This window comes from Duganella margarita, from assembly GCF_009857535.1.
In the GTDB taxonomy this organism is placed as follows: Bacteria; Pseudomonadota; Gammaproteobacteria; order Burkholderiales; family Burkholderiaceae_D; genus Rugamonas; species Rugamonas margarita.
Genome location: NZ_WWCS01000017.1, coordinates 1 through 57,671 on the forward strand (window position 1 = coordinate 1; position 57,671 = coordinate 57,671).

Annotated in this window: 45 protein-coding genes and 1 tRNA gene (1 of these 46 running past the window's edge); 5 read left to right on the plus strand and 41 right to left on the minus strand. The window is 63.5% G+C overall.

All coding sequences use genetic code 11. The features are described from left to right. The 3 genes from GTP55_RS22005 to GTP55_RS22015 all read right to left on the minus strand — a co-directional run. On the minus strand, positions 1-872 hold an 872-nt coding region (locus GTP55_RS22005), incomplete at its 3' end, for a WecB/TagA/CpsF family glycosyltransferase (protein ID WP_371868401.1). Then, positions 859-2,052 (minus strand): glycosyltransferase family 2 protein, encoded by a 1,194-nt coding sequence (locus GTP55_RS22010; RefSeq protein WP_161046976.1) that lies wholly within the window; start codon positions 2,050-2,052, stop codon positions 859-861. The genes GTP55_RS22010 and GTP55_RS22005, both read right to left, overlap by 14 nt. Next, a complete protein-coding gene (locus tag GTP55_RS22015) occupies positions 2,049-2,585 on the minus strand; it encodes a serine acetyltransferase (protein ID WP_161046977.1) in 537 nt (178 codons plus the stop codon). The genes GTP55_RS22010 and GTP55_RS22015 overlap by 4 nt, the downstream gene beginning before the upstream one ends. Before the next feature lie 233 nt (positions 2,586-2,818). On the opposite strand from GTP55_RS22015, the gene GTP55_RS22020 reads away from it, so the two are divergent. Next, on the plus strand, positions 2,819-4,879 hold the full coding sequence (locus GTP55_RS22020; protein WP_161046978.1) for an acyltransferase family protein: 2,061 nt from the start codon (positions 2,819-2,821) through the stop codon (positions 4,877-4,879). A gap of 66 nt (positions 4,880-4,945) precedes the next feature. Here the strand turns inward: GTP55_RS22020 and GTP55_RS22025 are convergent, their stop codons facing one another. Beyond that, positions 4,946-6,004, minus strand: coding sequence for an acyltransferase family protein (locus GTP55_RS22025; RefSeq protein ID WP_161046979.1), 1,059 nt, complete (start codon positions 6,002-6,004; stop codon positions 4,946-4,948). A 644-nt stretch (positions 6,005-6,648) separates the two neighbouring features. Here GTP55_RS22025 and GTP55_RS22030 point away from each other — a divergent pair. Further along, a complete protein-coding gene (locus tag GTP55_RS22030) occupies positions 6,649-8,085 on the plus strand; it encodes an Atrophin-1 multi-domain protein (protein WP_161046980.1) in 1,437 nt (478 codons plus the stop codon). A 78-nt stretch (positions 8,086-8,163) separates the two neighbouring features. On the opposite strand, the gene GTP55_RS22035 is transcribed toward GTP55_RS22030, so the two are convergent. From GTP55_RS22035 to GTP55_RS22100, 14 genes are all read right to left on the minus strand, one after another. After that, positions 8,164-9,201, minus strand: coding sequence for a glycosyltransferase (locus tag GTP55_RS22035; protein ID WP_161046981.1), 1,038 nt, complete (start codon positions 9,199-9,201; stop codon positions 8,164-8,166). A gap of 2 nt (positions 9,202-9,203) precedes the next feature. Beyond that, positions 9,204-10,619, minus strand: coding sequence for an O-antigen ligase family protein (locus GTP55_RS22040; RefSeq protein WP_161046982.1), 1,416 nt, complete (start codon positions 10,617-10,619; stop codon positions 9,204-9,206). A 47-nt stretch (positions 10,620-10,666) separates the two neighbouring features. Next, on the minus strand, positions 10,667-11,740 hold the full coding sequence (locus GTP55_RS22045; protein WP_161046983.1) for a glycosyltransferase: 1,074 nt from the start codon (positions 11,738-11,740) through the stop codon (positions 10,667-10,669). Between the two features lie 21 nt (positions 11,741-11,761). After that, positions 11,762-12,727 (minus strand): polysaccharide pyruvyl transferase family protein, encoded by a 966-nt coding sequence (locus GTP55_RS22050; RefSeq protein ID WP_161046984.1) that lies wholly within the window; start codon positions 12,725-12,727, stop codon positions 11,762-11,764. Positions 12,728-12,745: 18 nt separating this feature from the next. After that, complete coding sequence (locus GTP55_RS22055; protein ID WP_161046985.1) at positions 12,746-14,053, minus strand: lipopolysaccharide biosynthesis protein; 1,308 nt, start codon at positions 14,051-14,053, stop codon at positions 12,746-12,748. 39 nt (positions 14,054-14,092) lie between these two features. After that, a complete protein-coding gene (gene xrtB, locus GTP55_RS22060) occupies positions 14,093-15,715 on the minus strand; it encodes an exosortase B (protein WP_229258105.1) in 1,623 nt (540 codons plus the stop codon). A 12-nt stretch (positions 15,716-15,727) separates the two neighbouring features. Beyond that, positions 15,728-16,630 carry a chain length determinant protein tyrosine kinase EpsG gene (gene epsG, locus GTP55_RS22065; protein WP_161046987.1) on the minus strand — a complete coding sequence of 301 codons (903 nt, stop codon included), beginning with the start codon at positions 16,628-16,630 and terminating at the stop codon, positions 15,728-15,730. Between the two features lie 46 nt (positions 16,631-16,676). Continuing rightward, on the minus strand, positions 16,677-18,071 hold the full coding sequence (gene epsF, locus GTP55_RS22070; RefSeq protein WP_161046988.1) for a chain length determinant protein EpsF: 1,395 nt from the start codon (positions 18,069-18,071) through the stop codon (positions 16,677-16,679). A 75-nt stretch (positions 18,072-18,146) separates the two neighbouring features. Then, positions 18,147-18,935, minus strand: coding sequence for a polysaccharide export protein EpsE (gene epsE / locus GTP55_RS22075; protein ID WP_161046989.1), 789 nt, complete (start codon positions 18,933-18,935; stop codon positions 18,147-18,149). A 41-nt stretch (positions 18,936-18,976) separates the two neighbouring features. Then, positions 18,977-19,939: an EpsD family peptidyl-prolyl cis-trans isomerase gene (locus GTP55_RS22080; RefSeq protein ID WP_202423822.1), complete on the minus strand. Its 963-nt coding sequence runs from the start codon at positions 19,937-19,939 to the stop codon at positions 18,977-18,979. Between the two features lie 78 nt (positions 19,940-20,017). Then, positions 20,018-21,397 (minus strand): undecaprenyl-phosphate glucose phosphotransferase, encoded by a 1,380-nt coding sequence (locus GTP55_RS22085; protein WP_161046990.1) that lies wholly within the window; start codon positions 21,395-21,397, stop codon positions 20,018-20,020. A 7-nt stretch (positions 21,398-21,404) separates the two neighbouring features. Then, positions 21,405-22,607 carry an XrtB/PEP-CTERM-associated polysaccharide biosynthesis outer membrane protein EpsL gene (epsL, locus tag GTP55_RS22090; protein WP_161046991.1) on the minus strand — a complete coding sequence of 401 codons (1,203 nt, stop codon included), beginning with the start codon at positions 22,605-22,607 and terminating at the stop codon, positions 21,405-21,407. A gap of 310 nt (positions 22,608-22,917) precedes the next feature. Continuing rightward, positions 22,918-24,828 (minus strand): ATP-binding cassette domain-containing protein, encoded by a 1,911-nt coding sequence (locus tag GTP55_RS22095; RefSeq protein ID WP_161046992.1) that lies wholly within the window; start codon positions 24,826-24,828, stop codon positions 22,918-22,920. Between the two features lie 143 nt (positions 24,829-24,971). Next, positions 24,972-25,046 (minus strand) — tRNA-Arg (locus tag GTP55_RS22100). A gap of 247 nt (positions 25,047-25,293) precedes the next feature. Between GTP55_RS22100 and GTP55_RS22105 the strand changes: the two genes are divergently transcribed. Further along, positions 25,294-27,288, plus strand: a complete 1,995-nt coding sequence (locus GTP55_RS22105; RefSeq protein WP_161046993.1) for an acyltransferase family protein — start codon at positions 25,294-25,296, stop codon at positions 27,286-27,288. Continuing rightward, the gene (locus GTP55_RS22110) at positions 27,251-28,000 is read left to right on the plus strand and encodes a hypothetical protein (protein WP_161046994.1); all 750 of its coding nucleotides are present in this window, start codon (positions 27,251-27,253) and stop codon (positions 27,998-28,000) included. Before GTP55_RS22105 ends, GTP55_RS22110 begins: the two co-directional genes overlap by 38 nt. Before the next feature lie 4 nt (positions 28,001-28,004). On the opposite strand, the gene GTP55_RS22115 is transcribed toward GTP55_RS22110, so the two are convergent. Beyond that, the gene (locus tag GTP55_RS22115; RefSeq protein ID WP_161046995.1) at positions 28,005-29,129 is read right to left on the minus strand and encodes an acyltransferase family protein; all 1,125 of its coding nucleotides are present in this window, start codon (positions 29,127-29,129) and stop codon (positions 28,005-28,007) included. 224 nt (positions 29,130-29,353) lie between these two features. Between GTP55_RS22115 and GTP55_RS22120 the strand changes: the two genes are divergently transcribed. Beyond that, complete coding sequence (locus GTP55_RS22120; protein ID WP_161046996.1) at positions 29,354-30,808, plus strand: Atrophin-1 multi-domain protein; 1,455 nt, start codon at positions 29,354-29,356, stop codon at positions 30,806-30,808. On the opposite strand, the gene GTP55_RS22125 is transcribed toward GTP55_RS22120, so the two are convergent. From GTP55_RS22125 to lpxK, 22 genes are all read right to left on the minus strand, one after another. Continuing rightward, positions 30,805-31,212 carry a RidA family protein gene (locus GTP55_RS22125; protein WP_161047074.1) on the minus strand — a complete coding sequence of 136 codons (408 nt, stop codon included), beginning with the start codon at positions 31,210-31,212 and terminating at the stop codon, positions 30,805-30,807. The two genes, GTP55_RS22120 and GTP55_RS22125, sit on opposite strands and share 4 nt — an antisense overlap. Next, the gene (locus GTP55_RS22130) at positions 31,212-32,372 is read right to left on the minus strand and encodes an acyl-CoA dehydrogenase family protein (protein WP_161046997.1); all 1,161 of its coding nucleotides are present in this window, start codon (positions 32,370-32,372) and stop codon (positions 31,212-31,214) included. The genes GTP55_RS22125 and GTP55_RS22130 overlap by 1 nt, the downstream gene beginning before the upstream one ends. Further along, a complete protein-coding gene (locus GTP55_RS22135) occupies positions 32,372-33,226 on the minus strand; it encodes an enoyl-CoA hydratase family protein (protein WP_161046998.1) in 855 nt (284 codons plus the stop codon). The genes GTP55_RS22130 and GTP55_RS22135 overlap by 1 nt, the downstream gene beginning before the upstream one ends. Next, on the minus strand, positions 33,223-33,705 hold the full coding sequence (locus GTP55_RS22140) for a MarR family winged helix-turn-helix transcriptional regulator (protein ID WP_161046999.1): 483 nt from the start codon (positions 33,703-33,705) through the stop codon (positions 33,223-33,225). Before GTP55_RS22140 ends, GTP55_RS22135 begins: the two co-directional genes overlap by 4 nt. Then, entirely contained in the window at positions 33,695-35,980 is a 2,286-nt protein-coding gene (locus GTP55_RS22145) for a bifunctional salicylyl-CoA 5-hydroxylase/oxidoreductase (protein ID WP_161047000.1), read from the minus strand. The genes GTP55_RS22140 and GTP55_RS22145 overlap by 11 nt, the downstream gene beginning before the upstream one ends. Next, the gene (locus tag GTP55_RS22150; RefSeq protein ID WP_161047001.1) at positions 35,977-37,599 is read right to left on the minus strand and encodes an AMP-binding protein; all 1,623 of its coding nucleotides are present in this window, start codon (positions 37,597-37,599) and stop codon (positions 35,977-35,979) included. Before GTP55_RS22150 ends, GTP55_RS22145 begins: the two co-directional genes overlap by 4 nt. An 87-nt stretch (positions 37,600-37,686) precedes the next feature. Then, the gene (locus GTP55_RS22155) at positions 37,687-38,400 is read right to left on the minus strand and encodes a response regulator (RefSeq protein WP_161047002.1); all 714 of its coding nucleotides are present in this window, start codon (positions 38,398-38,400) and stop codon (positions 37,687-37,689) included. 76 nt (positions 38,401-38,476) lie between these two features. After that, positions 38,477-43,411, minus strand: coding sequence for a two-component regulator propeller domain-containing protein (locus GTP55_RS22160; RefSeq protein WP_161047003.1), 4,935 nt, complete (start codon positions 43,409-43,411; stop codon positions 38,477-38,479). Between the two features lie 4 nt (positions 43,412-43,415). Beyond that, positions 43,416-44,591: a patatin-like phospholipase family protein gene (locus GTP55_RS22165; RefSeq protein ID WP_161047004.1), complete on the minus strand. Its 1,176-nt coding sequence runs from the start codon at positions 44,589-44,591 to the stop codon at positions 43,416-43,418. Between the two features lie 30 nt (positions 44,592-44,621). Further along, a complete protein-coding gene (locus GTP55_RS22170; protein WP_161047005.1) occupies positions 44,622-45,287 on the minus strand; it encodes an HAD family hydrolase in 666 nt (221 codons plus the stop codon). Between the two features lies 1 nt (position 45,288). Beyond that, positions 45,289-46,272 (minus strand): UbiA family prenyltransferase, encoded by a 984-nt coding sequence (locus tag GTP55_RS22175; protein ID WP_161047006.1) that lies wholly within the window; start codon positions 46,270-46,272, stop codon positions 45,289-45,291. A gap of 13 nt (positions 46,273-46,285) precedes the next feature. Further along, a complete protein-coding gene (locus GTP55_RS22180) occupies positions 46,286-47,914 on the minus strand; it encodes an ArnT family glycosyltransferase (protein ID WP_161047007.1) in 1,629 nt (542 codons plus the stop codon). 92 nt (positions 47,915-48,006) lie between these two features. Continuing rightward, on the minus strand, positions 48,007-49,803 hold the full coding sequence (gene ggt, locus GTP55_RS22185) for a gamma-glutamyltransferase (RefSeq protein ID WP_161047008.1): 1,797 nt from the start codon (positions 49,801-49,803) through the stop codon (positions 48,007-48,009). Between the two features lie 91 nt (positions 49,804-49,894). Further along, positions 49,895-50,653, minus strand: coding sequence for a 3-hydroxyacyl-CoA dehydrogenase (locus GTP55_RS22190; RefSeq protein WP_161047009.1), 759 nt, complete (start codon positions 50,651-50,653; stop codon positions 49,895-49,897). A 79-nt stretch (positions 50,654-50,732) separates the two neighbouring features. Then, the gene (locus tag GTP55_RS22195) at positions 50,733-51,539 is read right to left on the minus strand and encodes a sterol desaturase family protein (protein ID WP_161047010.1); all 807 of its coding nucleotides are present in this window, start codon (positions 51,537-51,539) and stop codon (positions 50,733-50,735) included. A gap of 46 nt (positions 51,540-51,585) precedes the next feature. Then, positions 51,586-52,362 carry a PEPxxWA-CTERM sorting domain-containing protein gene (locus GTP55_RS22200; protein ID WP_161047011.1) on the minus strand — a complete coding sequence of 259 codons (777 nt, stop codon included), beginning with the start codon at positions 52,360-52,362 and terminating at the stop codon, positions 51,586-51,588. A gap of 216 nt (positions 52,363-52,578) precedes the next feature. After that, a complete protein-coding gene (locus GTP55_RS22205; protein ID WP_229258106.1) occupies positions 52,579-53,019 on the minus strand; it encodes a hypothetical protein in 441 nt (146 codons plus the stop codon). Positions 53,020-53,089: 70 nt separating this feature from the next. Next, positions 53,090-55,216: a sodium-translocating pyrophosphatase gene (locus tag GTP55_RS22210; RefSeq protein ID WP_229258107.1), complete on the minus strand. Its 2,127-nt coding sequence runs from the start codon at positions 55,214-55,216 to the stop codon at positions 53,090-53,092. A gap of 128 nt (positions 55,217-55,344) precedes the next feature. Then, a complete protein-coding gene (adk, locus tag GTP55_RS22215; protein WP_161047012.1) occupies positions 55,345-56,001 on the minus strand; it encodes an adenylate kinase in 657 nt (218 codons plus the stop codon). Positions 56,002-56,177: 176 nt separating this feature from the next. Next, positions 56,178-56,924, minus strand: a complete 747-nt coding sequence (kdsB, locus tag GTP55_RS22220) for a 3-deoxy-manno-octulosonate cytidylyltransferase (RefSeq protein WP_161047013.1) — start codon at positions 56,922-56,924, stop codon at positions 56,178-56,180. 1 nt (position 56,925) lies between these two features. Next, the gene (locus GTP55_RS22225; protein ID WP_161047014.1) at positions 56,926-57,102 is read right to left on the minus strand and encodes a Trm112 family protein; all 177 of its coding nucleotides are present in this window, start codon (positions 57,100-57,102) and stop codon (positions 56,926-56,928) included. After that, positions 57,083-57,671, minus strand: the 3' portion of a protein-coding gene (gene lpxK, locus GTP55_RS22230) for a tetraacyldisaccharide 4'-kinase (RefSeq protein ID WP_161047015.1). It continues 512 nt past the right edge of the window; 589 of the gene's 1,101 nt are visible here — the last part of the coding sequence; its start codon lies beyond the right edge, outside the window; it ends in the stop codon at positions 57,083-57,085. The genes GTP55_RS22225 and lpxK overlap by 20 nt, the downstream gene beginning before the upstream one ends.

The window sequence follows — 57,671 nt, forward strand, 5'->3', positions numbered from 1 at the left end:
CGGCGCAGCGTCAGCTGCGGCGCCGGCGCCTGGGCGATGCGGATGCGCGCGCGCCGTTGCGCCAGCAGACCGGGCAGCACCTTGCCGCCGGCCAGGCGCAGCAGCGCCAGGCCGTCGCGGTAATAGCGCCGCCACAGGGCCGGCTCTTCCTTGATGCGCCACAGCCATTCCAGGCCGAGCGCGCCCCAGCGCGGCGGCGCCCGCTTGATATTACCGGCCACAAAGTTGATCACCGCGCCCAGGTGGCTGACCACCGGCACCTGCAGCGCCGCCAGATTGTGTTCGATCCAGGCCTGGCCGCGCTGCGCGCCCAGCGCCACCAGCAGGAAGTCGGCGCCGCTGTCATTGATGGCGGCCAGTTGCGCAGGCGAACTCATCTGCGCGATGCTGCCAAACCCGGGCGAACTGCTGCCGACGCAGACCATGGCGCCTTGCTCCGCGTTGATCACCTCGGCAGCGCGCGCGGCGACCCCGTCCGGGCCGCCGAACAGGTAAACCCGCAGCGGCGCGCGGCGCTGGGCCCGCAAGCCCTCGAACACAGTCGAGCCGGCCACCCGCTCGGTGAGCGGGATGCCCAGCGCGCGCGCCATCCAGATGATCGGCATGCCATCGGCCAGCGACAGGTCGGAGCGCAGCACCGACAGCCGGAACGGCGTGTCGCTCCGCGCGGCAATCAGGAAATTCAGGTTGGGCGTGGAGAAAAAGCAGCGCCGCCGCGCGGCTGCCGCATCCAGCGCCAGTTGTTCGGCCTCGGCCGTAGTGACGGCGTCAAACGGCAGTCCCAGCAGGCAATACACGGGGCGCTGGAAATCGGGCGCGTAGGACGGCGGCCGGCCGGCCGCCACGGCCAAAGAAGCATTACTCGCTGTCACGTTTCGACCTCACCCATTCAACTTGACGTTGCACCACAAAACGGCAATACAGCGGCACTTTGCGCACCACATACCATAGCGCCAGCAGCAGCTCGCGTCCGGCCAGCACCTGGCGGCCATGGGCCCACCACGCCAGCAGCACGGCCGCGCCAAACGCCAGCCCCAGCAACGTAGCCCAGGCCAGCGGCAGCACTGCGCCGCTCAACACGGTCGCCACCAGGCCAAGGCCGAACAGCGCAACGACCGCCATCGCCAGCAGTGCCAGCGGCGGCACGCTCAGGTCCAGCGCCAGCGCCAGCAACTGCGGCCGGCCCTTGAACAGGCCCTGCAACACCATCGACGGCACCGCCGAGACGATCATGCTCAGGTGGCCGTGCTCCCAGCGCGTGCGCTGCGCGGCAGTGCCGGCGTCGTTGCTCGGGAATGTACTGTAGACCTCGGCCGCCGGGCAGAAGCGTGGCGCCTTGCCGGCGCGCGCCAGGTCGAGGCCGAGCTTCATGTCTTCGACGATGTGGCCGTTCGCCAGTGCGGCCGTGCTCAGGGTCGGCCAGTCGAACGCCATGCCGGTGCCCATCAGCTGGCACGGCAGGCCGAGCCGGGCGAAGCCCAGCGGACGCACCAGGTTCTTGACCACCCAGGCAAATTCGGCAATTTTCTTCAGGCCGCTGGCGCCCGGCGCGCGCATCAAATACAGTGCTTGCATCGGCACCCCGTGCTGCAGTGCGTCACGCGCCAGCCGGTCCAGCGCGCCGGGACCGACGATGCAGTCGGCATCGACAATCACCACCACTTCGGGCGGGTCTTCAGCCAGGCAACGCACGCCAAAGTCCAGCGCATAGCCCTTGCCGCGCTCGGTGTCGCTGAAGCGCTCGCGCACCTCGGCGCCGCCGCGTGCAGCCACCGCCGCCGTGTCGTCGCTGCAATTATCGGCCACCACCAGGATGCGGTCGCCCGCCACCAGTTGTGGACGAAGGCTGTCGAGGGTGGCGTTGATGCCGCCGGATTCATTATGGGCCGGCACCAGCACGGCCAGCCGCGGCCGGCGGCCGCTGGCGGCCGGCGCCGGCTTCAGGCGCGCAAACGCCAGCAGCGCCTGCAGCAGCAGCACCGTCACCGGCACCGCCGCCAGGATCAACAGCCCATACAACAGGTACATCAGCAAGGACAGCAACTGGCTCATGCCGCCCCCGCCGCTGCGTCGCGCCGGGCGGCGATGATACGGGCCGGGGCGCCGACTGCGGTAGCGCCGTCCGGCACGTCGCACAGCACCACCGACATGGCACCGATGCGGCAGCCGTTGCCAACGCGGACACCGCCGAGAATTTGCGCATAGGCGCCGATATCGGCGTCATCGCCAATCACCGGCACAGGGCCGTTTTCCTCGCGGGTGCCGATGGTGACGCCATGGCGCAGGGTGCAATTGGCACCGATGACGGCGTCCGCGTGGATGATAACGTTACCAAAGTGCCAGATGCGCAGCCCGGGACCAACGCGCGCGCTTTTCGGCAGCGTGATGCCGGAGGCGGTTTCAATCACGCGGTACAACGACCAGTACAGCGCTGTCGCCAGCCGGCGGCCCAGGCCGGGCGCCATGCCGTCAATGCGGCGGCCGCGGCGGTACAGCCAGATCGCCCAAATCGATTGCTCCTTCAGGAACGGCCGCCGCATGGCATAGCGCCGCAAATCGGCCGCCCAGTCCTCATCCTTGCTCATGGCTTCCTTCTCTCACATTGCACACGGCGCCCTGCGGAGCAAGCACGTTGCACAGATAATAATGACTTGCATTTTAAACGAATCAATCGTGTAATGCTGTGTTTTTTGCCAATTTTGCTGCGACGCGACAAAAGGCCGCGCCCGCCTGCGCCGTTGCTTCGGAAGCAATGACAGCTGTGCTAATATTAACAGACATCTATTCACCACCCTGCTACCTTACGCCCCGCACACCCATGACTGTTACCGCCCACGCCGCCACCCCGCCGCCGCGCACCGCGCCCCTGCCCGGCCCCGCCACGCCGACGCCGCATGCGCTGGCCTACCGGCCCGACATCGACGGCTTGAGGGCGGTCGCGGTCACCGCCGTGCTGCTGTTCCATTGCTGGCCGCAGTGGTTTGTCAGCGGTTTTGTCGGGGTCGACATATTCTTTGTCATTTCCGGCTATCTGATCTCCACCATCCTGCTCAAGCAGCTGGAGGCGGGCCGCTTCAGCATCCTCGATTTTTATTCGCGCCGCGTGCGCCGCATCTTCCCCGCGTTGCTGGTAGTGCTGCTGGCGACGCTGGCTTTCGGCTGGATGGTGCTGCTGCACGGCGAGTTCACCGTGCTCGGCAAGCATGTGGCGGCCGGCGGCGGCTTCGTCTCCAACCTGGTGCTGTGGGTAGAATCGGGCTATTTCGACAGTTCCGGCAACACCAAACCGCTGCTGCACCTGTGGTCGCTCGGGGTCGAGGAACAGTTTTACATCGCCTGGCCGCTGATCCTGTGGCTGGTATTTACCAAACGCTATAATTTCCTGCTGGTGACCGGCGCCATCTTCTGCGCGTCGATGGCGGTCAACCTCGGCAGCATCGCCAGCAATCCCACCGCCGCCTTCTATTCGCCGCTATCGCGCTTCTGGGAACTGATGAGCGGTGGCGTGGCCGCCTACCTGCATCTGCATCGCCGCCCATGGAGCCTGCAGCAGCAGCGCTGGGCCGCCGCGCTCGGGACGCTGCTGATGGTCGGCGCGTTCGCGCTGATCAAGCCGCAGGCCCTGTTCCCCGGTTGGTGGGCGCTGCTGCCGGTGGCTGCGACGTTCTTGCTGATCATGGCCGGCCCGGCCACGCTGATTAACCGCCACCTGCTGGGCAACCGGCTGGCCACCGGCATCGGCAAGATCAGCTATCCACTGTATCTATGGCATTGGCCGTTGCTGTCTTACGCTTTCATCCTGTACGGCGAAAAACCGTCCTACCTGGTGAAAATTGGCTTGATGACCGGCGCGCTGCTGCTGGCCTACCTGACTTACCGGCTGCTGGAAACCCCGCTGCGTCACTACCGCAACACGCCGCGCGTGGTCGGCGCCCTGGTGACGGGGGTAGCGCTGACGGCGCTGATCGGCTTCGGCATCAACGCCGGCCTGCTGCGCGAGCGGATCGATGTGCATGGCAGCGACGTCTATCTGAACGCGCTCAACGATTTCGACTTCCCCGGCGCCAGCTTCAAGCCGATCCGGCACCAAGGCATTCTCTTTCAGCAGCTGACCGGCAAAGCGCCCGGCCTGACGGTGTTCATCGGCGACTCGCTGGTGCAGCAATATGGCCCGCATATGGAGCAATTGATGGCGCGCCAGCCGGATCAGGTCAATTCCGTGATCTTTGCCACCGGCGGCGGTTGCCAGCCGGTATTGCACACCATTCGCCTGCCACGCTTCCAGTTCCCGCTGTGCCCCCAAACCATCGCGGCCGCGTATGACCTGGCCAGCCAGCCGCAGGTGCATACGGTGATGATCGGCGCGGCCTGGTACGCGTATTTCAACACATACAATAATCTCACCGAGTACGATACTGGCAGCCAGATCCTGCCGTTCCCGTCCGCTGCCGCGCAAGACCTGGCCTACGCCTCGCTGCAGCAGTCGGTGGCGTCGCTGCGCAAAGCGGGCAAGCGCGTGGTCATCGTCCTGCAACCGCCGAGCGGCCAGGCTTACGACCCGCGCAATATGTACCAGGGATCGCGCCTGGACAGTATCTATCCACTGAAAAACATCCCCAACGTTGACCTGGTCAGCTTCAACCACGCCAATGCAGCGGCGCGCGCGCGGCTGATCGCGATCGCCGCCGCCACCGGCGCCGAGCTGATCGATCCGACCACCTCCCTGTGTGAAGGCAACACCTGCCATGTGCTGGACGCCAGCGGCGCCCCGGTCTATACCGACACCACGCACATGCGGCCAAGCTACAGCCGGCGCGTTGCCAACTATCTGGACGATCTGGTCATGCCGCCACGAGCCGGGGCGGCCAAGGCGCCATAAGCTCCAGCTACAACAGGCTCCGCAACAACCCAAGGGTTGCTGCGGAGCCTGTTTTATCTCTGCGGCTCAGGGGGTCGACGCCAGCGCCATCTTGCGGCCCACCTGACGGTTCAGCCAGGCTGTCAACGGCCGCTCGCCGGCCACATACAGCAAGCCTCCGAGAGCGAATACCGCCACCACGGTGAACGTGAAAATGATCGCCATCGAGTGCATGCCGGCTTTTTGGGCCAGCATGATAAACACCGGCATCGACAGACCGTGCGACAGATAGATGGTGTAGGAGGCATCGCCAAACAGCTTGAAATGTCCGCTCAGGCGGCTGATGGCGCGATAGCGTTCCAGCCATGCCATGCCCATGACCAGCGCGGCCGCAGGCAGTCCGACGGCGAACAGGCGGTCCACTGGCACAGCAGGGAAAACGAACAGAGCGGCTACAGCGAACACTACCAACGCGGGCGCGAGATACGCGGGCAGCGGCGGCCGCCACGTCCACAGCCGCGCGATCAAGCCGCCGCACAAGAACTCGAACAGCAGCGTGCGACCAAAGAAGCCGATCACCACCTGATCGGCAAACACCACCCCCAGCGCAAACACCAGCGACATCAGTACCAGGCAGAAGCGCAATGGCGGCTTGCGCACCCAGATCGCCAGCGCGAACGACAGGTAAAACAGCATTTCATAGCTGAGCGTCCAGCCGGACTCCAGGAGCGGTAACACCTGGCCGGCCGGATTGACCGCGGGAATGAAGAAAATTGACTTCAGAAAATAATCCGGTGCGATGGTCGAATGGAAGGCCCTTGAGCCGACCAACACCACCACCATCGCCTTGACCGCAGTGTAGACCCAATAGAGCGGCACGATGCGGATAATGCGCCGCAGGAGAAAATGCCAACTGGCGTCGGCGCCACCGGCGGCGGCGGCCCTCATGGTGGACAGGGTGATCACAAACCCGCTGATGACGAAGAAGATATCGACCCCGGCGCCACCGACCTGATGCCAGTAGCCGAACTCGCCAGCGAAGCCCAACCGTCGCCAGACTTCCACCACGGTATGCGAGGTGACAACCAACAAGACTGCGACAAAGCGCAAAAATTGAATAGTATTTAATTGCATGGCCACCCCCATCGGTGGCGCTGGTAGTGGTCTCCCGTCTCGCGACTGGCGGCGCCTGAATCGGGTGGGCTGATGCAGTCGAATGGCTGCCGATGAAAACCAATGCCATTCCTAGACGGCAATATAACGTCTATTTTAGCCAATTATTCCTCCTGGATACCAATGATTCATTAAAGTATTTTAATTTTAGTTAAAATTATTATACCATTGTGAAAACATTTGATTTCCAAGCGTGTGCCTGAAGTGCGCGGCTGCGGCCGCCGGGAGGCCGCGCCACATGGAGCCGCCCTCAGCGTATAAAAATTATATTGTTATCAGTCCAGAAATTATATAAATTCCACGAATTGATTTATATTAATTTCAGCTAATAAAATGAGAAGTTTATTCAAATGAAATTTGAATAAACTAAACGACAACCCGGAAGCCGCCTATGCTTGTCTCGCTCGTCTTTTTACTTGCCGCCTCTAGCAAACATGCGGATTCCGGCTTTTTGTTTAGTATTAACTCAATTAATATATGCAAGAAAGAATTAAACTGTTGTACGCTCACCATAAAATATCGGACAGCCATTGATTTATTTCGCTACGGCAAGAAAGCTGTGTATAATCTTTTCATGTCACCGATTTCCACGCCCACTTCCTTGGTAGGAGTTTCACATGTCCACTAATAACACCACGGCCGCCTCGCGCCGCCTGCGCAAAGTTCTCACGTGCTCCGTCCTCAGCATTGCCGTGTTGAACGCAGTAGCACAAACCACCACCCAGCCCGCTGCGCCTGCGTTTGGCACGTTCAACCGCCTGTTCGCCGCAGACTCGTTATGGAATTCGCGGCCGATCAATCCTGTGCTCGGCACGTTTGTGATTCCAAAGTCGAGCTACTACCCTGTCGTAGCGGCCGGCGCAACGTCGTCCGGCCTGTTCCAAGCCAAAACCACCGACGGTCCAGTTACGGTCAGCGGCATCACCGGCACCGCCGGCGTTGCCGACCCGGACAGCCAGAACTCGCGCACCGTCACCGTGCCACGGTGGCCAGCCAACGTCGTGCCGACCGCCAATGACGACCAGGAAGCCGACATCTACGATCCGGTCACCAATGTGATCCACTCGTTCTGGGGTTTGCGGCTGGTGAGCGGCAAGTGGTACGCCAAGCTGTACGCCTGGTCCGACGCCAAGGGCCCCGGTTTCGGTGATCCCGCCCACTTCTACCAGGGCTCGCGCGCTGCTGGAGTGATTCCACTGGCCGGCATGATCCGCGCTAGTGAAGTCAATGATGGCCAGGCGTATTACAGCCACGCATTGGCCATGTCGATGACCTACAATGGCCTGTCGGGCAAGACGCCGTATATTTACCCGGCGACGTCGGCGGACATCAATGCAGCCAGCACCAATACAGGCGGAATTCCGCAAGGTGCACTGCTGATGCTGCCGGCCAGCTATGACACCACGAAAATCGCCAATCCGGCGCTGCGCAAGGTTGCCGAGACGCTGAAACGCTACGGCGCCTACGTGGTTGACCGCAATGATGGAACGCCGTTTGCGATCCACGTTGAGGGCGGCGTCAAGTACGACCTGCACAACGGCGGTTGGGACAATGCCGTGGCAACCGAGCTCGATCGCATCCGCGCCAACCTGCGCCAGGTCGTTTCGGCCACCAGCTGGGTGGACGGCAATGGCCAGCCGATGACGCCCAAGGCGGCGGTCGCAGTCAACCAGCTGTCGATGCGCGGCCCATGGACCCGCTACAGCGGCACCGTGGACGGCGTGTATGACACCATTACCCAGTCACTGAACTTCCCTGCTGCAGCGACCCAGACCGTCATGGTCAACGGTAACTCCAGCGGCATCAATAAAGTGGTATGGGGCAAGGTCACGCCAGGCACGGCGCAGAAGTTCACGGTCACGGCGACCGGTGGCGCCAAGCTGAAGATGCAGGTATACAGCGGCGGCGCCGTGGTGTCGGACACCGGTGCTCTGGGCGACAAGGCCTCGGCGCGCGTCACCTGGCCAGCCACCGGCGCCTGGTTTGTGCTGACCGCCTATAGCGGCGTGAACCAGGCCTCGACCCTGCGCGCGACGCTGACGCCAGCGCAGTAACCGCAGCAGAAACACAAACGGCGCATGCCCCGCCAAGGGTGATGCGCCGTTTGTCATTCCAGTGGCGCACGCCACCGGTCAGCGCGCCGCCATGCGCTCCATCAACACCGCCAGACTAGCCGAGGCCGCCTTGAAGCTGAACTTCTGCATCGACGAGTGTTTGGCTTGCGCCGACAGTTGCTGGCGCAAGGTCTGGTCGTTCCACAGTTTTTTCAACGCTGCCACCAGCGACGCCGTATCCTTCGGCGCCACCAGCAGGCCGTCCTGACCATGCTCGATGTAATCGGTGGTGCCGGCGCAGGCGGTGGCCACCAGCGGCACCCCCAGCATCATCGATTCAATCAGCGTCACCTGGCCGGATGGAGCGTCGGTGTCGGCGATCGGAATCACATTGATGCGCGAATAGGCTGCCAGCCGGTGACACTCATCAAGCGACAGGCCGGACTGCACGCTGACGCAAGGCGGCGGCGTCAGGTGTTCCACCGCGTGCGCGCCGGACACGATGATGGTCTTGTAGCCCAGTTCGCCCACAGCCTCCATTAGCAGGCGGTAATCGCGGTTGGCCGTGCCCAGCGCCACAATATAGGGCTCGCCGTCGCGCTCGCGCCATGGCTCGTTGACCGGGTCGGCCACACTCAGCGGCACGAACACAAAGCGCGATGCCGGCAGATTCAGCCAGCGGCTGTAGATGTCGATTTCCGCCTGCGAATGCACCACAAAAATATCCACCGCCGGCAGGCAGTAGCGCGCCACCTTGCCTTTCAGGCCGCCATATGGTTGCGCCAGATTGAAGCACCAGGCAATCAGCGGCAGCTGTTTGCGCCCGCTCAGCTTTTTCATCAGCGCCACCATCAGGGCCAGTTGCGGGAACGTGGTGATGATGCCGGTCTTGCGGCCGCGCCGATAGGTGGCCAGGAAACCAGCCAGCGCGTGGCGGAAATAATCGAGCCAATCGCGCGCGGAGGCGCTGCGGCGCGAACGGTCATGGTCGTAGCGGGCCGGCACCGCCGCTACTTCGTGTTGGGCCGGATCGATGTATTCAAAAATCCACTTCGGGTCGACGTCGCGTACAAACGGGGCCAGCACGGTCCAGTGCATGGGGCGTGGTTGTGCCATGGTCAGGCCTTTCGTGGCGTGAGCGTGACTGTCTTGCTGAGCGCCAGCGAACTGCCCGCCCCCACTGCAAACCACCAGTACCAGTCATACACCAGGATGTCGAACATATTGTCGCTGAACGCGCAAATCAGGAAGTTCACCAGCACCACGATCAGCGAGAACGCCGCCAGCTTGTCGACCTTGATCAACGGTAGCAGCCCTTTGAATACACGCCAGTTCAGCCACAGATAAGCGAACAGGCCGACCAGCCCGATCTCAAAGATGAGCTGCACGTAAATGCTGTGGGCCTCCCAATGAATACCACCGGCCAACGGGAAGAAGGTCGGCGAGAAGTGCTGGAATGTTTGCAGGCCGTTACCGGTGACAAAGGTGTGCGGCGACATCCAGCCAAACGCGCTTTGCCAAAGGGCTACGCGCCACGAGGCCGAATTCATCTCGGTCACATTCCCGGTCGGATTGTCGTGGGTCAGCTCCAGCAAGCGGTCGCCGACGCCAGGCACCAGCAGGGCCAAAGCCCCGCCCACCGCGATGTACACCAGATAACGGCGGTCAAACAGCAAGCCATACATGCCAAAGCCGATCGCGGTAGCGATCCAGGCGCTGCGGGTATGGGTCATGGCCAGCATGATCAGCAGGAAGAACAGATAGCCGATCAGGAACACCCGCTGCCACCCACGATAACTGGCGGGCATGGTCTGCAACAGATAAAACGCCACCGTAATGATCACCGTCAGGTAGAACGCCAGCACATTGGGATGGCCGAAGGTGCTGGCCAGGCGGAAACCGGCGCGATAGTGCAAGGCCACATCGACGAAGGTGTACAGCGCCGGCACCGCCGACGACCACACCACCACCTTCATGACCGAGCGGAACTCGGCCTGGGTTTGGCCAAAATAAAAGCCGCTGATGAACATCGCAAAGAACGACAGCAGCGCCAGGCACTGGCGGACCGCCTCGCCGCGCTCATACGATGGGATCACGCCCGCGCACAGCAGCAGCAGGAACGGCGTCCAGGCCCAGAATGCGCGCGCCGGCACCACGCGCGGGCGCTCGAACACCAGCATGATCGCGATCAGGATCACGCAAGCGTTGAGCAGCCCGCCCACGCCCAGCGGGATGCCGCCCAGCGAAATCCGGGTCAGCGACAACACCGGGTCGAGCGCCGCGCGGAACAGGATAATCCCCAGCAAGGTCAGCTTGTGGTCGTAGATTAGCAACAGCGCGAACACCATCGCCGCCGGCAACGCGAACATTTTCGAAGGGCTGTCGCCCATGGTGGCGACGAACAGCGGCGTGAACATGCCCAGCACGACGGCCGCCAGCAGCAAGCCGCCGATCACCAGATAGCTGGTGCCCAGCGGTTGGCGCAGGAATCCCGGCAGACGGGGTAAAGCGGGGAATTTCGGCAAAGCGGGCATGACGTGAACCTCTGAAGTAATCGAACGGAGTAGCGCCTGGCGCGGTCTCAGGCCGGCAGGCCGGCGACGCTCATGCGCGGACGGCCCGGGAAGCGCCGCAGCAACCAGGAGCGGATGGCGGTCCACTCGCCGGCTTCCGGCGTGTTATCGGCGCGGAAGCGGTGGAAGCGCCACAGCAGGCTGGCTTCGCGGCGCGTGGCGATGGCCTTGCGGTAACGCAGTTCGCGCCGCAATTCCTCCGAGTCGCCCAAGCCGCGCGTGACGGCGTCGGCCATGCGTTCATACTCGGCGTCGAAATTGCCGCGACCGTCCACGTCGAGCAAAATGCCGCCATGGTTGCAGAACGGCGCCGGGTCGAACCATGGCAGCTGGTGCATGATGCAGAAGGAGCGCGCCAGCGAGCGCGAAATGTCCAGCGACACCGCCATCTGGTCGTCGAAGCGGGTGGCGCTGACATTGTTGCCGTGCCAGCGATAGCGAATCAGCTTGTGCGGAATGTTGGCGCACTTGCCCAGGATGGCCAACTGGCCGAACAGGAAATAATCCTCGGCCAGCGCCGGCACTTCCAGCCGCTGGTCTTCGGGCAACACGCGCAACAGGTCGATGCCATAGCGGATGCCCATCTGCTTGACCGCAGCGAAGCGTAGCATGGCGGTCGGGTGGGCGATCGGATTGCGGAACAGGCTGGCGGCGGTCACGCGCGCCGAGCCCACCGGCATCAGCATTTCGCCCAGCAGCTTGCCGCTGGCGTCGATGACGTCGGCCTGGCCGCCGATGGCGACGCAGTCCGGATACTGCGCAAACCCGGCCAGCGCCAGCGCCATGCGATCCGGGTAGCAGATGTCATCGGCGTCATGGCGCATGACGAATTCGCAATCGGCAATCTCCAGGCCGCAGTTCAGCAGGCCAGCCAGGCCGACCGCCTGCGGGAAACTGTGCACCTCGACGCGGGGATCGCGGCGCCGGTAGTCCTCCGCCATCTCACGGCTGCCGTCGGTGGAGCCGTGGTCCAGCACCAGCAGGCGCCAGTCGGTATGGGTCTGGGCGATGATGCTGTCGATCGATTCCGCCAAGAAATCCTTGCCGTTCTTCACCGGCAGCAGAATGTCAATTTGTGCCACGCTATGTCCTTTCGCAGAAATTCAGGCGCTGCGCTGAGCGGCTGCCAAGGTGACCAGTTCGCTGCGCGCGGTCCAGACCGACGCGTAGCGGCTGTTCTTGCCGTAGCTGTTGTCGAGAACCAGGGTCGGCATATCCATCAGCACCGCCAGGATATGACCATGCAGACGATCGGTAACGATCAGGTTGTGCCGGGCAAACAGCGCGATGGCCTCGTCCACCAGCTTTTGCGCGTAGGCGATCCACAACGGCGCGACGATGACGTTGGCCGGCTTGCCCAGGCCGCGCCGCGAGAAGACGCCGATGGCGTGACGGTAGCGATTGATCACGCGTTCGCGCTCGCCGACGAATTGCGGCCAGTCGGTATGGGTGCTGACGCGAACGTCCGGCAGTGTGCCGTGGTCCACTTTTTCGTCATCAACGCGGGTGATCAGCATGGCGTCGCCGTTTTTGTCGTAGCTGCGGCCGAGCGGATACAGCTGGTGCGCCATGTCAGGCAGCAGATAGACCTTATCGGTAAAAGCCCGCGCTTGCTCGAACGACACCTTGTCGCGCACGCACAAGTGCAGGTCGGGATGGCGGCGGAAGATAGCGGCAGACTCGGCAGCTTTTTCCGGCGACGAAAAATGAATCGACTGCGGCAGGATGACAATCCGGTTGCCCGGCCGTGCGGCCGCGACCCGCTCGCGCAACTGCTGGAAGAACGGGTACAGGTCGCCAAAATTGCCGCCCCCATGGAACACCACCACGTCGTCCTTGCCCAGCCAGTCCGGGTTAAAGGAGAAAAACGGCGAGATAAGACGCGGTGTCAGATTGTGCTTCTTGAAAAAAGCCAGCGTACCCAGCATGATCAGCAAATCGCCGATATTGCCGTGCATAGGAATATCGACATAATGGAACGGCGCCTTACCGATCAAGTCCAGCAGCACCGCGTGCTTTGTCATCAGCTCGGCATTTAACCTGGCGGAGTCGAGTTTTTCAGCTTCCATAATAGTCCTAATAAGGCGTCAGTTTAAAGAACCACGCGCGCGTGGCAGAAGACCATACAGCATCTGCAGATCGGCCCGGGTAGGCAGCAACGCCGGCATTTTTTCCTTGAGGGTGATCGGATACATACACAGCGTCACCACCAGCCGCAGCACGGCGCCCAGCAGCATCAGTAGGGCCAGGAACACGTACACATTGCCGGCCGGCAGGAACGGCATGGCGATAAACACCGGCACCACCGAAATTAGCTGCCGCACAAGCACCAGGCCCGGACGGCCGCCGGCCGTGAAGCGCTGCGCCAGCGTCCAGCTGGCGCCGCCGCAGACACATTCAAACAGCAGGATGGCGAACGGCAGCGCCATCGGGGCAAACTTCTCGCCATACACCAGAACAATCAGCCAGTGCGACAGGGTTGCGCCCAACGCCGCCAGCAGCAACAACGGCCCGAAGGTGAGGCGGAACGCCGTGCGCACCTTGTCGTCCAGCTGTTGCAGATCGCGCCCGGCAAAGCGCGCATACAGCGCCACCGCCACCGCTTCTTGCACCGCGCCGATCAGGCGCGAGGTGGTGAACGCCATCGCGTAATAACCGTACTCGGCAATCTGGCCGCGCTTCAGCAAAATGATCTTGTCGAAATTCAGCAAAAGCAGACTAAGCAAAACGGTGCCATGTTGTTGCAGGCCGTAGCGCAGCACCCGGATCAGCGACACCGGTTCCTTGGGCTGGGCCACGTTCCACACGCGGTTCTGCATCGACCAGTAGGCGCCGACCAGGGTCAGCGCCACCACCACGGCCAACTGACAGTAAAGCATTTGCATGAACTGCACCGTATGGTAAAACAGTAGCAGGGGCAGCAACAGCAACAGATTGCCGCCCACCAGACTGAAACGCATGAGATTAAAAAACCGCAGGTCGGATTTAATCTGCGCCAGCAGGAAGAAATAGTTTTGCGTCCCCATGAACGCGGCCAGCGCTATAACCCATGGCAACGCCGCGACAAACTGCGGATCGCTGCGCAGCTGCGAGCCGATCCAGCCCATAGCGGCGGCCACCAGCGCCACCATCAGCACGGAAGCGCTCAGGAGGCCGCCATAGGAAAAACGCCGCGCGGCGCCGACATGGTAGACATAGCTGGTCGCCAACCCCAGCTGCGCAACGCCGGCCGCCAAGGTGCCGACCATCAGCGCCGCCGACAGCAGGCCGCGACCTTCCGGTCCCAGCATCCGCGCAGTCAGCACCGACGAAATAAAACTGATCGCGGTGATGCCAACCGTCGTCATCAGCGTTTTGCCGAATGCGCCAGCCAGCCCGCCCCGGGAGGAACTCATAAGACAGCCATTGGTAAAGTAATCTTCATATCCGCCAGTTCATTGGGCCACCAACGGAGGCGCGCCCGGTTTTACCGCAGCCACCAGCGCACTGAGGAAGCTCTCCTGCTGCTGATACGCCGCTGGCGCCGCAGCCTTATCGGACACAATCACCGAGGCGCGCACCAGCATGCCGTCGGTGACCACGCCACGCAAGCCATCGCGGAAAATTTTCATCCGCTGGCGCATGCCACTGTTCGGATAAGCATCGCCGACACGGGTCCAATAGGTGACCGCTTCGGTGCGGCCATTGCCCTCGGCCAGCATGTGCTTGCCGGGTACGGCAGCGCCGTGACCAACCGCCAACATCGCAGGCGCGAGCGCGACCACCTTGTAGCCCTGCGCTGGGTAGCAGATTTCCGGCAGGTGCAGTTTGACGTCCTGGCGCTGTTCGCGGGCATACGCTAACGCCAGCATCATCTGCGTGCCTTGCGGATTGATGTAAGTGCGGGTCACCACTTCGTCATAGATCTGGTCGGTCAGCGCCCCGCCCTCGTCGTTGGTCGCCAACGTGGCCTGCGCCACCGAATCCGGCACCAGTTTCCACTCGCCGATCTGAGCCGGCACCGCTTGCGTCAGTTGCAGCGCGGTCGTCACCGACGTCAGGTGCGGCGTCAGCGCATGGGCGGCGGCGATGCTGACCAGCATGCCGGCCAGCACGGCCGCCGCTGGCGCCAGCGGCACGTTGAGCAGTCGCTGCCAGGTGCCGGCCGGCACCGAGGGCAGGCTCAAGGCGCTCTGCTCCGGATCGCGGCCGGCGCCGCGCCGCGCCACCAACCAGCTCAGTGCGCTATCGACGCCGATGATCAGCAGCAAGGCCGAGAGGAACAGCACCAGTCCGGAGAAACTGTGCAGGAAGCCCTGCCCGGCGGCGTCGCCCAAGTGATAGGTGATCAGCGACAGGAAGACGATGCGGATGGTATTGGCGGTAAACGAAATCGGCACGATCAGCGACGCCAGCACGACGTTGCGCACCAGCGACGGGTGGCGCACCAGATTCATGTACAGCAGGCCCAGCGCTTCGAGCGTGAACAGCGAGTTCAGGCCGGCGCAGGCGTCGGCCACCAGCAACTGGTACTGGCCGATGGTGAGGATGACGCCGCTGCGGGCGATCGGATAGCCGGCCCAGTACAGCAAATGTTCGGTGGCGGCCGAGACGGCGATTTTCATCGGCAAGGTCAGCACATCGACCACCGACGCCGGCATCGGGATCATGAACAGCATGAAGAAGAACGCGAACCACAGGCGGCGCCAAGTGCGCACGCCGAAGCCCGCAATCACCAGCCCGCTGAGCACCCAGATCAGCGAACCGACTTCCAGCACCAGCACGTTCTGCGAGCGGCCCAGCACGTAACTCAACAGGCCGACCACCAGCACCAGCGAGCCGGCCAGCGGCTGCGGGGCGCGTTGCAACAGATCCTGCGCCATCAACTGGCTCAGGCGGAAATACAGGAACACCATGGCCACCACCATCACGATGGGCCCATGGGCATTGCGGTCCGAACTCCAGGCGCCGTGGAACAAATCGATAAAGCTGGGGATATAGACGGCCAGCAAGCCGGCGATGACCAGCAGCGCCGGCAGCGGCGCCACCCGCGGCACGCTCACAGAGGAGTTCAGCATATGCATTCCGGATCAGTATTTGTTCAGCACGGTACCGACCAGGTGCACCCGGGCCTCGGTCAGTTCGCCGACCAGATCGCGCACATGGCCGACATGGGTGACGTTCTGGCGCGTGACCACCAGCGCCGCGCCGGCGCGGCCGGCCACCATCTGCGCATCCGAGCATTCGACGCTGGCCGGGGTGTCGATCAGGATCACGTCGTACTGCGGCGCCAGTTCGCGCAGCACCTGCCCCAGTGCCGGACGGCCCAGCAGCTCGGACGGGTTAGGCGGCGGCGAACCGGCCGGCAGCACCGACAGGTCGACCAGGCCGGGCACGCGCTGCACGGCGTCGGCGGCAGGCCGGCCCGACAGCCAATTCGACAGGCCGGTGCGGTTTTCCAGCCCAAACACAGCATGCTGGCGCGGATTGCGCAGGTCGGCGTCGATCAGCAGCGTGCGCTGGCCTTGCTGCGAAAACACCACCGCCAGGTTGGCGGCCAGGAAGCTGCGGCCATCGCCGCGCTCGGCGCCGGTCACGGCCAGCACGCGGCGCTCGGCGTCGGTGTCGAACCAGCGCCACATCAGCTGGTTGCGCAGCGCGCGCAGCGACTCGACGCGGCTGGTAAACGGTTCGTAGGCCGCCACCACTTCGGCGCTGATCGCGCTTTCGCCGGGCAGCAGGTAAGGATAGTCGTACTGGCGCGACAGCGCGAGCTCGATGTCGGCCTCGGTCAGCACCCCCAGCGCCAGCGCGGCGTCGCCGAAGCGCAGATTCTTTTCGACCTGGTAGCGCAGCACGCGTTCGGCGTCGGCCACCGACAGGCGGCCCTGCTTGATCAGGATAGCGCCGATCGAACGATCGGGGACGGCCGGCGCGGGCTTGTCGCGCGCGTCCGTCACCGGGTAAGGTGCAACTGGAGAATTGGCATTCATGTGTGGTGCTCCGTCTATGTCAATGGGGCGAGAGGCGCAGGGCGGCTCAGGTCTGGGCAGTCAGCAAGGGTTTCTTGGCGCGCCGCGTCGGCTTGCCCGCCGGTTCGATCACGCCCAGCAGCGGCAGGCCGAAGGTTTCCGCCAGGTGCGCGGCAGACCGCACCCGCTGGTCCAGCAGCTCCATCACCAGAACCGCGCCGGCGCCAAGGATCAGGCCGACGATGATCGACAGCGCCACATTCAGGAACAGCCGTGGCGACGATGGCGCGCCGGCTGGCGTGGCCAGCGACAGCACCGCGATGTCGGCCTGGTTGGACTTGCTTTCGAGCGAAGTCTGGTTGTAACGCTGGGTCGCCAGCTCGTAGGCGCGGCGGGCGTTTTCAACCTCGTTGGCCAGCACCGTGAACTCGTCGCGTGCGGTGTTGAGCGCCATCACTTTTTGCTTTTGCGCCGCCAGCGCGCTGCGCAACTCGTTTTCACGCTGCACGGCGATCTGGCCGCCGGTGCTCACGCTGGACGAGGCAATGGCGATTTGTTCGTTCAGGTTGCTGCGCAACTTGTCGACCTCGGACTTGGCCGAGATGTATTGCGGGTGGTTCGGCGCCAGCCGCTGGCTGGTGTCGGCCAGCTTGGCTTCGGCCACCGCCAGGCTGGCCTTGAGGTTCTGGATCAGCGCGTTATTCTGCACATCCGGCGAGGTGCCGGCGTTGCCCGCCGCCTGACGCGAACGCGACTGCGCATCCATCGCCTGGCTCTGCGCCGCCACCAATTGGCTCGACAGCTCGTTCAAGCGGTTGGTCTCGACGTCGACGCGGTTGTCGGCGTTGAAGATGTCGTGGTCCTTCTGGTATTTCGACATGCGGCTTTGCGCCGTCTCATATTGGTCGCGCAGCAGCTTGATCTGGGTGTTGATGAAGCCCGACGCCTGTTGCGCAGGATCGGTTTTCAGCTGTACGCTGAACTGGATGTAGGCATTGGCGAACTCATTGGCGACAGCCGCCACGAACGCCGGGTCGGCGCCCTTGAAGCTGATGGTCAGCACGCTGCTCTCGCGCGCCGGTTCGATGTCGAGCTTGTTGAGCAGCAGATCGGCCAGCCAGTTGCGCAGATCGGTGCCCTTGCCGTCGGTGGCATCGCGGTACTGCTGCTGGACCGCCGGCAGTTCGGCCAGGTGCAGGTTGTCGACCACCTTCAGCGCCACGCTCTTGCTGTGGATGATGTCGCTCTGGGTGGCGATATAGCCCGGCAGCATTTGCGCCGGCAGCGAGACGCCGGTGACGGAGTCGACGCCCTTGTTATTCAGGACGATCGAGGTGCTGGCCTTGTAGGTCTTGGGCAGCAGCAGGCTGACCACCACGGTAACGGCGACCGTCACGGCCAGCGTCAGCAGGACGATCTTGTAGCGCGCGCGCAGGGCGAGAAACAGTTGAGTGAGATTCATGATGGACTTTCAAAAGAGATCTGCGGCTGGCTGTGCTCCACAACCAGCCAGGCTAACAGCGTGGCGCGGTACCGCTTAGAATAAACTCTCCTTTACGTACAGCACATCGTCGGGCCGTACCAGGTCGTCGAACTTGGCCTCGAGAATCTGCAACGTGCCGCCGGCATCGCGGCGCTTGATGCGCAGGCCGCGCTCGGTGCCGCGCGGGGTCAGGCCACCGCCGGCGGCCAGCGCCTGCAACACCGTCATCGAACGCTCGATGCGGAACATGCCGGGGCGCTGCACTTCGCCGTAGATATAGAAGTGCGGCGCGCGCTCGACATACACCACATCGCCACCGCTCAGTTCGATGTCGGTCTTCAGGCTGCCATCCCGCACCATGCCGACGATGTCGATGGCGTCCTTGCTGACGCCGGACGGGGTGTGGCGCACCAGCGTGACGAAGTCGCCGCCATCCGGGCTGATGCCGCCGGCCAGGGCCAGCACGTCGAGCAGACTGCGGGCGCCGTCAATCGGGAAACGGCCCGGGCGGTTGACCTGGCCCAGCACCGACACCTGCTGGCTCTGCATCAGCGTGACGATCATGTTGACTTGCGGGTCCTTGACGAAGCCGCCCTTGACCAGCAGGCTGGCGATCTTCTTTTCCGCCGCCGCGGTCGGCAGGCCGGCCACTTCCACCTGGCCGATCAGCGGATAGGTGATGAAACCGTTCGCGCCGACGCGGGTCTCGACGGTCAGGTCGGGATTGTTGTAGACCGAGACCTTGACCACATCGCCGGTGCCCAGCACCAGTTCGGCCGCCTGGGTGGCACCGAAGGTGCACGCCAGCAGCGCTGCCATCATCCAGAATAAATATCGTTTCATAGTATGTGCTTTAGCTTAGTCTATCAATTGGGAAAGAATGCTTACTTCAGGCCGGCAACGCCGCGGGCCGCCGCATCCGCCGAGGACGACGGCGCCGCTGCCGCCGGCGCGGCTGCCGCCGGCGTCGCTGCCGGCGCGACGGCCTTGTTCAGATAATCGATCTTGGCGGCGCTGCGCAGGCGGGTCAGTTCCGCCTGGGCCGCTTCCTTGTTGTGGTTGGCCACCAGGAATTGCGTGACCTGCGGCGTGGCCGTCGCCAGGTCAACCGGCGCGTCGCGCATGTCGGTGATGACGGTCAGCGTGCTGACCTGGTTTTCACGCAGCAGGAACAACTGCCCTTTCGGCAAGGCCAGCAGCTTGGCGCTGAGCGCCGGCGGCAGGTCGGTGCTGCTGCGCGTCAGCTGGGTGCGGTTGTACTTGACCTGGTGGCCATCCATCCACGTGGCCACCTCGTCGAGCGACTTGGCGGTGTCGATCACCTGCTTGAGGGCGTCATCGACGCTGGCGGTCGGGATCTGCAACTGGCGCATTTCCAACAGCTTGCGCTGGCTGAAGAACTCCGGATGCTGGTCGAAGTACTGCTTGACCTGGGCATCGGTCGGCTTGAGCGGCGCGCCCAGGCGCGCCTGCATGTAGGCCTGGGCGAGAATCAGCGCTTTGGCGCGTTCGACCGCCTGCACCACCTTGGGATCGCGGTCCAGCTTGTCCTTGAGGGCCTGGTTGATCAGCAGCTGACGATCGACCAGCGAGGCGACCACCTGCTGTTGCGCGGCCTGCTGTTGCGCGGGCGGCACCGCGGCGCGCTGCATTTCATCGGCGACCTGCAAGGCGGTGATTTCCTCGCCGTCCACGCTCACCAGCGCCTGGCCCGACTTGCTCTCTTTCTTGCCGCCACAGGCAGTCAGGCCGGCGGCCAACAGCAACACGGCGGCGCCGGTGGCCCAACGGCGGACGGTGCGCCCTGGCGCGGCAGCCGGCACGCCGGCGATTACGGTGTGATCCAAAATATCCCCTCAGTAAAAACATGAGCACAACAGCCGGGCCTGACCCTGACGCTGTTACATTATAAAGATGCGCGCTGCTTAGTGCGCGTCTCGTTTCAATACTACCAACACTGTGCGCAAAATAATCACAAAATCCAGAAACAGCGACCAGTTGCGCAGGTAGTCGAGGTCGTACTGGATGCGCGCCTCCATCTTGTCCAGCGTTTCGGTTTCACCGCGCAGGCCGTTGACCTGGGCCCAGCCGGTGATGCCCGGCTTGACCTTGTGACGCAGCATGTAACCCTTGATCAGCTTCCGGTACTGCTCGTTGTGTGCCACCGCGTGGGGACGCGGACCGACGATGCTCATGCGCCCTTGCAACACGTTGATGAACTGCGGCAACTCATCGAGCGAACTGCGGCGCAGGAAGGCGCCGACCCGGGTCACCCGCTGGTCGCCCTTCTTGGCCTGCACCACCTTGCCGCCATCCTCCATCACCGTCATCGAGCGGAACTTGTAGACGATGATTTCCTCGCCGTTCAGGCCATAGCGCCGCTGGCGGAAAATGATCGGGCCGGGCGAGGTGGCCTTGATCAGCAGCGCGATCACCAGCATGAGCGGGGTCAGCATGATTTGAATCAGCAGCGCCAGCACGATATCGCTGATGCGCTTGACCAGGCTATTGCTACCGGTAAAGGGCGATTCGCGGATGCCGATCACCGGCATGCCGCCCACCGTGTCGAAGCGTGCCTGCATCAGGTCGAACACGTAGATGTCCGGCAAGAAATACACGGAGGCGGTGGTATCGGCCAGGTCGTCCAGCAGCTTGCGGATGCGCGGCTGCGCCGAGATCGGCTGGCTGATGATGATCATATTGGTCTTGTGCTCGCGCACATAGGCCGCCAGGTCGCTCATCCGGCCCAGCATCGGCTGGCTCATGCCGTTCGGGCGGCGGTCGTCGCCGCGGTCGTCAAAATAGCCGGCCACGCGCAGCGCCAGGCTGCGGTTGCGCGTGATGCTGTTGGCGAAGCGCACGCTGACATCATTGGCGCCGACGATCACCGCCGAGGCGTTGTCGCCGCCATGGTCGGCCACCGCGCCGAGACGGTGGGCCAGCAGCTGCACCGTTAGCAGGGTCAGCGGGGTCAGTACGAACCACAGCAACACCACTGCGTGGTCGTAGCGTTCCTCCATCCCGCTGACCTGGCCGATGCCGACCAGCAGCAAGGCGGTCACGGCCCAGCCGACCAGCATGTCGCGCACGAACGCCGCCATGCGGCCGCCGCGCCATTTGTTATACGGGTCCAGGTGCTGGAACACCGCCGACGAAATGAAGAATGCCAGTATCATCAGGATCAGCGAGTAGCCGGTGTACTTGCCGCCGCCCAGCGCGGTGCACACCAACAGCATGCCCATGACGATCAGCGGATCGATCACGCGCTGCAGGACCGATACGAGGTGATTGTCGTTAACCGTCATGGCGCGCTCAGAATTTCACGTTGGCGCTGAAGCCAACAGTATTGGAACGATAGGTGGTGGTCTGTACCGCGACACTGCCGTCACGGGTATAGCGCCCCACGTTCAAGCCCAGCGTGACCTGCCGCAGCACGGCATAATTGACGCCCAACGTGGCGCTGCGGGTACGATCGCTCAGGCCCGCCAGGTTGACGACACCGGACTGCGGGTTGAAGGCGCGGCGCTCGTTTTGCAGGTTCGCTTCCAGTTCGATCTTGGCGGTCGGCGTCCAGATGACGTTCAGGCTCTGGCCGGTTGCCATGGCGCCATGCACAAACAGGCCCTCGGCCGGGGCGAATTCGCGCCACAGGCTGGCGCCAAATTGCACATGCGACAGCGGCGCCCAGTTGGCCACCAGGCGGCCATGACCGCCGCTGGAATCGCGCGCGTCACCCACAATGTAATTGCGGCGCACCCAGCCACCAATAAACGTCAGCTGGGAAATGCTGCTGTAGACCCAGGACACACTCAGATTGGCTTCGTTGCTGACATAGTTGTTATCGAACAGCGTATTGCCGACGACAAAGGTAACCGGATAATCGCCCTTTAAGTGGCGCAACAGCAAACCAACGCTGCTGCCGTTCTTGAGCAGATAGTCGACGCCGGCGTCGGCGGTGGTTTCGGTCCGGTTGTTATACTGCTGAGAGGCGAGGTCGAACTTGAACACTTCGCGTTTGTAGCCGGTATGCACTTGCCATTCCGGATGGAACTTCCAGTTGATATTCCCGTAGGCGCTCTTATCGGTGCGTAAATTCAGCTCGGACGAGTGAAAATCGCTGAACGCCGCCAGCGCTTCGGAATAAGTGGCCCCGACGTGGCCGGTGACGTGACTGCCGACCAGCCAGGCCAGATCGAGCTTGCCATCCTTGCCTGTATAGTCAAGTTCGTTGAAGCGGCTGTAGTCGACCCGCGTGACGCGGGCGGTGCCGGTCAGCAATTGGCGGCCGATCGGACGTTCCAGCGCGATTCCGGCTTGCGCGGTCTTGTAGGTGTCGGCAAAGTCGACACCGGGATACTGGTCTGCGTCTTGGCGCAACAGGTTACTGTCATGCTGCACCGAGACGCCGACGAACGGCTGAATGGTATCGCTGATTTGCGCTGCTGCCGGCACGGCGTACAGCGACCCGAGCAGCACTGCCAGCAAAGTTTTTGCGGAGCCAGGCAGCTGTTTCATACTGCCGACACCGTTTTTTGCGGCACCTTAGTTGCGCTCGCACTAACCTGCAAGATACTTACCATTTATTTTTCTTCGCCTTGAGGGTGAATCAATCAACAACAACTAGTTCTAACAAGCAGGATGGTATCACCGCGATAATAAAACATCCACACGATATGTCATTGTTACAAAAAAATGGTAATTGGTCGCAATTTGTGTCGGATCGCCCCTTTGCTGGCGCCGCAACGCGGGCCGCCGCCAACCCTTGAAATTATAATAGCGACAACCTTAACTGTCTATACCGCACCGCAGCATTTTTGCCACACTATCAACCCGCGCTGCGCGCCTCGATGGCCGCCCAGCGCTCAAGCGCCTGCAGCAATTCGGCCTCGATTTCCTCGATGCGCGCCTGCACCCGGCGCGCTTCGGCGGCGTTCTTTTTGTAGAAATCCGGATCCGACAACTGCAACGTCAGCGCCGTCTGCTCGTTCTCCAGCGTGGCGATTTGCTGCGGCAATTCGTCCAGCTCGCGCTGCTCCTTGTAGCTGAGTTTCTTCTGTTTGGCCGGCGCCGCGACGTCGGCACTGGCCGATGGCGCGGCAGTGGTGGCGGCCTTGGCAGGCTTGGCCGATGCTTCGCTGACCGTGTCGCGCACGCGCTCCCAGTCGCTGTAGCCGCCGACGAATTCCCGCCAGCGCCCCTCGCCTTCGGCCACGATCACCTGCGTCACCACATTGTCGAGGAAAGTACGGTCGTGGCTGACCAGGAACACGGTCCCCGTGTAGGTTTCCAGCAATTCTTCCAGCAATTCCAGCGTGTCGATATCAAGGTCATTGGTTGGTTCATCCAGCACCAGGCAGTTCGACGGCTTGGCGAACAGGCGCGCCAGCAGCAGACGATTGCGCTCGCCGCCGGACAGCGTCTTGACCGGCGAGCGCGCGCGTTCCGGCGCAAACAGGAAATCACTCAGGTAGCTCATGACGTGCTTGCGCTGGCCGTTGACCTCAACCCAGTCGCTGCCGGGAGCGATGGTTTCCATCAGGTTGGCGTCCTCGTTGAGCTGGGTGCGCATCTGATCAAAGTACGCGACCTGCAACTTGGTGCCCAGCTTGGCGACGCCCTCGTCCGGCGCCAGTTCCCCCAGAATCATTTTCAGCAGCGTGGTCTTGCCGGCGCCGTTGGCGCCGATCAGGCCGACCTTGTCGCCACGCAGGATGGTGCCGGTAAAGTCGCGCACGATGACGCGGTCGCCGAAGCGCTTGCTGACGTTTTCGAGCTCGGCGACGATCTTGCCGGAGCGCTCGCCGGTCGACACTTCCAGTTTGACCTGCCCCTGCTGGTCGCGGCGCGCGGCGCGTTGCAGCCGCAGCGCCTCCAGGCGGCGCACCCGGCCTTCGTCACGCACGCGACGCGCCTTGACGCCCTTGCGGATCCAGATTTCCTCCTGCGCCAGCACCTTGTCGAACTTGGCGTTTTCGACTTCCTCGTTTTCCAGCTGCTCAGCCTTGCGCACCTGATAGGTGGTGAAGTTGCCGGGATACGACAGCAGACGGCCGCGATCGAGCTCGATGATGCGGGTGGCGACGTTGTCGAGGAAGGAGCGATCGTGGGTAATGAACAGCACGCTACCCTTGAAATCGCGCAGCAAGCCTTCCAGCCACTGGATCGACGTGAAGTCGAGGTGATTGGTGGGTTCATCGAGCAGCAGCACGTCCGGCGCAGCGACCAGCGCGCGCGCCAACGCAACGCGCTTCTGCATCCCGCCCGACAGCGTCTTCATCAGCATGTCGCCGGTCAGGTTCAAGCGGTCCAGCACGGTCTCCACCTTGTTACCCAGACTCCAAGCGTCGGCGGCGTCAAGCTTGACCTGAATATCGTGCATGCGCTCCATGACCGCATCGTCATTCCCCTGGCCAAACTGGCCGGTCAGTTCATCGTACTCCTTCAACAGCGCCGGCAGCTCGCCCAGGCCGGAGGCCACCGCGTCAAACACCGACATCTCCGGTTCGAACACCGGCTCCTGCTCGACATAGGTGATCTTGAGATTTTGCTGCATGACCAGCAGGCCGTCATCGAGCTTGAATTTGCCGGCAATGATTTTCAGCAGCGACGACTTGCCGGTGCCGTTACGCCCGATCAAACCGACGCGCTCGCCGGTTTCCAGTGAAAATTCCGCATGATCGAGCAACGGGACGTGTCCGAACGCAAGTTGCGCCGAAGAAAGGGAGATGACAGCCATAGTAGATAGAAGATGTTCGCCTCCCCGTCCGCAAGCGGGGCGATGGGAAACGATAAGATGAATAGAGCGAGCATTGTACCGTTCGCAACACGGCCGATGGCGATTTAAAGACAATCAGGCCGTTGCCAACGGCAGCGCGGTGCTGGTATCACCAACTGGAATCGAACCAGTATCCTTCCCTTAGGAGGGGAACGCACTATCCATTGTGCTATGGTGACGGCCCCGAATATTATACCGTTCGGCCACCAAACAGGGAAGTTAAGGCGACATTGGCGAGCCGCGCAGGTCGGCAGCGACCGCCCGACACCGCGAATGCTGCATTACAGCATATAATGATAATATAAAGTTATCATTGTGCTTAGCAGTGCAAGTCAATTGTCCGCATGGCAACGAGCGAGTCCTGCGGTGAGAACAGCAGTTTTTAGCAATCAACTCGTCCGCCCACACATAACCACCTAAAATCCGATGACGCCATCTCAAACATCTCCCGCTCAGGCTGCCCAGCCAAACAGAAAATCAGGCTTCCAAACCGACATCAATGGACTGCGGGGTGTGGCCGTGATGCTGGTGGTGCTGTATCACTTCAATCTCGGCCTGTTCAAAGGCGGCTTCATCGGCGTAGACATTTTCTTCGTCATTTCCGGTTATCTGATGACCAAGATACTCTGGGCGGCGCTGGCCAATGACAGCTTCAGTTACATCGGCTTCATTTACCGCCGCGCGATCCGCATCTGGCCGGCATTGTTCGCGATGGTATTCATGCTGCTTCTGCTGGGCGCGTTTTTGCTGCCGCCGGCCGATTTGAGCAGTCTTGCGGTGCAGTCGGCCCATGCGCTGGTCTTCAATTCGAACAATTTCTACGCCGCGCAGCAGGGCTATTTTTCATCGGCGATCGACAATCGCTGGCTGCTACACACCTGGTCACTGGCGGTGGAATGGCAGTTCTACATGATCTACCCGGTGATCATGTTGCTGGCCTGGCAGGTGTTCGGTGGGCGTCCAAAGCGCAACCTGTACTTATCCGCCTTGCTGCTGGGTATTTCGGTAGCGTCGTTTGCCTACTGCATGCGCATCGACAATGAAGTTAGTTTCTTTTCAGTCATCGCGCGCTGCTGGCAGATGCTGGCCGGCGGCCTGGTTTTTATGCTGACCAAACAGCTTCCGCTCGCCCCGCAACTCGGCCGCGCCTGCAGTTACCTCGGCTTATTGGTGGTCGCCTTCACCGTGTTCCTGCTGAAATACCTGGCACTGGAAAGCCGATGGCCCGACGCGCACGCGTTGCTGCCGGTGCTGGGGGCGTGCCTGATCCTGTATTCGCGCTACGAACATAGCTTGGTCTTGAGTAACCGCTTGATGCAAAAACTCGGCGATGCTTCCTACTCCATCTACCTTTGGCACTGGCCGGTTGTCATTGCACTGACCATCACCGGCATGCTGTACGAACAACCGAAGCTGGCTAAAATTGCTGGCATGGCGCTCTCGCTGGCACTGGGATATGCCTCCTACACCCTGGTGGAGCAGCTGCGCGCCATCAAGGCCGCAACATTGCGCGCCGGCCTGGTCAGCCTGGTGACGACCGGCGCGATGTTGGTCGGTGCATCCTTTCTGATCGTTCATAGCGACGGCCTGATGTTCCGCGTGCAAGACCAGGAAAACGTGCTGCGGCTGCAAGCGGCGGACACCAGCATCACACTCGACCCAGCCTGCTCGAACACCGATTCGATTAATGCCGATCTTTTTTGCTATATCAACAAAAACGCCCAGGGCGACAAAATCCTGGTCATCGGCGACTCCCACGCGGGCCACTTGTATTCGTGGTTTCAATCGCATAGCCGGGTAAACACCACCTTTTTCGTCAAGCCAGGCTGTCCCATGATCATCGGATTCGAGCGCCCGGGGAAATATCACAACTGCCACGGCTATGCAGAAAAAGCCTATCAACTTGCGGCATCAGGCGTCTACAAAACCGTGATTATTTCGCAGAACTGGACCGGCTACACCCGTCAGTCGAGCGAACTGTGCCGCTATGCGGGCAATCGCTGCACGCCGCTCCCGGCCGTTCAGAATGCGCTGCTTCCTGAGCAACAAATGAAACAAACGCTGGAGGCTATCCTGGCCCGTGGCGTAACGGTGGCGCTGGTGGACTCGACGCCGTCGTTCACGTTCAACGTCCCGCGCAAGCTATGGCGCGATCAGTACTGGTTTGGAAAGCCCGCCTACGAATTCCCGGTAGGCGATTTCTTTGAAAAGAACAAAGATTACGACCAGCTCTTCTCGGACCTGACACGTTATCCGCAGTTCCACCTGCTGTCTTTCCGTCCGCAAATTTGCCAAGAAAAACGTTGCAGGATTTACGATGCGGACTCTAAGATGGCAATCTTTAAAGATTACGATCACTTCAACCCGGAATGGATGCGGAAGAATGGTCAGATATTCCTCCCCTTTACGACGCCCCGGTAGGCTGCCCGCCGCCGGCAGGCAGCGCGGTGCGGCGCTGCTGCTGCTGGTGCTGGTGCTGGGAGTGGGCGCCGCTGCCGCCCTGATCGGCGCCTTCCCGCGCCCGTCGGAACAGGCCCGCACCACGCATTCCGGCGTGCTGGTGGCGCGTGCGCGCGAGGCGCTGATCGGCTACCTGCTGGCGCATGGCCGCTTGCCCAGACCGGCCATCGCCGCCGACGACGGCCGCGAATCCCCTACTCCATGCGCCGACACCGCCGCCTGCACCGGCATCCTGCCGTGGGTGACACTGGGTGTGGACGGGGCGGATGACTGGGGCAAGCTGCTGCGCTACAGCGTCACGCCCGGCTATACCAACGCGCCGGTCACGCCGTATCTGGTGCTGGCGGATAAAAAAGTGTGGAGCCGCGATCACGACAACAACCTCCATTACCGCGTCGGTCAGCCGGTGTGCGACCCGATTGCGCGCTGTGCGGTGGCGGTGATCTTTTCGAGCGGCAAGCGCAACCTGGGCATCAGCGCACAAGGCATAGCGCAGGCGAACGCGGCACGGGACAATGTCGATGAGCTGCAAAACGAGCTGGCCACCGACAGCTTCGTCAGCCGCGCCCGGGAAACCAATCCCAATGCGCCCGGCGGTGAATTCGACGACCTGGTCACCTGGCTACCGGTGACCAAGGCGATCGAAGTACTCAAACTTATCTCCAAACGATAGCGGCCTACAACACGGTCGACACGGAGTTGGCCACGGCAGCCGGCTGCGGCCGATGCGGCCGCAGTGGCACCATTTTGCTCAGGCGTAAGCCGACACGTTCGAACACCAGGAAGAAGGCCCAGGCAAACAGACAGCACGCCACCACCGCCACCACCAGCCACAACAGCTCGGTGGCTACCGTGCGCCCGGTCAGCTTGTAGCCGATCCGGAACACCACGCCGGTGACGAAATTGTGGGTCAGATACAGGCTGTATGAGATCAAACCAAGCCATTGCAATAGACGCCCGCCCGACCAGCTCAGCAACCTGGCGTACTGGCATCCGGCCAACAAGAACAAGGCACTGGCGACGCCCAACGATTCGCTGACGGTCGGATGAAAGACGAGGCCGACGGCGCCCAGCAGCACGATGCTGACCACGCACCACGTGCGCTGCGCCTGCACGCGCGCCGGGTCCAGCGCATAACGAATCAGCACGCCCATGACGAACAAATGCCAGTGGTCCAGGAACAGGCCGCGCACATGGAACGGCTGCCACGGCGTGGTCCACAGCATGGCCACCGCCACCGCGCCCAGCAGCACGCATTTGCGCGCGCTGGCGACCCCGATGCGCTTGCCCCAGCGGGCCGCGATCCACATCAGCAGCACAAAACTGAGGTAGAACTGCATTTCCAGGCACAGCGTCCAATATACGCCGTTGACCATCGGCTGCCCTGCCATGTCGATCAGGTAGGTCACATGCAGCAGCAGGTTTTCCAACGACGGCGGCGAGAAGACCTTGCCCGGTACCACTTGCGCCGAAATGTAGGCGCCGGCAATGCCCAGCGCAATCGAGGCCCAGTATGGCGGATCGAGGCGCAGCGAACGCCTGAGCATGAAACGGCCGGCATAACCGCCGTTGACGTCATCGGCATACATGCTGTGCGCGATCACGAAGCCGCTGATGACGAAAAAAACGGAGACGCCGCTCGAGCCCTGTTCAAAGACCGTCAACAAGAAGGCCGGCATCACCTGCTGCAGCGCAGCGATATGCCCGCCTTCTTTGGCATGATAGAGCACGACCGCCAGACATGCGAGGGCGCGCAATGCATCAATCACGGCAAAGCGCGGCAGATTCCGGCTAACGGTCATGGGAACGGCTCCAGGCTAATGTAAAAACAATATCGATCTGGACATTATAGCAAAGACAGGATGCTGAATACGCTGCAGCGCGGCAGAATTTGTGGAATCTCGCTTTAAAAAATCTTACAAATCTGCATTAATTCGGCTAGAATCACGCCATAAAAAATTACGTTTCACGGTTCGAACATGCAGTGTAAGTCGCCTACAGCTCCTGTCCACAACGAGGAACTGATATGAAGACTGTTGCACTTACCCCTGGACGCATAATATCCGGGTTCTACTTTACGCTGGCCGCGCTTGCGCTGACCAGCAACGGCGTCGCACAGGCGCAGACCAATTACGCCGCGACCACTGGTTTCGGTAACTACTATCAACCGTTTGCAGCTGATTCACCATGGAATTCGCGACCAACTAATCCCACGCTCGGCACTTATCAGATCAAGAAACCGGTTTATAACCCGACCTGGATACCCGTAGTCGGCGGCGGTGCGCTGTCGGTAGGCGTGTTCATGGGCAAGGCCAGCGATCCGGCGGTAACTGTATATGGCAAGACGGGCCAGACCGGCGTCGCCGATCCCGACACTGGCACTTACCGCAATATTACCCTTCCGCACTGGCCGGCCGGCGTCGTCCCAGCCACCGGTGGGGACGGTCACGCCGATATTGTCGATGTTACCACTGGGATCCTGCACTCGTTTTACCAGTTGCGCGTCACCAACGGCCGCTGGACCGCCGCCATGTATTCCTGGACCCGTGTCGACGGCCGCGGCTTTGGCGATGCGGATCATTGGAGCCAGGGCGCGCGCGCGTCGGGCGTAGCGCCTGCCGCCGGTCTGATTCGCAAGCACGAGATCGACGATGGCGCGGCCTATTACAAGCATGCGCTGGCCATGTCATTGCCGAGCCAGACCATGTCCAACGGCATCAGCAGTCCTAGCTATGTCTATCCGGCCACCGCCGCCGACAGCAACGCGGCGACGCACACCGGCCTGATCCCGTTGGGCGCGCGGATGATGCTGCCGGCGTCGTTCGATATCTCGAAACTGAGCACGCCGGCCTTGCGCAAGGTTGCCAACACATTGAAGCTCTACGGCGCCTACGTGGTCGACACAAACTACGACACGGCATTCGCGATCAATGTGGAAAACGGCGCCAACTTCAACCTGATGCCTACCGGCTGGGACGGCAACGTGGCGGCGGGGCTGGAGCTGATCCGTGCTGCCCTGCGACAGGTGACAGCAGCGCAAAGCTGGGTTGACGGCAACGGCAAGACAGTGGCCGCGCCTGCTCCGGGCAGCATTTTGTCCATGCGCGGCACCTGGGGCATTACCGGCGGCTATACGGCCGGACCGGGCAGCTTCCAGACCTGGCAGCAGGCCATCGTCTTCCCCTCCACGGCGAACCGCATCAGCCAGACCACCTACACCAATGTCAGCAAGGTCACCTGGTCCAAGCCAATCGGGGGCGAGTTGATGCGCTTCAAATCGGTCGCCACCGGCGGCGCCCGCATCCGGCTGCAGGTCAAGACCGGCAACGCAGTGGCCTTTGACAGCGGCTATCTGCAAAACGACACCGCCGCCACGTTTGCCTGGCCCTACGCCTCGGCCGGCGCGGTGAGTCTGGTGCTGATTGCCGAGAGCGGCGTCAATACGGCCTCCAGCGTCCGCGGAGTGCTCACTACGAACTAGACGGCCCGTGCCACATCGGGCGCGACGGCGGTGACTTCAATCTCCACCCGCGCCCGGTCCTCAACCAGCGCGGCCACCTGCACCGCCGTCATGGCGGGATAGTGGGCACCGATGATCTCGCGATAGACGGCGCCGACTTCCTTGTAGGCCGCCACGTATTCATTTTTATCGACCACGTACCACGTCATGCGCACGATATGCTCGGGTCCGGCGCCGGCCTCCTTCAGCACGGCGACGATATTGAGCAAGGCCTGCCGCACCTGGCCGGCGAAATCGTCGGTGTGGAACACGCCTTCGGCATCCCAGCCGATCATGCCGCTGACGCACACCAGACGGCCGCTGGCGGCCACGCCGTTCGCATAGCCGCGCGGTCGCGCCCAGCCTGGCGGTTGCAGTATCTCCATCATGCCTCCTTCAGCAGTTCGCGCGCGATGATCAGTTGTTGCACTTCGGTCGCGCCTTCATAGATGCGCAGCGCGCGGATTTCGCGGTACAGGGTTTCCACCGTCTGGCCGCTGACCACACCGAGGCCGCCGAACATTTGCAACGCGGCGTCGATCACCTGCTGCGCGGTTTCGGTGGCGTGCAGCTTGGCCATGGCGGCTTCCTTGGTCACTTTCCGGCCCTGGTCGCGCTGCCAGGCGGCGCGGTAGGTCAGCAAGGCCGAGGTGTCGATACCGGTCGCCATCTCGGCCAGCCTGGCTTGCGTCAGCTGGAAGTCGGCCAGCACCTGGCCGAACATCTGCCGCTGCGTGGCGCGTTGCAGCGCCTCGTCCAGCGCGCGCCGCGCAAAGCCCAATGCCGCCGCCGCCACCGAGGTGCGGAACACATCCAGCGTGGCCATCGCCACCTTGAAGCCCTGCCCTGCCTCGCCCAGCCGTTTGCCGGCGGGGACGCGGCAATCGCTGAACTGCAAGCGCGCCAGCGGATGCGGGGCGATGACGTTGATGCGCTCCGCAATCGTCAGGCCCGGCGTATCGGCGTCGACGATGAAGGCACTGATGCCGCGCGCGCCGGGCTGCTCGCCGGTGCGCGCAAACACCACGTAAAAATCGGCGATGCCGCCGTTGGAGATCCAGGTCTTCTCACCGTTGAGCACATAGTGATCGCCGTCCAGCATCGCCGCGCACTGCATGGCGGCGACGTCGGAACCAGCCTGCGGTTCGGACAACGCAAACGCCGCTATCGCCTCGCCTCGCGCCACGCGCGGCAAGTAGTCAGCGCGGTTGGCGTCGCTGCCAAACAGGCTGATGGCGCCGGAACCCAGGCCCTGCATGGCGAACGCAAAATCCGCCAGGCCGCTATGGCGCGCCAGCGTTTCGCGGATCAGGCAAATGGCGCGCGTGTCGATGCTGTCGCTGGCGCCGCCGTGCGCCGTGCCGCCGATGGCGTGACGCAGCCAGCCGCCCTCGCCCAGCTGGCGCACCAGGTGGCGACATGCTTCATCAACATCCTCCGCATGCGCGCCGGCGATGTGCTGCGCGGCCCACGCGTCCAGCGCCTGCTCCAGCGCCGCGTGGCGCGGTTCGAGGAAGGGCCACGCCAGGTAGTTCTTGTCGCTCATCAGTCGCCCTCGAATTGCGGTTTTTGCCTGGCCACGAAAGCGTGGTAGGCGCGGTGGAAATCGTTGGTGGCCATGCAGATGGCCTGCGCCTGCGCTTCCGCCTCAATCGCTTCGTCCACGCCCATATTCCATTCCTGATGCAGCATTTTCTTGGTCATGCCGTGCGCGAAGGTGGGACCGTCGGCCAGGCCTTGCGCGAAGTCGCGCGCCGCATCCAGCAAGGCTTCCGGCTCCTGCACGCTGTTGAAGAAGCCCCAGCGTTCGGCTTCCAGGCCGGACATCGAACGGCCGGTGTACAGCAGCTCCGCCGCCCGCCCCTGCCCGATCACGCGCGGCAGCAGCGAACAGGCGCCCATGTCAGCGCCGGCCAAACCCACGCGCGTGAACAGGAAGGCGGTCTTGCTGCGCGCCGTGCCGAGACGGACATCCGACGCCAGCGCGAGCATGGCGCCGGCGCCGGCGCAGATGCCGTCCACCGCCGCGATGATCGGCTGCGGGCAGTGGCGCATGGCTTTCACCAGATCGCCGGTCATGCGCGTGAAGGCCAGCATGCCTGGCATATCCAGCTTGGTCAGCGGGCCGATGATGTCGTGCACGTCGCCGCCGGAGCAGAAGTTATCGCCGGCGCCGGTGAGCACCACGGCCTTCACATCATCCGCATAGGCCAGCGCGCGAAACAGGTCGCGCAGCTCGGCATAGGATTCAAACGTCAGCGGATTTTTGCGCTCGGGACGGTTCAGCGTCAGCGTCGCCACGCCGCCGCTGACTTCAAACTGGAAGTGGCTGGCCTGGTAGCCGGCCAGCGCGGTGCGGTTGCCGGCCAGCTGTTGCGGTTCGCCTGGAAGGTATTTCATGGTTCGGTCCTCAGCTTCTGCTTCATGTCCGACAACAGGTCGATCAGCGTGGTCTTGTCGGCGCCGGAGACATCCTGCAGCAGTTCGGCGATCCAGCCCTCGTGCACCGCCGCCATGGTGGCGAAGGCCTTGCGGCCGGCCGGCGTGAGCTTGACGCTGTAGGCGCGGCCGTCCTTGGGATCGGGCACGCGCACCACCAGCTTTTCCTGTTCCAGCTGGTCGGTGATGCCGGTGATATTGCCGCCAGTGACCATCATGCGCTTGGACAGCTCGCCCATGCGCAGGCCTTGCGGGTAGCGCTCCAGCTGCGCCATCAGGTCGAAGCGCGGCAGCGTGATGCCGAAGGTCGAGCGCAGGCGGCTGCGGATTTCGTTTTCGATCTTGACGGTGCACGACAACATGCGCAGCCACAGTTTGAGCGACTGGTGATGGTCGCTCGTCAATCGGCTGGCGAGGTCCAGCTGTTCTTCATCTTCCATGGTTTCTTTCCAATTGTTGTTTGCCCGCCAGGTACTGCTTCGGCCATGCGATTGCTTTGTAGCCGATGCTCGCCGCTTCCGCCAGCGTCCACGCCGGGTTGGCGAGGTGCGGACGGCCCACCGCGCACAAGTCGGCGCGGCCGGCGGCGATGATGCTGTTGGCGTGATCGGCTTCGTAAATCGATCCGACGGCGATGGCGCCGATACCGGCTTCGTTGCGGATGCGGTCCGCAAACGGCGTCTGGAACATGCGGCCATATACCGGCTTTTCCTGTTTGCTCACCTGGCCGGAGGAGCAGTCGATCATGTCCGCGCCGGCTGCCTTGAACAGGCGCGCGATCTGCACGGCGTCGTCGGGCGTGATGCCGCCTTCTACCCAGTCGTGGGCGGAGATGCGCACGCTCATCGGCTTGTGCTGCGGCCAGGCAGCGCGCATCGCGGCGAACACGCGCAGCGGATAGCGGCAGCGGTTTTCCAGACTGCCGCCGTAGTCGTCGCTGCGCTGGTTGGTCAGCGGCGAGATGAACGAGGACAGCAGGTAGCCGTGCGCGCAGTGCAGTTCCAGCCAGTCGAAGCCTGCTTCGTCGGCGGCCAGTGTGGCGCGGACGAAGTCGGCCTGGATGCGGTCCATGTCTTCCGTTGTCATTTCGCGGGCGGTTTGCGATATGCCTTGCAGGTATTGCTGCGGCGAGGCGGATACCAGCGGCCAGTTGTCCTTGTCCAGCGGCTGGTCGATGCCGTCCCACATGGCGCGCGTGGAGCCTTTGGCGCCAGCGTGGCCGATTTGTACGGCAATCGCGGCGTTGGTGTGGTGGTGGACGAAATCGACGATGCGCTTCCAGGCCTGCGTGTGTTCGGGCGTGTAAAGGCCGGGGCAGTATGGCGTGATGCGGGCGTCGGCGGAGACGCAGGTCATTTCGGCAAACACCAGCGCGGCCCCGCCCAGCGCCCGCGCGCCGAGATGTGCGAGGTGGTAGTCGCCGACCACGCCGTCTACCGCGCTGTATTGCGCCATCGGTGAGACCAGGATGCGGTTTTTCAGTGTGAGGTCGCGGACTTTGTAGGGCGTGAACATCGGCGGCGTATCGACGACTGCGGGCTGCCCAACCTGCGCGGCGGCGCGTTGCGCGAACCAGCGTTCGTAGTCGGCTACGTACGCGGCGTCGCGCAGGCGCAGGTTTTCGTGTGACAGGCGCTGGCTGCGCGTCAGCATCGAGTACGCAAACTGCGGCGCTTCCATCGCTGTGTAGCGGTCCACGTTCTCGAACCATTCCATCGAATTGCGGGCGGCGTTTTGCAGCTTGAGCACTTCAACCGCGCGCAATTTCTCATATGCCGCCAGCGCGGACGCCATGTCCGGCTGCGATCCAAAACAGCGCGCCAGCTCGATCGCGTCCTCCAGCGCCAGCTTGGTGCCGGAGCCGATCGAATAATGTGCCGTGTGCGCCGCATCGCCCATCAACACTACCGGCACCGCGCCATTCCAGTGGACCCAGCGCCCGCAGACGATACGCGGGAACGTGATCCACATCGCCGATCCGCGTAAATGCGCCGCATTGGTCATCAGCTTGTGGCCGTCCAGCTGGTCGGCAAACAATCGCTCACAGAAAGCGATGGACTCCTCCTGGCTCATCTCCGCCAGGCCGGATGCCCGCCACACCGTCTCCGGCGTTTCAATGATGAAGGTCGAGGTGTCAGCGTCGTACTGGTAGATATGCGCCTGAAACCAGCCGTGCTCCGTCTGTTTGAAAGCAAACGTGAAGGCATCGAACTTCTTGCGCGTTCCCATCCACACAAAGCGGCAATGACGCTGCTCGATCTGCGGCTGGAAGCTCTCCACATGACGCGTGCGAATCCGGCTGTTCAGACCATCCGAAGCGATGATCAGGTCCGCATCGTATTGCTGCTCATCCGTCGCCTCGGTTTCAAACACCAGCGACACGCCCAACTCTTCGCAGCGGTGCTGAAGGATATTCAGCAAATGCTTACGGCCGATACCGCAGAAGCCATGCCCGCCCGACGTCACCTTCTCGCCCTTGAAGAAGACATCGATATCATCCCAATGGTTGAACGACGCTTCAATCGCCTGCGCACTCGGCGCGTCCGCTTCGGCCAGATTACCCAGCGTCTGGTCGGAAAACACCACGCCCCAGCCGAACGTGTCGTAGGGGCGGTTGCGCTCCACCACGGTAATCTGGTGAGAGGGATTCTGCTTCTTCATCAGCAGCGCGAAATACAGGCCTGCCGGGCCGCCGCCTATGCACAATATGTTCATGAGATTCCACGCAGTTTGAAGCGTTGCAGCTTGCCGGTTTCGGTGCGCGGCAAGGAATTGAGGAACTGGATCGAACGCGGATATTTGTATGGCGCGATCTGCTCCTTGACGAATTCCTGCAACTGGACAGCCAAGGCCGGCGATTCCACATGCCCGGCGCGCAGCACCACGTGCGCTTCCACGATCTGCCCGCGCTCCTGGTCGGCCTTGCCGATCACGCAGCACTCCGCCACCGCAGGATGACGCAACAGTATCTCCTCCACTTCCGGCCCGGCGATGTTGTAGCCAGCCGAAATGATCATGTCGTCGGTGCGCGAGCGGTAATAGAAATAACCGTCGGCGTCCATTTCGTAAGCGTCGCCGGTCAGGTTCCAGCCGTCCAGCACATAGTCGCGCTGCCGTTCGTCGGCCAGATAGCGGCAGCCGGTCGGACCTTTCACCGCCAGCCGGCCGATCACGCCCGGCCCCACCGGATTGCCGTGCAAGTCCAGGATGCAGGCCTGATAGCCCGGCACCGGCTTGCCGGTGGCGCCCGGCCGTATCAGGTCGCCCGAAGCGGAGATAAAGATGTGCAGCAGTTCCGTTGCACCAATGCCGTCGATCATATTCAAGCCCGTTGCCTGGCGCCAGCTTTCGCGCGTGGCCAGCGGCAGCGCCTCGCCGGCCGACACGCTTTTCTGCAAGCTGGCCAGATCGAATTGCGGCGCCAGTGTCGCCATCTGCCGGTAAAAAGTGGGAGCAGTAAAACACACGGTCGCGCGGTACGTCTCTATGGCTTTCAGCAAAGTCTCCGGCGTCAGCTTCTCCAGCAGCACCGCCGTGGCGCCAACCCGCAGCGGGAAAAGCAGCAGGCCGCCAAGCCCGAAGGTAAAGGCCAGCGGCGGCGTGCCGATGAAGATGTCGCTGCGCTGCGAGTGCAGCACCGAGCGCGGGAAGCAGTCGCAGATCACCATCACGTCGCGATGGAAGTGCATCGTGCCTTTAGGGATGCCGGTGGTGCCGGAGGTGAAACTGATCAGGCAGACATCGTCGGCCGCCGTGTCGACCGCATCGAACTGCGCCGCCTGCGTTGCCATCAATGCCTCCAGCCCCGCTGTGCCGGCGCCGCCGAACCACAGCGTTTTCGCGCGCGCTTCGGCCGGCACATCGGCCGCTTCCAGTTCCGCGCGCAAGCTGTCGGCGCACAGCACGGCGTTGACCTGCGCCTTGTTGGCGATGGCGCCCAGTTCGCGCGCGCGCAACAACGGCATGGTCGGCACGGCGATCAGGCCCGCTTTCAGCACCGCCAGAAGACAGGCCGCCATCATGGGACAATTCGCGCCGCGCAGCAGCACGCGATTGCCCGCCTCCAGCTGTATCGGGCCGCGCAGCACACGGGCGATGCGATCGACCTGCTGCTGCAACTGGGCGTAACTCCACGCCTCCTGCGCGCCGTGAAGGGCGATGCGCTCCGGATGCGCGCGTGCGCCTGCATCCAGCAGCATCGCCACGCAATTGAGGCGTGGCGGATACTGCAACTCGGGGAGGTCGAAACGTAATTCCGGCCACAGTTCGCGCGGCGGCAAATGGTCGCGGGCGAAATGGTCAGTGTAGGCGCTGGCTGCGGGAGGTTGATTCATGATCGCCTTGAAGTTGGAAGTCGACAGGTATCCACTGCAACGCAGATACTTTAAACTTAAACTATCTCAACATCAAGTGTTAAATTATCAGCCGGCTTCCTGCCGCACCAGGCCGGCCTGATGAATCACGGCGCGCACCACATCCGACAACACCGCCTGCACCTGTTCGTTGGAGAGGCGCTCCGCCGTGAAGCTCTTCAAGGCCGCCGCCGCGCCATGCAGGCCAAGTGTAACGCAGCCGGCGTGCAGCCGCTCGAGGCGCACCCTGGCGTCCTGCTGATCCCCCTTGGCCAGCACCGCTTCGAGATCCGTGGCGGCGGCCGTCAGCTGGTTCTGGAAACCGGTTAGATACACAATCAGGCGCTCGCCGTTGATACCCAGCCGGCGCAAGGTGTCGGCCGGCGTTTCGGCCAGGTGTTCATAGCCGCTGGCCGCCTGGTCGAGGAAGTCCACCAGATGTACGCGTACCTGCTCCGCCTGGAACGGCTTGACGATGTAGCCGGCAGCGCCGGCGCGCGTGGCTTCCAGCACGGTTTCCTTGTCGTTGGCCGACGTGACCAGCACGAACGGCATGCTGTTCAACTCAGCATGTCCCTTCACCCGCTGTAGCAACTCGATACCAGACAGGCGGGGCATGCGCAAATCGCAGAAGCAGATGGCCGGCCGCAGGCCGTCTTCCAGCTGCTGCCATGCATCGGCGCCATCCTCCGCTTCAACGATATCGAAACTGCCGCAGCTATCGATCAGGTGCATCAGCACCATGCGTGAGACGACATCATCGTCAACTACCAGAACTTTCATGTGGCCCCTCGGGTCGTTTGCTCATGTCGTTTGATGATATTACATCAATAATCGTCAATAAGCTTTAAGATACACTTTAGGGCGTGCCCGCCGCCCGCGCTTGCACCAGCAGCCGGCGCAGGTGCGGCATGGCCGACTCGACCTGCTGCCAATTGCCATGGTCCGCCTCCAGCTCCAGATCGCCGCACAGCGCCTGCAGTTCCTGCTCCTCCAGATAGCCGGCGCTGCCCTTCATGCCGTGCAGCAGACGGCTGGCGGTTTCACTGTCGCGCTGCGTCAGCGCCCGCTCCAGGTCCGCCAGCCGCAGCGGCGCGTCCTGGTTGAAGACGCTGCGCAGCCGCGCTTTCAGATCGCTGGCGCCGCCGCTGTGCTGCGCCACGCGCGAGGTCTCCAGCGCGGCCGGCGCCACGCCGAACATCGCATCGAGCTCCGGCGTGCCGGCGGCCGGATGCTGGGGACGGCGCGGCTGCATGCGCGGCAGCTGGAAGCCGCGCTGTAACTGGCGTTCAATCGCGCGGCTTAACTGGAAGTGCAGCTTGTCCTCGTCGATCGGCTTGGTGAGGAAGTCGTCCATGCCGGAGGCCAGGTAGCGGCTGCGGTCTTCCTCGCTGGCGTTGGCGGTCAGCGCGATGATCATCAGTTCCTGGTCGCGCACCGGCGCGGTATCCGGGCCGCCGGAGCGGATCAGGCGCGTGGCGCTGGCGCCGTCCATCTCCGGCATGCGGCCGTCCATCAGGATCAAATCGTAGCGCGTCAGCGAACAGGCCTTGACGGCCAGCGCGCCGTTGGCGGCGATGTCCACCTTGTGGCCCAGGTCTTCCAGCATCATGCGGATGATGATCTGGTTGGTCGGGAAGTCTTCCGCGCACAGCACTTTCAGTTGGTGGCTGTGCGGCTCGCGCGGCACATGCGGCACCACCGGCGGCGCCACGCCATTGGGCAGCGGCAGTTCGAACATGAAGGTGCTGCCCTGCCCCGGCGTGCTGACGGCGTTGATGCTGCCGCCCATCAGTTCCACCAGCTGGCGGCAGATCGCCAGTCCCAGGCCGGTGCCGCCGTAGCGGCGCGTGGTGGAGGCGTCGGCCTGCTCGAACTGCTGGAACAGGCGCGGAATCGCGTCGGCCTCGATGCCGATGCCGGTGTCGGAGACGCTGAAGCGGATGCGGTTATCCGCGCCATCATCCGGCACCCGCTCCACGTGCATGACCACCATGCCCTGCTGCGTGAACTTGAAGGCGTTGCCGACCAGGTTGACCAGCACCTGCCGCAGGCGGGTCGGGTCGCCCACCACGAACTGCGGCAGGTCGTCGCCGAACGTCAGGCGGAAGCCGACGCTGTGCGCGGCCGCCTGTTCCTCGAACAGGCTGACCACATTTTCCACCGCCGATGACAGCGAAAAATCGATGTTCTCGATGGTCAGCTTGCCCGCTTCGATCTTGGAGAAGTCCAGCAGGTCGTTGATGATCGACAGCAGCGACTGCGCATTGGCCTGGCCGCGCAGGATCTGCTCGCGCGTGCCGGCGGCCAGGCTGGCGTCGCGCAGGGCGAAGCCCAGCATGCCGATCACGCCGGCCAGCGGGGTGCGCATTTCGTGGCTCATATTGGCCAGGAATTCCGACTTCTGACGGGTGGCGTCTTCCGCCTTCTGCTTGGCGTAGCGCAGGCGTTCCTCGTTGTCCTGCAAGGCGCGGTTGGCCAGCGCCAGCTCCTCGGTGTGCAGCCGCACCTGGCGTTCCTGCGCCATCAACTGGTCGCGCGTGTGGCGCAGCGTCTGCAGCGTCTCTTCCAGCTGCTGGTAGGCGCGCGCGTTTTCCAGGCCGGCGGCGGCGTGCGACGCCAGCGTTTGCAGCATGTCCATGTGGACGCGGTGATAGCTGTTGCGCTCCGTGCTTTGCACGCTGAGCAGCCCCACCACCTTGTCGCCGACGATCAGCGGCGCATACATCATCGAATGCGCCGGCGCGGCCGGCGCGCCGTCTTCGCGCACGCATGGCGCCAACGTCGCCAGGCCCGATTCGTCCATGTAGTCGCGGTACTCGTTCTGGAAATCGTTGATCAGGATCGGCTTGCGCTGGGTGATGCACCACACCGCCAGCTGGTTGGGCTGATCCAGCCGGCGCTGGTACGGATAGGTGCGCACGCCGCCTTCGATGGCGAACGGGAAATCGATCACGCCGTCGGCCTCGCGCACGAAGCCGATGCCGAAGATCGGCGCATGCATCAGGTGATTGACGTGACGGTACAGCGTCTGCATGGTGGTTTCCATGTCGAGCGAGGCGCTCATTTCGCGTCCCAGTTCGCTCAGCACCGAGATATTGCGGTGAGCCTGCTCCACTTCTTCCTTCTGAAGCTCGGTATCGATGCGGCGCTGCTCAGCCTCGGCGCGCTGCGCTTCCGCCTCTACCCGACGGCGTTCCAGTTCGTGCTTCTGCTGTTGCAGCTGCTGGTTCTTGTGTTCCACTTCCGCCGTGCGCGACCCCACCAGGTGTTCCAGCCGCAGTTGCTGATGGCGCAGGCTGCGCACCCGCGCATGGTAGGCGGCATACGCCGCGCCGAGCCCCAGCCACACCAGCAGCGTGCGGAACCACCAGGTCTTCCAGAACGGCGGGCGGATGGTGATCTCCAGCGTGGCCGCGTTGTCGTTCCAGATGCCGTCCTTGTTGGCGGCCTTGACGCGGAACAGGTACTTGCCCGGGTCAAGATTGGTGTAGGTGGCGAAGCGCTTGGTGGAGTCGGTGACCACCCAGTCTTCATCAAAGCCTTGCAACTGGTAGGCGAAGCGGTTGCGCTGCGGCGCCGCGTAGTGCAGCGCCGCGAACTCCAGCGAGAACACCGAATCGGATTCCGGCAGCGTGACGGCGCTGGTGTGTTCAATCGCGGTCTTGAGCACGTCCGGGTGGTCGCCCTGCCCCGGCTTGACCGACTTGTTAAAGATCTGGAAGTCGGTGATCGCCACCGTCGGCGCCACGCTGTTTTCGCGCACCTCGGTCGGCGAGAACGCGGTGATGCCGTTAAAGCCGCCGAAGTACAGCGTGCCGTCCGGCGTGCGCAGGGCTGCGCCGTCGAAATACGCGCCTTCAATGGTGCCGTCGGCGCCGCTGTAGTTGCGCACCAGGCCCGTTTCGACGTTGAGGCGCGACAGGCCGCTGTTGGTGCTCATCCACAGGTTGCCCGCTTCATCCGGCAGGATCGAGGCGATGGCGTCATCGGCGATGCCGTCCTGACGCAGGTAGCGGCGGAACCGGATGCCGCCGTCGGCCGCCACCTCCATCCGGTTCAACCCCGCCGCGGTGCCGACCCAGATGGTGCCGCGCGGATCTTCGTACAGGAAGTGCACCTCGTCGTGACTGAGGCTATACGGGTCGGCGGCGTCGCGGCGGAAGTGGCGGAAGGCGCCGGTCTTGCGGTCCAGCAGATCGAGGCCGTTGAAGGTGCCCACCCACAGCTGGCCCTTGCGGTCCTCCAGGATCGGCCGCACCACGTTGTCCGACAGGCTGCTGCTGTCGGATGGATCGTGGCGATAGGTGCGCACCTCCAGCGTTTGCGGGTCAAGCCGGTGCAGGCCGCCGCGCGAGGCGATCCACAGCATCCCGCCGCGGTCCTGGACGATGTTGCGGATGGTGTCGCTGGAGGGATCGCCGCGCACGAAGGAGACCGCGCGGATCGCGCCGGTTGCCAGGTTCAGGTAATTGACGCCGGCCGGGCCGCCCAGCCACAGGATGCCGTTCTTCTCGCGCCACAGCGCGGTGACCTGGTCGTCGCTGATGCTGTTGGCGCGCCTGGGATCGTGGCGCCACACCTTGCTCTCGCCGCTGACCGGATCATACAGATTCAGGCCGCCGCTGCTGCCCAGCCATAGCTTGCCGTGGCCATCGGACAGGATGGCGCGCACCTTGTTGTCCGAAAGGGAGTTGGCCTGGTCCGCCTGGCGCACGATGCGCGCGAAACCGCCGCTGCCCATGTCGACCCGGCTGACGCCATCATTCCACGTGCCGACCCACAAGGTGCCCACGCGGTCGCGGAACAGCGCGGAAATCTGGTTGTCCGCTACGCTGTGCGGATCGCCGACCTGGTGGCGGTACGGCACCATGCGCTCCTCCGCCGGCAGCCAGCGGAACAGGCCATCGGCCAGTGAGCCTATCCAGAGATTGGCCTCGGCATCCTGGTACAGCGAGGTGATGCTGACGCCCGCGTTCAGTCCCTCGCGCGCGCCGAGGCGACGGCGTTGCGGCTCGGCGGCCAGCAACCGCCATTGTTCCAGCCCGCCCTGCGTGCCGACCCACAGCGTCTGCGCGCTGTCCACCTGGAGCGCCGTCACCGAGTTGAATTTGCTGTCGCTGCTGGCGTCGACATCGTAATGCCGGAAGCGCGTGGCGCCGGGCGCCAGCATATCCAGGCCGGAGGCGGTGCCCACCCACAGGCGGCCGGCGGCATCGCGCGCCAGCGCCGCCACATGGTCGTTGGACAGGCTGCCGGCATCGGCCGGATCGTGGTGCCAGCTGGTGAAGCGCCTGGTCATCGGGTCGAAGTGATGCAGGCCGTCGGCGCTGGCCACCCACAGGCCACCCGCCCCATCGTCGGTAATCGCGCGCACGTGGCGGTTGCCGTTGCCGCGCTGCGGCGACTCGCGCGGCAGGAAGTGGGTAAAGATGCGGGTAGCGGAGTCGTAGCGATCCAGCCCGCCGTCGGTGCCAATCCACAGTTGGCCGGTGGGGTCGAGGTGCAACACCCGCACCCAGTTGTCGACCAGGCTGCGCGGATCGGAGACGGCGCTCTTGTAGGTGATGGTGCGGTAGCCGTCGAAGCGCGTCAGGCCGGCCTGGGTGCCGAGCCATATGAAGCCCTGCCGGTCCTGGGCGATGGCCAGCACGGTTTCCTGCGCCAGGCCGTGTTCCACGCTGAGCTGCTCGAAGCGCAAGGTGCGCGGCGGCGCGCTGGCCCATGCGGTGGCTTCCCACAGCATCAGGGCCGGCAGCAGCAGGCAGCAGCAAAGACGTTTAAAACTCGACATGCAATCAGGATTCGAAGAAGGCCAGCACGTCGCTCTTGCGCGCAAAGGTGTCGCGCTGGCCGAGGCGTATCAACTCACAGGTGTAGGTGGACTCGAACAGTAGATAGGACGCCAGCGCCGCGCCGCGCGCTTCGGTCGCGCCGATGCCGGACAACATGGTGCGGATCGGCGCCGGCAGGCTGCCGATGTGGCGCGTGGCGATATCGTCTAGCCGTTCGGACGGCGCGATCACCAGCAGCTTGACCGGTTTGAGCGGGGTCTTTTCCAGCAGCTCGGGCGGCAGCATGGACAGGGTTTTGTTGATGCGCTCCAGGCGCTCGATATCGACCGCCAGGCCGTCGAGGAAGATCGACGACATGGCGTGGCCGGCGATCTGCGCCAGGCTCGGATAGCGGGCGGCGTTCTTTTCGGCAGCGCTGCGCGCCGGTTCGCTCAGGCGGCCGGCGCCCACCACCAGCACCTTGCTGGCGCCGAGGTGGATGGCCGGCGAGATCGGCGCCAGCTGGCGCATCGACCCGTCGCCGCAGTATTCGCGGTGGCCGCCCATGTACAGCGGCGTGGCCGGAAAGATGAACGGGATCGCCGACGACGCCAGCAAGTGCTCGACGCCGATCTGGTCCTGCAGGGCCACGCGCTGCATGCGGATCCACGGCGCGATGTCGGCGGCGGTCTGGTAAAAGGTCAGGTGGTTGCCGGCGGTGTAGGACGAGGCGGTGACGGCCAGCGCATGCAGCAGGCCTTCGGACAGCACGCTGTCGAGGCGCGGCAGGTCGAGCATGCGGTGCAGCAGGCCGACCAGCGGCGTGTTGTCGAGCAGGGACGCCGGCGGCGCGGCGCGCCATTTGCGCAGCAGCCAGCCGAACGACAACAGCGACAGCCAGCGCGCGCCGGAACGGATCACGCCCAGCGAATCGGCGCGGTAGACCTGTTCCACTTCGATGTGCTGCCAGACGTCGAGCAGCTTTTGCACGCCTTCGCCGAAGTTGTCGGCGCGGCAAGCCAGGGCGGTGGCGTTGATGGCGCCGGCCGAGGTGCCGCAGATGATATCAAAAGGATTACGGGCCGGAGGCCAGCCCTCTTCCCATAAAATTTCTGAAATCGCTTGCAGCACGCCGACCTGGTAGGCGGCCCGTGCGCCGCCGCCGGAAAGGATCAAGCCTGTTTTCTTTTGTAGTCCCATCTTGCAAGGTTATCAGGGTCTACGCGGTTTTCATAGCCGCACAGTAAACAGCGGCTCACGGTACGTGGCAAAGGTTTGCCAGCCCGGCAGCGGGCGGCGCGACTTGATCAGCGCACGGACGCCGCTGCGTCGCGCGGCGGCGCCGTCGCGTTCCGGGCGGTCGCCGATCATCACGGTGGCGTCAGGGGTGGCGCCGGCCAGCGCCATCGCCTGCTGCAAGCCGCGCGGGTGGGGTTTGAGGAAGCCGACGTCGCCGGCGCAGACGATGATGTCGGCCGCCAGCCCGGCGGCTTGCAATTTCGCCTGCGCCGGGTAGTCCGACAGGACGGCGATGCGCTTGCCGCGCGCGCGCAGGCGCTGGAACAACTCCGGCAGGCCGTCGTAGCGGCAGGCTGGGATATGCCGCAGGGGGCGCCGCTCCAGCCATTCGGCGGCCAGCGCCGCCACGGTGGCCGGCGGCAGTCCGCAACGGTCGGCCGTTTGCGTCAGCAGCACCTGCTCGAAGTCCTGGACTTCGTCGTCGGCCAGTTGTTCGCGCAGGCGGCGATAGGCGGACAGCATGCGCGCTGTACTCAGGCTGCGGTTGCACAGCGCGTGCAGCAGCAGCTCGCAGGCCATGTTCAGGCGCAGGCGCCGCTGGTTATACAACGTGCCGTCAACGTCGAATACCGCCAGCCGGACCGTGTTCCAGTCCATGTTACGGCAGGCCGATGAAGCGTTGCCCGGCTAGCCATTCGAAAGCCGGAATGTCGATAAAGGTGGCGACGCCGAAGCTGATGGCGACAGCGGCGACGATCAGGATCAGGCCACGTTCGCGGAACAGCTTCTCCGGCGCCTGGGCCGAGGATCCGGCCTGCATGGCCAGCGCCAGGTATTGCGCGAACAGTGCGGTGATGAAGGGCATCAGCAGCAGGTATTCGATGCGGTACTTAATCAGGAACACGGCCAGGAAGAAGTTGGACAGCAGTCCGTAGGTGAAGCACGAGACGTTGAGCGAGGTTTCGCTGTAGCCGGCGAAGCTGGCGCGGTAGCGCACCAGCAGCGCGCGGCCGTGGGTGGCGGTGATTTCACGGTATTCGGAATAGCGCTTGGCCGCCATCAGGAAGGCGCCGCCGAACCAGTAGGCCAGGATCACCGACGACGGCGGCAGCGAGGTCGGATCAATGACGATCCAGCCGATCAGCAGGCGCAGCGGGTTATTGACGGATTCGGACAGCACGTCCAGGTAGGCCTTGTCCTTGGTGCGCAGCGGCTGGACGTTGTACACCAAGCCCTGCAGCGCAAACAACGCCGCCACCAGCGTCAGGGTGGCGCTGGAACGCGCGGCGCACAGCAGGCCGGCGCCGAGGAACACCAGCCATTCCAGGAAGACCCATTTTCCTTTGAGTTCGCGCTGCACCGAGGGGCGCCGGGACTTGGTCGGATGGTGGCGGTCGAAGGCGCTGTCCAGCCATTCGTTGATGCAGTAATTGGCGGAGGCGATGGCGATGGCGGTCGTCAAGCCGAGAAACAGGTCCAGCCCGAGCTGGATGGTGTGCACGCCGCGCAGCAGGTAGGCCAGCATGACGCCGGGCAGAATGAAGATATGTTTTGTGCTGTGATCGAAGCGGGCAATGGCGAGGTAGTCGCGGAAGCGGCCAGGTTGCCGCGTCAGGCTGGGCGACAGGGTATCGGCTTGCATGGCGTGTCCCCTTTCATTGGCGTTGCATGAGCTGGCCGAGGTAGGCCAGGTTGATGGTTTGCGCGACGTCGCCGTCGCGCGGCCTGCGCAGGTAGACGTCAACAGCGTGTGGGTACTGCTGGCCGTAGCGGGTGATGTCGTAACTGGCGTGGCGTTGCCAGTGTTCGGAATCGGCCTGGAGCAGTTGTTCGATCTGCTGGTGGTAGGGGCGTGCCTGATTGGCTTCGATGGCGTGGTCGATCACAACGGCGTTGACGGGGATGGCGTCCAGCATGGCGCGCATGGCGTCGCCGGTGGCGAAGCGCGGCTGGCTGCCGCGGCCTAGCCAGTCTTCACTGACCAGCAGTTTGCTGCCGCGCAGGGCCAGGGAGTGCGGACGGCGGTCGCGCAGTGCGATGGCGGCGACCATGCTGCCTTCGCCGCGGGCGTCGGAGATGAGCAGCAGCGTGGGTGTGGGCTGGCTGGCCAGGTCAGCGGCGATTTGGTCGTAGCCGCTGTTGCGCATGGTGTCGGGTACATGGAACATGGTCAGCAAGATGATGATGGCGGCGGCGCTCCAGGCGGTGGCAGGTGCGCCGCGCGCCGCCAGCCAGTGCAGGCCGGCGGCGGCAAACAGCACCAGCGCCGGCAGCAGTTGCAGCATGTAGCGCTGCTCGATGCCGGCGGGGACCACGCACTGGATCAGCAGCACGCCAATCGCCATGGCAGCCAGCGCCGGCCACTCCGCCGGACGCCGCGCGGCCGAAGTGGCCGATGCCGGCGGCGGGACTGCGGCTGGCGACGGGCGGCGCAGCATGGTGTGCCATACGCCCAGCGCGGCCAGTACCGTCATCGCCAGACCGATGGCGCGCAGGGCGGCCAGCGGGAAGTAGGCTGCGGCCTGCTGGAAGAACGCGGCGGGCGCCGTGGCGTCGATGCCGACCATGGCGTTGGGCGACATGCCGCGCGTGGCCGCGTACCACGGCACGCACAGCGCGCCGACCATCAGCGCCGCCAGCCAAAGCCGCCAGTTGATCAGCAAGCGCCACTCCCCTGTCAGCCCAATCACAATCGGCGGCACAGCGGCCAGCGCCCAGGCGCTGCCGCGCGTAAGAATCGCCGCCGAGGCCAGGCCGCCGAACAGCAGCGCATCAACCGACGTGCGGCTGCGCGCGAACCGCGCAAACGCCAGCGTGCTGGCCAGGATCAGCAGCGTCACCAGATGCTCCGTCATGACGACGGCACTGGACTGCTGCACCAGCGGCAGCGCCAGATACACTGCGCCGGCAAACACGCCCGCCACCGGCGACAGCAAACGCCGCGCCGCAGCCGCCATCAGCGCTGCCGTGGCGGCGGCAAACACCGCCACCAACACCAGCGCCGACGTACGCGACACGCCAAACAGCAAATACCACAGCGCCAGCAGCCCATGCAACAGCGGCGGCCAGTTGCCGATAGCGACCTTGGGATAGTGGAGATAGAACTGCTGCGCAAACGCCATTGGCTGGCCGGCGCCGGGATGGACCAGAAAATCATGCACCATCACCGACGAGACGAAATGCGCCGCCTCGTCGGGATGGCCGCCAAAGCCGCTGGCATAGGCGCCGCCAAGCCACTGCAACAGCAGCGCTTCCGCCAGAAACAGCAGTGGGAGGAACTTCATCTTGGCACCGTCGATGCAGGATTGCGGACGGTTCCAAGTCTACTTAATTAAAACTTAATCTTATTTATAGAATAATGATTGTTTGCGCCAGATCAGTCGCCCAGCACCACACCTTCGCGACGCGGATCGGCGCCGCCGAACCATTCCTGCTTGCCGTTGACGGTGCGGCGCTGAATGCCCTGCAAGCCGGAGTTCTGGTCATATTCGCGGATATCGTGACCACGCGCCTTCAGCTCCGCCACCACCGCGCGGCTGACGCGCCCTGCTTCCAGTTCGGTCGGACCGTTACGGCTGCCGATGTTCGGCAGACTGATCGCCTGCTGCACATCCAGCCCCCAGTCCAGCGTACCGACCAGCACCTTGGCCACGTAGTTGATGATGGCCGAGCCGCCCGGCGAACCGGTGGCCAGCACCAGCTTCTGCGTGCCCTTCTCGAACACCAGCGTCGGCGACATCGCGCTGCGCGGGCGTTTGCCCGCCTGCACGCGGTTGGCGATCGGGCCGTCCGCATCCTGCGAATCGAAGGAGAAGTCGGTCAGCTGGTTATTCAGGATGAAGCCATCGACCATCTGGCGCGAACCGAAAGCATCTTCCACCGACGTCGTCATCGACAGCGCGCCGCCAAACTGGTCCACCGCCACAAAGTGCGAGGTGGATGGCGTCTGGATCGCGTTATCCGTGCCCCATGCCACCTGCATGGTGGCCGGCGTACCGTATGGCGCAGTGCCCATCGACTGCTGGCCGATCAGCGATGCGCGCTGTTTCAGGTAGCCCTTGTCCAGCATGGCGCTGACGCCTTTGCCGGGCAGCGGAATGAAGTCGGTATCGGCCACGTAGCGGTTACGGTCCGCAAACGCCAGCCGTCCCGCTTCCGTGAACAGGTGGATGCCTTCCGCCGTCAGTTGACCATTGACCGGCTTGTAAGGGCTGATGTCCTTGTACGACAAAATGCCCAGCATCTGCGCGATGGCGATGCCGCCCGACGATGGCGGCGGCGCGCCGCACACGGTCCACTGCTTGTAGTCGCTGCAAATCGGCGCGCGTTCCCTGGCCTGGTAGCCGGCGATATCGGCGGCCGTCAGCTTGCCCGGGTTGGTCGGATGCGCGGCCACCTTGGCGGCGATGTCGTTGGCGATGCGGCCTTGGTAGAAGGCGTCCGCGCCGCCGTCGGCGATTTCGCGCAGCGTGCGCGCCAGCTCGGGATTTTTCAGAATGTAGCCGACCGCGCGCGGTTTGCCGTCGGCGTCGAAGAAGTAAGCGCGCGCCACCGGATCGCGCGCCAGGAATCGGTCGTGCGAGATCAGCGCGTTCAAACGCGGGCTGACCGCAAAGCCGTTCTCCGCCAGTTGAATGGCCGGCTGGAACAGGGTTTTCCACGGCAGCTTGCCGTGCTGCTTGTGCGCCAGTTCCAGCATGCGCAGCACGCCCGGCGCGCCGACCGAGCGGCCGCCGACGATGCCCGCTTCACGCGACAGCGGCTTGCCGTCCTTGTCCTGGAACAGATGTTCGTCCGCAGCGGCGGGCGCGGTTTCGCGGCCGTCGTAGGATTGCACGCGCTTGCCGTCCGAGTAGACCATGAAGGAACCGCCGCCGATGCCGGACGATTGCGGCTCCACCAGCGTCAATACCAGTTGCACGGCGATGGCGGCGTCGATCGCCGCGCCGCCCTGCTTCAGCACCTGATAACCAGCTTGCGTGGCCAGCGGATTGGCCGCAGCCACCATGAATTTTTGCGAGGACTTGCCGACTTTGTCGGCGTAGCCGGTGGCGATTTCCGGCGCCGCATCAGGCTTGGGCGTGGCCCGCTGGGCTTGGGCTGGCGCCTGCACGGCGCCGAATAATGCCACACTTACTGCGACGCTCAGCGCCAGGATCTTCATCTGCTTCATGGACTCTCCAAAATGAAAGCGCGCGGCCTGCGCCGCGCGCACTATCACGTTGCATCGTACACGAAATCGTTTAGATCGTTTTATTTGTGTACTACTTTGGCTGCATGCGGATCGCGCCGTCGAGGCGGATGGTTTCACCGTTCAGCATGGGATTCTCGATGATGGCCTTGGCCAGCAGCGCATACTCATCCGGCTTGCCCAGACGCGGCGGGAACGGCACCATGGCGCCCAGCGCGTCCTGCACTTCCTGCGGCATGCCCATCAACATCGGCGTTTCAAAAATGCCCGGCGCGATGGTCATCACGCGGATGCCGTTGCGTGACAGGTCGCGCGCCATCGGCAAGGTCAGGCCGGCGACGGCGGCTTTGGACGAGGCATAGGCGGCCTGGCCGATCTGGCCGTCAAACGCGGCCACCGAGGCGGTGTTGATGATGACGCCCCGTTCGCCGGTGGCTTGCGGCGCGTTCTTGCTCATGGCGTCGGCCGCCAGCCGCGCCATATTGAAGGTGCCGATCAGGTTGATGGAAATAACGCGCTGGAACAGTTCCAGCGGATGCGGACCTTCCTTGCCAACCGTCTTGGCGGCCGGCGCAACGCCGGCGCAGTTGACGATGCCGCGCAGCGTGCCTTGCGCCAAGGCCGCCGCGACCACGGCCTGGCCGTCGGCCTCCGACGTGACGTCGCACTTGACGAACACGCCGCCCAATTCGGCCGCCAGCGCCTGACCGGTTTCCGCCTGCACGTCGGCCAGCACTACCTTGCCGCCCTGCTGCACCAGCATGCGTGCGGTGGCTGCACCCAGCCCCGAAGCGCCGCCGGTGATGATGAATACGCTGTCCTGAATCTGCATTGCTGTCTCCTGTTTTTATTTGACGTTAACGTTAACGTAAATATTGTAACGCACCGCTGGCGCGCCGGAGCATGCAGGATTATTTTTTAGCTGGCAGCAGCGGATCGAGCAGTTGGCCGCTCAGGGTGGACGCCTGCGGCGTGTCCGTGCCGTACTCGGCCGGCCAATGGCGCGGCAGGTAGTGGCTGCCAAACAGGCGATCGAGGAACGGCAGCGTGGACGCATAGTTGCGGTTGATATGGTCGTGGCGGCTGTGGTGCCAGTGGTGGAAAGCCGGCGTCACCACCAGCCACTCCAGCGGACCGAGCCGCCAGCGCAGGTTGGAATGGATGAAGAAGCCCCACACCATGCCGACAATCAGCAACAGCGCCGGCGCGCCGCTGCCCGTCACGCTCGGACCAGCCAGGCCAAGCAGGTACAGCGGAATCAGGCCGAACAGCCGCGTCACCACCATATCCACTGGATGAGTGCGGGTGTTGGCGAGGAAGTTCATGTGCTCGGTACTGTGGTGCAGCGCGTGGAAGCGCCACAGCCACGGCAGTTCATGGCTGAGCCGGTGTCCCCAGTAGAAGCCGGTTTCGCCGACGACAAACACCAGCGCCAGCCACGCCCACAACGGCAGCGCTTGCAGCGCCGAGGTCAGCGCGTCCGGCACCAGATGCCGGGCAGCCACCGCCAGCAACGCCGTCGGCAAGCTCAGCACGACGATCGGCACCAGGCTGCTGATGACGTAATAGACGATATTGTGGAAGAATTCGCGGCGCGGACGCGGCGCGTGCTGCGCGCCGAACCAGCGCTCCAGCGGAACGAAAACTGCCGTCAGCACCACCAGCCAAAGGCTCAGGCGCAGGACGGCAGCAGCGAATTCGTGCAGGGAAAGGTGCATGGCGCAGAGCCGGCTCACCCATCCGGGTGCGCCGACGACGGCATGATCAGGCGCGCTTGGCGGCGCGACGGCGCGCCATGAAGCCCAGCAGGCCCATACCGCCCAGCATCATGCCCCAGGTGGTTGGCTCAGGCACGGCCGCGAGCGACACGTTGTCCAGCAGCAGGAACGGTGGCGCGCCTGGCGCGGTGCCTTCCGCCAGGAACGACAGTACCTGGCTGGCGCCTTGCGCGGTGAAGGTCATGGTGGCGGTTTGCCAGCCGCTGAAACCGCCAGAGGCGATGCTCAGCGCAGCGGAATCTTTCGACTGGGTGCCGACTGGAATGCTGGAGGTTTGAATCTGTTGCACGGTGACGGCGTCGCCGAACAGCACTTTCCAATAATTGTTGGCGTTGGCGCCATCAAAGCCGACTTGTTGCGCCAGTGCGTAGTTGAAGCTCAGCGTGTACTTGTCGCCGCTGGTCAGGCCGGTGACGGTCTGCGACAGTACGCCTGGGTGATACACCGCGTCCGAGGCGAAGAAGTTGTTGCCGCCGCTGGTGAGCGGGGTGTAGCTGCTCTTCAGCCATTTGACCGATTGATCGGTGGTGACCTGGCTGTCGTTCAGAACGAAGTTGTAGCCGCCGTTGTTGCCGTTGTAGCTGGTCCAGCCGGTCAGCATGGTTTCGCCGGCAACGCCTGCGGTGTAGCCGACCTGGTTGTTGTTGCCGTTGGTGGTCTGGTTGAAATCACCGTTGGTGATCAGGTTGGTCGATGCATTGGCGGCGCCCGCGCTCAGGGCGGCGATGGCGGACAGGGACAGCAGGATAGACTTGATGCGCATGGACGCAAGCTCCAGTAAATGACGGGTAGTGTTGGGTAACTGCCGGCGATTTCTGGGCCGACGGTCATTCGACCGGAACGTGGCGGGCCGAATGAGTGGAAGCGCTTTCATTGAAGCGCATCAATTTCAATTGCATTGCAGCCATTCTAGCAGAATGCAAGCTGAAAAGATCAAAATATCTCAAAAACAATTTAAATTGCTTTTAAGCACGCCTCCTTAGCATTGGATAGCGCCGCCCGCACGGGTGCAAACCTTGCCCGAAGGAGCCATCACGCCCTTGCCGACGTTGTTATAGCGCACGCCATTGGCGCCAAAGCAGCCAGCGGCGTCGCAACTGGTGGTGGGCACGGCAGCGCGGGAAGGGGCGCTCAAGCTCGGCAGCGAGGGCGATGGCGGGACGGCCGGAATTGCCATCGGCTGCGCGCGCTGGGCTTGCGGCATGCGCTCGATGGTTTGCGGAACGGGACGGCGCGGCATCGGTTTCTGGGCCGGCGCGGTACGGCACGGCTCCACGGCCAGCTTGGTGCCGTCGGCGTTCAGCGTGCAGACCGGCAGCTTGGCGTACTCGTCCGTGGCGGGGTCAGCCCACGCGACTTCGCACACCAGCATGCCAAGCAGGAATGCGGCGGTCAATACCGCTGGTTTGATCAGGCTCATGGTCTTCCCTCCTGCCTCCATTATTAGCAGACGCACGATTGGAAGGAAGCCACAGAAACAATTCGTAACCTTACTGCGGCGCGGGCGCGGGCACAGGCGGTGCCGGCATCTGGTTCGGCGCCGGCACAATCACCGGCATCGGCGCCGGCACGGACACCGCCAGCCAGCCGGACGCCGGCAACAACGGCACCAGCAGCAAGGCCACGATGTTGATGATCTTGATCAGCGGATTGACCGCCGGCCCGGCCGTGTCCTTGTACGGGTCGCCCACAGTGTCGCCGGTGACGGCCGCCTTGTGCGCGTCCGAACCCTTGCCGCCGTGGTGACCGTCTTCGATGTATTTCTTGGCGTTGTCCCAGGCGCCGCCGCCGGTGGTCATCGAAATCGCCACGAACAGGCCGGTGACGATAGTCCCCATCAACATACCACCCAACGCGGCCGAGCCCAGCAGCATGCCGACCAGGATCGGCACCACCACCGGCAGCAGCGACGGCACGATCATTTCCTTGATCGCGGAGGCGGTCAGCATATCGACCGCCTTGTCGTACTCCGGCTTGGCCGTGCCCTCCATGATGCCCTTGATATCGCGGAACTGCCGCCGCACTTCCACCACCACCGCGCCGGCCGCCCGCCCCACCGCCTCCATCGCCATGGCGCCGAACAGGTACGGAATCAGGCCGCCAATGATCAGGCCGACGATCACCATCGGATTCGACAGATCAAACGTGATCGCGCGGCCGGCCGACTCCAGGGCATGGGTGTAGTCGGCAAACAGCACCAGCGCCGCCAGCCCGGCCGAGCCGATCGCATAACCCTTGGTGACAGCCTTGGTGGTATTGCCCACCGCATCCAGCGGATCGGTAATCGCGCGCACCGATTCCGGCATGCCCGCCATTTCGGCGATGCCGCCGGCGTTATCGGTGATCGGGCCGTAGGCATCCAGCGCCACCACAATGCCGGCCATCGACAGCATGGCCGTGGCGGCAATCGCCACCCCGTACAGCTGCCCCAGCTGGTAAGACACCAGAATCGCCGCGCACACCGCCAGCACCGGCCACGCGGTCGACTTCATCGACACGCCCAGACCGGCGATAATGTTGGTGCCGTGGCCGGTGGTCGAGGCTTCAGCGATGTGCTTGACCGGATGGAAGTCGGTGCCGGTGTAATACTCGGTGATGTAGACCATCAACCCGGTCAGCACGATGCCGACCACGGTGCAGCCGATCATCCGGATGCGCATGCTCTCGTCCGGCCACAGCTGCCAGGTCACCACCACAAAGCCGATCAGCGACAGCCCGGCGGCCCACCACAGACCGGTGTACAGCGCCGACATGATCTTCTTGCCGGGCTTGGCCTTGACCATCGAGCAGCCGATGATGGAGGCGATAATCGACACCGCCCCCAGCAGCAGCGGATACACCACCGCCGTGGTGCCGGCCGGACCCATCAGCAACGCGCCGAGCAGCATGGTGGCGATCAAGGTCACCACATAGGTTTCGAACAGATCGGCCGCCATGCCGGCGCAATCGCCGACGTTGTCGCCGACGTTATCGGCAATCACCGCCGGATTGCGCGGATCGTCCTCGGGAATGCCAGCCTCCACCTTGCCGACCAGATCGGCGCCGACGTCGGCGCCCTTGGTGAAGATGCCGCCGCCCAGCCGCGCAAAGATCGAGATCAGCGAGGCGCCAAACGCCAGCCCGATCAGCGGCTCGATAATCTTGTGCAGATCGTAGCCGGGCGCCAGCCCCGCCACCAGGAACAGATAGAACAGCACCACGCCCAGCAGGCCCAGTCCCACCACCAGCATGCCGGTGATGGCGCCCCCCTTGAAGGCGACGTTGAGCGCCTCGTTCATGCCCCTGGTGGCGGCCTGCGCGGTGCGCACATTGGCGCGCACCGAGACGTTCATGCCGATGAAGCCGCAGGCGCCGGACAGCACCGCGCCGATCAGGAAACCGATCGCGGTATTGACGTCTCGAAAAACTCCCAGGAGGATCAGCAGCACCACGCCGACGATGGCGATGGTGCGGTATTGGCGCGCCAGATAGGCGGCGGCGCCCTGCTGGATAGCCAGCGCGATTTCCTGCATGCGCGGATTGCCCGCATCCTGTCGCAAGATCCAGCTGCGCGACCAGAGCCCATACACCACGGCGAGAATGCCGCAGGCCACTGCAAACCATAAGCTGGTTGCCATATTGTCCCCTTTATTTTTGTTGGAGTAAGCCTACAAACCACACTTCACGTGCGAACTGCAAAACTTCAAAAATTCAGGATGGCACTGGCGAAAAAAAAGCGGACCATCGGTCCGCTCTACTTTACCGCTTATTTCGACAGCGCGGCAAACGCTGCATCGCGAATTTCCTCAACGGGGCCGACGCCCTCGATGCGGCGATATTTCGGTGCGCCAGCCTGGCCCGACTGGGCCCAGTCATTGTAGTAACCCAGCAGCACTTCGGTCTGGTTGTGATACACGTCCAGGCGCTTCTTGACCACTTCCGCCTTGTCGTCGTCACGCTGCACCAGGTCTTCGCCGGTGACATCGTCCTTGCCTTCGACTTTAGGCGGGTTGAATTTGACGTGGTAGACGCGGCCCGAGCCTGGATGGCAGCGGCGGCCGTCGATACGCTCGATGATAGATTCGTCCGGCACGGCGATTTCCAGCACGTAGTCCACAGCCACGCCACTGTCTTTCATGGCGTCAGCCTGGGCGACGGTGCGCGGGAAGCCGTCGAACAGGTAGCCGTGGGCGCAGTCGGGCTGCGCCAGACGGTCCTTGACCAGACCGATGATGATGTCATCCGATACCAGACCACCCGTATCCATCACCTTTTTGGCCGCCAGGCCCAGCTCCGTGCCGGCCTTGATGGCCGCGCGCAGCATGTCGCCGGTGGAGATTTGCGGGATGTTATATTTTTCTTTGATGAAGTTAGCCTGAGTGCCTTTGCCGGCACCTGGTGCTCCTAAAAGAATAAGACGCATGAAAAATTCCTAAAAAACAGATATTGGTATGGTTAGTAAGTATCGGATCGTACGAAACTTACCACAAAACTTAGTTTGAACGCCAATTTCGAGCCGATATACCGTATGAATATCGCACAGTTACGGTTGTTATATCAGGGGTAGCTGACTGGCGACTGACGTCCTTTTGATATAAATCAATAGTACTGACGCACGCGCTCGAGGTCTTCCGGGGTATCGACACCCGGCGCCGGCGCCGCATCGGTCACGTGGACGGCGATCGGATAACCGTGCCACAGCACGCGCAACTGCTCCAGCGCTTCAATCGATTCCAGCGGCGACACTTGCAGCGCCGGATAGGCTTGCAGGAAGTCGTTGCGGTAGGCGTACAGCCCGATGTGACGCAGCGGCACGTAGCCGGCCGGCAGCGTCTCCTTGGACTGCGCAAAGGCGTCGCGGTTCCACGGTATGGTCGCGCGCGAGAAATACAAAGCCCGGCCGGCCTTGTCCAGCACCACCTTCACCACGTTGGGGTTGAAGGCGTCGGCAACGTCGTGCAGCGGATGGGCGCAGGTCGACATCGGCACCTGGGCGCCAATGCGGGCGGCGGCGGCTTGCAGCAACGCCGGGTCGATCAGCGGCTCGTCGCCTTGCAAATTGACGATGACGGCGTCGGCCGGCAGGTTGAGCGCGCGCGCCACTTCGGCAATGCGGTCGGTGCCGGACGGATGGTCGGCGCGCGTCATGCACACTTCCACGCCGTGCTGCTCACAGGCGGCCTGGATGGCGGGATGGTCGGTGGCGACGATGATGCGCGCGGCGCCGGATTGCTGGGCGCGTTCGGCGACGCGCACCACCATCGGCTTGCCGCCGAGGTCGGCCAGCGGCTTGTTCGGCAGCCGGGTCGAGGCCAGGCGGGCCGGAATGATGACGATGAAAGACACGTTATCCGGCCTTGTCCTGCAAGGTGCGCGCCTCGTCGGCCCACATGATGGGGATGCCGTCACGGATCGGATAAGCCAGGCGGTCGCCTTTGCAAATCATTTCCTGGGCTTTTTTATCGTACTCCAGAGGGCCTTTGCAGACCGGGCATACCAGGATATCAAGCAATCGAGCGTCCACGACATTTCTCCACAATTTGGTCGGCCAGCACGCGGTCGATGCGCGCTGTTACCGGGACGACCCACAAGCGGGGATCGTCTCTGAGTTCTTCAATTTGCGCACATTTTACTGCATCCTTCTCCGTCATCAAGATCAGGTCGGCATTGAGTGCGGCAAATGGGCGGTCCTGGAAGTCGTGATGGTCGGGCAGTGGCAGTTCAATGACGTGCAGGCCGGCAGCCTTCAGCATGCCGAAAAAGCGCGCCGGGTTGCCGATGCCGGCCGCTGCGGCGATGCGGAGCTTGGGGTGCGCGGCGAGGTCTGTCAGCAGCTTGCGCTGAGTTCGGTCTCGGAGTTGCTCGGCATATTCCCCCACCAGCGTCATCTGAATCGCCGCCGTCGGCAGATATGGGGTCTGACCCCGTACGGGGTCAGACCCCGCCGTGCCAGGGTTAACCGCGCGCACCAACTCATCCGTCAGCTGCGGCGTGTTGATCACGGTAAAATCGCGTGGGCGCGACACCGGTTCACGCAGCGGCCCGGCCGGCAGCAGCCAGCCATTGCCCGCCCCACGCCCGTCAAACAGGATG

Coding starts and splice junctions, on each gene's coding strand:
- GTP55_RS22010 (WP_161046976.1), bottom strand. CDS start 2,052: ATGAGCCAGTTGCTGTCCTTGCTGATGTACCTGTTGTATGGGCTGTTG.
- GTP55_RS22015 (WP_161046977.1), bottom strand. CDS start 2,585: ATGAGCAAGGATGAGGACTGGGCGGCCGATTTGCGGCGCTATGCCATG.
- GTP55_RS22020 (WP_161046978.1), top strand. CDS start 2,819: ATGACTGTTACCGCCCACGCCGCCACCCCGCCGCCGCGCACCGCGCCC.
- GTP55_RS22025 (WP_161046979.1), bottom strand. CDS start 6,004: ATGGGGGTGGCCATGCAATTAAATACTATTCAATTTTTGCGCTTTGTC.
- GTP55_RS22030 (WP_161046980.1), top strand. CDS start 6,649: ATGTCCACTAATAACACCACGGCCGCCTCGCGCCGCCTGCGCAAAGTT.
- GTP55_RS22035 (WP_161046981.1), bottom strand. CDS start 9,201: ATGGCACAACCACGCCCCATGCACTGGACCGTGCTGGCCCCGTTTGTA.
- GTP55_RS22040 (WP_161046982.1), bottom strand. CDS start 10,619: ATGCCCGCTTTGCCGAAATTCCCCGCTTTACCCCGTCTGCCGGGATTC.
- GTP55_RS22050 (WP_161046984.1), bottom strand. CDS start 12,727: ATGGAAGCTGAAAAACTCGACTCCGCCAGGTTAAATGCCGAGCTGATG.
- GTP55_RS22055 (WP_161046985.1), bottom strand. CDS start 14,053: ATGAGTTCCTCCCGGGGCGGGCTGGCTGGCGCATTCGGCAAAACGCTG.
- xrtB (WP_229258105.1), bottom strand. CDS start 15,715: ATGCTGAACTCCTCTGTGAGCGTGCCGCGGGTGGCGCCGCTGCCGGCG.
- epsG (WP_161046987.1), bottom strand. CDS start 16,630: ATGAATGCCAATTCTCCAGTTGCACCTTACCCGGTGACGGACGCGCGC.
- epsF (WP_161046988.1), bottom strand. CDS start 18,071: ATGAATCTCACTCAACTGTTTCTCGCCCTGCGCGCGCGCTACAAGATC.
- epsE (WP_161046989.1), bottom strand. CDS start 18,935: ATGAAACGATATTTATTCTGGATGATGGCAGCGCTGCTGGCGTGCACC.
- GTP55_RS22085 (WP_161046990.1), bottom strand. CDS start 21,397: ATGACGGTTAACGACAATCACCTCGTATCGGTCCTGCAGCGCGTGATC.
- epsL (WP_161046991.1), bottom strand. CDS start 22,607: ATGAAACAGCTGCCTGGCTCCGCAAAAACTTTGCTGGCAGTGCTGCTC.
- GTP55_RS22095 (WP_161046992.1), bottom strand. CDS start 24,828: ATGGCTGTCATCTCCCTTTCTTCGGCGCAACTTGCGTTCGGACACGTC.
- GTP55_RS22105 (WP_161046993.1), top strand. CDS start 25,294: ATGACGCCATCTCAAACATCTCCCGCTCAGGCTGCCCAGCCAAACAGA.
- GTP55_RS22110 (WP_161046994.1), top strand. CDS start 27,251: ATGGTCAGATATTCCTCCCCTTTACGACGCCCCGGTAGGCTGCCCGCC.
- GTP55_RS22115 (WP_161046995.1), bottom strand. CDS start 29,129: ATGACCGTTAGCCGGAATCTGCCGCGCTTTGCCGTGATTGATGCATTG.
- GTP55_RS22120 (WP_161046996.1), top strand. CDS start 29,354: ATGAAGACTGTTGCACTTACCCCTGGACGCATAATATCCGGGTTCTAC.
- GTP55_RS22125 (WP_161047074.1), bottom strand. CDS start 31,212: ATGGAGATACTGCAACCGCCAGGCTGGGCGCGACCGCGCGGCTATGCG.
- GTP55_RS22130 (WP_161046997.1), bottom strand. CDS start 32,372: ATGAGCGACAAGAACTACCTGGCGTGGCCCTTCCTCGAACCGCGCCAC.
- GTP55_RS22135 (WP_161046998.1), bottom strand. CDS start 33,226: ATGAAATACCTTCCAGGCGAACCGCAACAGCTGGCCGGCAACCGCACC.
- GTP55_RS22140 (WP_161046999.1), bottom strand. CDS start 33,705: ATGGAAGATGAAGAACAGCTGGACCTCGCCAGCCGATTGACGAGCGAC.
- GTP55_RS22145 (WP_161047000.1), bottom strand. CDS start 35,980: ATGAACATATTGTGCATAGGCGGCGGCCCGGCAGGCCTGTATTTCGCG.
- GTP55_RS22150 (WP_161047001.1), bottom strand. CDS start 37,599: ATGAATCAACCTCCCGCAGCCAGCGCCTACACTGACCATTTCGCCCGC.
- GTP55_RS22155 (WP_161047002.1), bottom strand. CDS start 38,400: ATGAAAGTTCTGGTAGTTGACGATGATGTCGTCTCACGCATGGTGCTG.
- GTP55_RS22160 (WP_161047003.1), bottom strand. CDS start 43,411: ATGTCGAGTTTTAAACGTCTTTGCTGCTGCCTGCTGCTGCCGGCCCTG.
- GTP55_RS22165 (WP_161047004.1), bottom strand. CDS start 44,591: ATGGGACTACAAAAGAAAACAGGCTTGATCCTTTCCGGCGGCGGCGCA.
- GTP55_RS22170 (WP_161047005.1), bottom strand. CDS start 45,287: ATGGACTGGAACACGGTCCGGCTGGCGGTATTCGACGTTGACGGCACG.
- GTP55_RS22175 (WP_161047006.1), bottom strand. CDS start 46,272: ATGCAAGCCGATACCCTGTCGCCCAGCCTGACGCGGCAACCTGGCCGC.
- GTP55_RS22180 (WP_161047007.1), bottom strand. CDS start 47,914: ATGAAGTTCCTCCCACTGCTGTTTCTGGCGGAAGCGCTGCTGTTGCAG.
- ggt (WP_161047008.1), bottom strand. CDS start 49,803: ATGAAGCAGATGAAGATCCTGGCGCTGAGCGTCGCAGTAAGTGTGGCA.
- GTP55_RS22190 (WP_161047009.1), bottom strand. CDS start 50,653: ATGCAGATTCAGGACAGCGTATTCATCATCACCGGCGGCGCTTCGGGG.
- GTP55_RS22195 (WP_161047010.1), bottom strand. CDS start 51,539: ATGCACCTTTCCCTGCACGAATTCGCTGCTGCCGTCCTGCGCCTGAGC.
- GTP55_RS22200 (WP_161047011.1), bottom strand. CDS start 52,362: ATGCGCATCAAGTCTATCCTGCTGTCCCTGTCCGCCATCGCCGCCCTG.
- GTP55_RS22205 (WP_229258106.1), bottom strand. CDS start 53,019: ATGAGCCTGATCAAACCAGCGGTATTGACCGCCGCATTCCTGCTTGGC.
- GTP55_RS22210 (WP_229258107.1), bottom strand. CDS start 55,216: ATGGCAACCAGCTTATGGTTTGCAGTGGCCTGCGGCATTCTCGCCGTG.
- adk (WP_161047012.1), bottom strand. CDS start 56,001: ATGCGTCTTATTCTTTTAGGAGCACCAGGTGCCGGCAAAGGCACTCAG.